Raw genomic sequence first — 57671 nt, forward strand, 5'->3', positions numbered from 1 at the left:
GCTTAAGCCTGCTGGCGGAGACGGATCCAGAGTGTACGTCATCGGAGGCTGTCCTAAGATTGCTTCTGGAAGCTGGATTGGAGTGAGGGGGACTCCGACAGTCAAGAATTGGGTGGCAACTGCAGACTCGAAGCGAATTAATTTCTCTGGATCAGGCATCAACATGCCACTAGCGACAACCTCCCACTCGAAAAAATCGCGGTTGTCTGCCTTGTGAACGAACACACTGTTGAATGCAGAAATAAGGCTATCGGTAGCATGATTATCGATCATGTACTGATACAGATCGTCGAAGGGGCCATAGACCGTCTGCTCCCCGCCCAAGAACGATAGAAAACCCTCTCCAAACTTTTTGAACTTCTCGCACGAATAGAGATAATTGGCCTGCTCAACTTTGTTCTCGACCATGTTATTGATAGAGTATTCGTAACGGATCCTTTGTAGGTCAATTCTGTCCTTGAGTGCATCGACAAGGTTTCGGTTGATAGCAAAGAGGGTGTGGTATTGAAGTTCTGGTGTGACTTGGCCCCACTTGTCAGGGGTCCATTCGTCCATCCTATAGCCGCCGTTTAGCAGATCCGACGCGATGTAATATCGCGAATACTGGCAGAAATTATCCTAGTCGGTAAAGCTTCCCTTGTTACAAGGTCCTCCCATGTCTATGACCCCCAAAGGTTGACCAATTGACTTCGTCCAGTGGTCCAGAAATTCGGCTGCATCGTTACCGTGCATAGACCCCGCGAATAGATTTCCACCGGGTGCTCCATGTCCACTATACATCAAATGGTGGTCCGAGTCTGGATGTTCGCTTGATAACAAAGATGCGATATCCATGAATGCAGACTTCAAGAATTCGCTTCTCTCAGAAGGGTAACCCAATTCCGGCAATCCAGTGTACTGTCTCAGTCGAAATTGCTCACGATAGGCTATTTTCTGTTCGTCGCTAACATCGCCCGCCAATCCGTAAAGAGGATCGTATTCATTTGGAAATGCATACAAATGTACCGTAGAGATCTCTTCCCATATGGCTACCTCATAGAACTTAAGAGCATTGCTTTCCTTCCGCTCAGCAGCTGACGTCCAGCCGCCTGTCGAAGCATAGGGCATCCAATCCGTCGTGACGCGAACAACTCGCAGTATTACATTATGACTTGTAGCCTGTCCCAAAGTGGATATGGTAGGAAAAACGAGGAGCGGAAGCAACGAGATCAGTCGTATCATAGTAACTAGAGGTGGTTTATCCCTACAATTTTTCTGTGCTTTGGGCCTACAGCACTCGCCTTCATTTATGCAAATAAAAGTGGCATCGTTTGAACCATTTCATTTTTTGTAGATCTGCCCTGTGTGTGACGGATTGGAATTCAGTAAGACTGATTGATCTGGTTCTTCACAAGAACCGATGGCCACACGGCATTCGCCTTGTGAACATTGTCCAGCCAGAAGGTCGCTATGGACAGGAACTCTGACTAAGATAGTAATATTTCAAGTACTTTTTTCGTAATTCTATTTTTTATCTGTTGCATGATGGGAAATACTTGTTATATTACTGTTCATTCATGATCGATTGCATCTTCGAGCCAGAGTATTGAAAAATCACGATCACTTTATCGGCCGGCGCATGGCGCGAGATCCGAATGCTTCTTTCAAAACAAATCGAGATGGGGCGAATAACTAAATCCGAGGGATCTACGAAAAGGCAGGCAATTGAACCTCCCCCTGCATCTTATTAGAGATGTCTTAACCAAGTACTCTGTTGTAGTGAGGCCTCGCACTCTTTCAGTATGCCTCGCAGTTCCTCATCAGTCCGCTGTGGGGACCCAATTTTCTGGCTATTGAGGTCCCTGTTTGTACCCTACCAACCTGCTGTTAGCTTGAAAATATCAGCCGCTCATGGCCTCAGCTCTGGTAGCCGAGGCTTCTTCATATAAACTTGCTCGGTATCTGAGAGAGCAATTTCGATCAGGCCCTACATAGGTCTTTTCAAGGACTGATTATCTGACCCAGGATCAACAATCCGAAGGGATGAAGACGCTTTTGAGGATTCACCCCACGCTATGCCTTCCGTTCCCAAGGTGGGTGTTCTGGAAGCCTTTCCCTCAGCTCACTGATCAGTCCTTGTTCGTAAGAGCCTTGATACTCGCAGGCAAAGAACCGGTCGAGTGCTTCATGCTGAAGCCGCTCCCAAGAAGATTCTTCCTCGCCCGGCAGGACTGGATAAAAGCATGCTTCCACACTCTTCGCAGCCCGATAGTCACTGAATGCATCCCCAATCATAAGCATATGATCAGAAGCGTACTGACTGCCTGCTAAGGTAGATAGCTGATGGGATTTGGAGCCCATCTCCTGGCCTGCAATCACCTGTACATACTCTGACAGCCCATGCTCGCCCCATTCCCGGTGCAGAGCATCTACTGGCGTGCTGGAAGCAACCATCATATCCGCCTGGTTCGTGGCTTTTGAAAGCACGTCATGCACATAAGGGAATGGTGGAACCCCATGCACCATCTCCGTCACTGCCTGATTGACTGCTTCACTCCAAGCTAATGCATCCACCAGCGCAGGAATCCGCTCGGCAGCATCGGCGAGTGCGGGGTTCCCCAATTTTGGTTTTGTATGTATCCAGTCCCTGAGTTCTTCCAGAACCGGAATAGTCACCCCGCGACGGAGAACTTCTGGACGCGTACGCAACTGGTCAATGACCCGCACCAGTGCAGGAAAGCGGTTCATGCCCCGGTCAACAGAATACAGATTCACAAACTCCCACGAATCCCTGACAAATTTGCTGACTGCCTGCAAACCATAGTGACGAATCGTAACCGGGCAGAAGCACTCCTTATGTTTCACCTCCATTGTGTCAAAGACACAACCATCCGAGTCAATCGCAATCAAGAAATCCTTGCTCTTTTCCAATGACGCAAACGGGGCTCCCATCTGGATGACCTCAATCAGGTTGGATCCTATAACGATTCTTGAGCAGGGACAAACTGTCGCAAATAGGTCACACTTTGTCTCAAAGCGGCGATCCGCGATTCCAGAGATCCCTCATAGGCTCGATCTTCAACTTCAACGCAGACGGCTCCATTGTATCCTGCATCCGTGAGAAAGGAGAAAAACTTCCCCCAATCTACATCTCCCAACCCAGGCAATTTGGGAGTGTGGAAAGAATTCGGTACGGACAGTATCCCAACTTCGTTGAGACGATTCTGGTCAAGCCGAACATCTTTGGCATGAATATGAAAGAGACGATCAGCAAACGTGCGGATCGGCTCGAACGCATCCATCTGCTGCCATATCATGTGAGACGGATCGTAATTGAGCCCGATGGCGCTGCTGTCCAGATCATTAAAGAGCCGACGCCAGATTGCAGGCGAGTAGGCGATATTTTTGCCTGAGGGCCATTCATCATTAGTGAAATACATCGGGCAGTTTTCGATCCCAATGCGAATCTGCCGCTCTTCTGCATAGGTGACAAGTGGCTTCCACACTTCCATGACCTGGGGCCAATTATCCTCAACAGAGCGATGCCAATCACGCCCGATAAATGTATTGACCGTGTCCAGCTTAAGCAGTACGGCCGCATCTATCAAATGTCGGATCTGTGAGATCGAAACTTTCGCCTCCTCCGGATCAGGAGACAGTGGGTTTGGATAATAGCCCAGAGCGCTGATTGCGACACCAGATTCAGAACTCAAAGTTTGAAGCGTTTGTGCTTCCTTTCGACCCAGCGACTGAACATCTACGTGCGTAACACCCGCATAGCGCCGCGTCGCCTTCCCTTTTGGCCAACACATTAACTCAACGCAATCATAGGACAGCTCTGAGGCAAGAGAAAAAACTTCTTCGACCGATAATTCAGGCACAATCGCACTAACAAATCCGAGATGCATAGTCTACGCAGGTAAATGACTCCCGAAAGGTAAGGAAATAGAGATTATCACCGCGTCTTTCATCGATTCCCTCAGTCTCTCTTTGTAACCGCACAAAAATCTTTAAACCGACCCTGTGTGATCGGAATATTGAATACAAGTCCTATTACACTTGACCAGCCGCGCAAAAAATAATACCAGCCATCCTCCACAATCAATGACTTTGCCTGCGACTGCTTCCTCGCCTGGTGAAGAAAGGGACGCTCCCCTCGATAATTGAGCTCCCACACGACTCCATCAACGGGAAAACGAACAGCATCTGTGACGGGAGACCCCGGCACATCTTTCCCCATTCCCGTCGCATTGATCACCATCGAGCCTGACGGAAGCTTAGAGACAAGCTGATCGCACACCTGCGGCTGGCTTGAGTGAATAAATTCTACGGTGATTTTCCCTGAATCAAGCTGCCCGGCAATCCGGGCACAGTGATCAAGATTGTCTGTACGCTTTTCCACCACCTGAACAAAGGAAGGGGCATTCACTGCCTGTTGCAGCACATGTACCAAAAGAGCCACACATGCCCCTCCTCCTCCAAGTACTAAAATTCCCGCTCTTTCATTGAGGCTCCACCAATTTGGGGGCAGGAAATCTGCCATGGCCAACCCACAATTTTCAGGATCCACCGCATCTCCCCACAACTCTCCCTCGCGCTTGTACAGTGCTGAGACCTCCCCGGTCAGCTCAGAGGCAGGCGTATATCGATCAATCAATTCACCCGCTGCACGTACGACGGATAGTTTATGGGACGTAACCAACGCGCCATAAACCTTAGGATCCTGCTTGAGGCGTTGAACCGCTTGACGATGAGGTTCCAGCGTCTGGTCAATGGGCAGATTTACGCCTCGCAGGTTAGCCTCCTGGATCCCAAGTGCCTGTGCCCAGACAGGAAATAGGCGCAAAGACATGGAGCCCTCTGTGTGGACTCCAAAAAATTCCATGACCCTCCTATTTTCATTTTCTGTCATTTCGATATATTGAGGTGCCCGATCCTGCTGAATTATGCAGTTCTTACGCCTTTCCCTAATTCTGTTTCTTTTTCTCGCATTTAATTCCCTTCAAAAGGATTCTCCAGACTACGACACCCTCCAATTGCCAAACCGGCCGAATATTCTGTGGATCGTGGCCGAAGACATGAGCCCCACGATCCCTGCATATGGGGATTCAACCATTCAAACTCCTAATCTTGACCGACTTTTCAATGACGGGGTGCGATATACACGCATGTTTTCTGTATCGGGGGTTTGTGCCCCTAGCCGCTTCTCTATTGCAACCGGCATTTACACGACGCGCGGAGGTGCACAGCATATGCGCACCTCTTCCCGCCCGGAGTATATGGAACAGATCGGCGTCATCCCCTACGAAGCCACCCCCGATCCACCCGTACGCATGATGAGTGAGGTGATGCGTGAAAACGGCTACTATACAACGAACAACAGTAAACAGGATTATCAATTTAAGGCACCCGTGATGGCTTGGGACGAGAATAGCCGTCAAGCTCACTGGAAGAATCGCCCCGAGAATTTGCCTTTCTTCTCGGTAATCAACATTGGCGTGACGCATGAATCCCAGATCTGGGTACGGGCAAATGATTCTCTTTTGATTCCATCTGACTTAGAGGTACCTATTCCCCCGTATCTGCCGAACACCGAATTGGTTCGTGCAGATGTGCGGCGGATGTACTCGAATATTCTGCTCCTGGATGCTCGTGTCGGAGCGATCCTAGATGAACTGGAAGCTGACGGTTTACTAGAAGAAACCATCGTCATGTTTTATTCTGATCATGGTGGACCCCTCCCCCGGCAAAAACGTCAGCTTTATGACTCAGGACTGCATGTTCCATTGGCGATCCGGTTTCCAGATCGACAACTCGCGGGGTTGACAGATGAACAGCTAATCAGCTTTGTTGATCTGGCACCTACCGTCTTTTCTTTGACTGGAGCCCCCATGCCGGATTATCTGGACGGAAAGGCATTCCTAGGCAATCAGCGTGCGGAGATGCCCAGGCAGTTTATCCATGCTGCTGCCGATCGGTTTGATGCCGAGTATGACACCAAACGGGCAGTCAGAGATCATCGGTTCAAATACATCCGAAATCTACAGCCTGATCGCGGCTATTATCTGCCCGTTACCTACCGGGAGCAGATGGCAACGATGCAAGAACTGCTCCGCTTGCGTGATGCCGGAGAGCTTGATGAATTCCAGTCTCAATGGTTTCGGAGTTCCAAACCCGAAGAAGAGCTTTTTGATACCGACGAAGACCCGCATGAGCTCTTTAACCTTGCAGACGACCCCGCCCATACGGAGCAGTTGGTCATAATGCGTACCGAATTAGACCATTGGATGAGCGATACTTCGGACCCTGGTACAATGGACGAAATGGATTTTGTCGCTTCGCAGTGGCCCGGCCACATACAACCCCAAAGCTCTGCCGTGTCTATTGAATTGACCTCCGATGGAGCGAATATCACACGTGCAACCGACGACTCGCTGCACTATAGGATCACCCTTAATACAGATCATACGGACTCTGTACAACTGCGTTTGACGACCGCGACTGAAGGGGCATCTATTGGTTATCAGACTCTAGAACCTAGTGCAACCATAGCAGATCGCTGGCTATTGTACACATCGCCGGTCACGCTTCCTCCAAATCATACCCTAAAGGCCGTCGCACATCGTATCGGATACGCTCCCAGCGGTATCGTCACGGTGGGGAATAATCTAAAGTAGTTTACAGCGAAACCCAGAATGGTCTGCCCTGCCGGACCGTGATGCTGCACGCTTCAATGGGCATATCAATCCGCTGCACAACAGGGTTGAACAGTGATCTGCTCCCATGGTCTATGGCTGGTTCGCTGTCATCTTCTTTACACTACAACCACACCCCGTAAAATTTATCGCGGTATACCACGCCAATCGTAGTATTGATTTTGCTAATACACCACTGGCAAACAAGAATAAATAATGCAACTTCCGACCCTTGAACAGTTGCCAGAATTAGAATCCAGCCTACCAATTCAGTTGCTCAGTATGAATCGTCCTCTAAACAGAGTAATGTGGAATAGTGAAATGAAATCCATACCAAGCAAGACATCATAATTAGGGGGTTGAAAAGGAAGTTGAAAAACATCCATATCCTTCCCTTGAAGATATGCACTCTGATATTGCCCTCCACCTTTAAGTTGAACATTCGTGGCAATTGGGATGTCTATTCTTACATGAAACTTAGGAACATTTATATGCTGTCCACTTGCGGGAACTATAGTTCCTGTTCCAATCTGCATTAATCCCAGAGTTTGTGGAACTTTGGGAGACAGCGATGTCAGTTGTGCGCCTGTATCTAGGAGGGCTACAAACCCTGCATTATTGTTGGGCAGATTAGAGTTTGGAATGGAAACTTAGACAGTTAGGAGTGGCTGGTTATTTTGAATTGTTGATTCAAAGGAGGGCATTGGCTATTTCTGAGGAAGACAGAGTGTAAATATGCCGAGATGCATGGGCTTCTGCCCTACCAATTCAGTTGTAAACTCACCAAGTCCAAATTTTTCACACCCCACCGCGTAGGCATCGGAACTGGTATCGTAAATTCCAACAATCTCGCCATTGTGCATCAGAACACATTTGCCAAAGTGATCCAATTCCATTTGCGCCTGCACTGCTTGGTACGCATCGCGGTTTGTTTTAGCTTCTTTGCTGATCTCAATTTCCATGTCTCAGAAAGTAGTTAGATAGAGTACATATAGATCTACATCCGTGTTTCAACGATCATGCCCTTGACCAATCAAAAGCCAGACGTTTGGCGATTGACAAAATCCAAAACACAAGCACAAGATCAATGCACCGCCCAGACTTTGGACAATGAAACAAGAATTATGTTTCGCTACGGGTATACGGGCGATTGGTTCTGATCAACGACAACGACAATGGAGCCAGATCCTATGCAGGTAGTCAACCAGGTAGGGCGGAAGCGTCATCGGTTGCCCCGTCCGGGGGTGCCCAGAGGGGTATATGAGAGTAACCGCCCATTCAACCAGGGCGGTTACTTGATCCGTCACGGATTCCGGGGGCGTGATAGCCGGCTCACGTTCCTTTGTCTCCCGTTCCCGGCGTTCCCGATCCCGTCTTTGGCGGTATTGATCCCGCTGATAGGCGTTCCGTATAGGGCCGGGTTTCAGGGGCATCGGTTATATTCATAAACAGGGTTCAAAATTGCGATCTACTACCGCGGGATACGTGACCCCGCTAGTCCCCACCGCTCACAGGATCCTGTTTACTCATCATCATCGGAGGGAAGGTATGATTCCAGGCTATCAACTTTTGCCATAGTCAGTTCCGCTACATCTAACAGCGCCGAAACATCACGACCGCGAGAAAGAAAATATTCCGCAGTCTGAGAGTTTATGTCTAATATTGTTGCATACGTTGCTAGTAGTTCCACACGGGTTGCGCTCAGTTGCATTGTACACGCCACGGCGTTAGCTTGAGCCTCCACCAGCTCCGCTTCTACTTCCAGCAATTCAAGTCGCGCTGGCCCCGGAACTCTATACAACTCAAACGAAAGCAGCACGATCACAAAAAGGCTGCACACAGCAACAATAAAGCATCCACGTTTCCAATTCATTTATTCAATCGGATTGTCTGTACATATAGGAAGATCCAGAAAACGGCCGTTTTGGGCGCGGATCAACCGCCGGGGCGAAACATAACCGGTATTACGTTGCATTGGAGGCATCCTCACATACCCTCGTTATATGATCTAGGGGACAAGAAAAGAGAGCAATAAAAGCAAGAACCCAGTCACCCCTAACAACCATCCCCAACGCACTGCAGCCTTGTTATCATAATCCCAAAATACGGCATACCCAGAAAAAGCCATCCCGCAAACCACAAAAAAAAGCCCCATTAGCACCAGACCCATATACATCTATCACCCCCCTTTTCCCGTTTCCAAATAAACCATCATAGCGGCCATTTCATCAATGAATGACTCGGTATCGGCCTTCAAATTGATCCAGATGAAGGCAGCACAGCACTCGGCCGTCACAATCAGGTGACGGTAGAACCTCGGAAGATCATAGGGCGACTCAATGGATTCAGACAACCGCTCTTGTTCGGCACAAAGCCTGTCGTGCGCCGCCCCTACTTCCTCCAGAGTCCATTCCCGGATTTGGTCGATCTTGGACTGGACAATCAACTCAATCCAGGGGGGCATTTCCGGTAGATCGTGATCACTCATGGCCGTTTGTAGTATTCCGATTTCCCCAAGATCGTGACCCGGTATTTTCCCTCCCCCGGATCGCATTCAGTAAACTCGTTTGGACACTTGCCGCCGACACAGTTCTTAAGAGCATCGGAAGCCTTATTCCAGTTGTTACAGCCCACGATCTCCCAGTTGCCCCCCTTGAGTTTCTCAACTAAATACCTTGCATTCGTCATTTTCCCCTTCGGTTCACTCATCTCACCGGATTTTGACCCCCGTTCCCTCGCCATACGTTGCGATCACTTCGTTCGTATGCACGTCACGCGGTTTCATGGTGATCAGCTGCGGCAACCCCATCCTTGATTCGGGTAATGGACGCATTCGTTGTAAATGGCGATCCAATAGATTAGCTTTTGTTTGGTATCGTATTCTGCCTGCGCCCATACGCTACGCCAGATCGAACTCCGGTTGATCTTTACGGGAGCGTACTCGTACGCAGCCCACAGTATCAGAGGATCTGACTCCATCCCAGTCTGCAAGGGCAGCAGACACATTCCAACACCAACACACGCACCAGCTTCACATGCTGATGCACTTCCGCCTTAAGCCCCTCAGGGCTTCTTCCTCAATCGTATTAGCTCTTAAGTGACCACCAAGACTCCCTGCATAAGTGCATAGTGTCCCGGATAGGTGCAAATGAAACGGTGCACTCCTGGCTCGGAGGGTGCGTTGAAAGTGACTTGAACGGTTTCCCCCGGCTGCGCCATTGGAGTAGCGGCAAGGATGGCATCATCTTCAGGGAGATAACCACCTGCCTCCCCAGCCACAATTGCGGCCATGCCAACACGATTCACATCCTCATCGTTGTTGGTCGTAAGTATGACAACGTTGTGAACCATTATCGGAAGCGTCGCAGTGTTCTCCAGGATCAATGTGACCTCGGCCCCTGCGGCAACCGTGAGGGTGTCAACTGCATATTTCATCTCCTCACCAAACGGCTGGATCGTCAATTCGATGCTTTCAGGCCCAGAAGATGCTTCTGTTGTTTCTTCTGTTTCTGAGGGTGTTGTTTCGGAGTCTGAACCGCCTCCGCCGCATGCTACAAACGTCACTGCAAAAATTAAAACCAGAAATGAATATAAGGGGGACTTCATAATACCATGTTAAGTGAATGTAAGAAGATGCGGCAAATGGTTGCGCACGCATCGTGACCGACAAATATACGACCTGGAGGCGAAGATCGGGCAACAGATGGAGACATTTTCTGTGGGTTCTCCAATTATTCAGAAACCGCTCATAATATCAACCTAACCATATAACTCCCTTCGACAAGCGTGAGTGTATCCGTTGCCGAGTACCGCTGGTTTACGATTTTTGCCGTACAGTTTAACGGGTTCCAGCTCCACCCTGGTGAATCACACGTTTGCCAATGCCCGTCCAGTAGGAATCACGAGGACATTTCCCATTGCCGTCAATTCGGAAAGAAGCTTGTCAAGATGCGAAGCGGAAAGAGGGCCCCAGCCCTCTTCATCCAACCCGTGGGCGTTGAAGATTAGCCATCCGCCGGACGAGGCCAGAAAACGATTAATCTCCTCGGCAAGAAATGCGTCAATATTCCCGGGACCGTGGCTGCTACAAATCAGCTTCTTCTGCCCGGCGTGTGGCAGCGCGTTAATCTGTGCATAGCCCGTCCGAAATGCTTTCACTTGATCGGCAAGCCATTCCTCTATAGCAGGATTTGAAGCATTGTAGGGAAAGTTGAATATAGCTTGCTCGGGGTCGAATCCATCCAATGCCTCGCTGAAATAATCCAGGCAGCGCATGATCAGGTCCTTTGCAACCTGCAGCGGCACCTCAGTCAGATTCTGGTGCTTATACCCATGAGGCATGACTTCATGGCCTCGTGCAACCAATTCGTTCCACAGTCCAAAATCACCCGCTGGAACAAGGTGGTAGTCGTTAGGCGGAACGAAGTCATCGTGGTGGGACGTGGCAATAACGTTGATACAGGCTGACAACCCATGCTTCTCAAAGATCCTCGCCGTTTCTATACTCGATTTACGGAATCCGTCGTCGAAGCTGAGCGTGATTACGTGTGTCTTCTGCCGCTTGGTGGTTGCGGCAAGAGCAGAGAGTCCCACACTCTTCAAAAAGCCCCGGCGGGTGATAGGATCTAAACTCATGGCTATTTCGCGGTTTGTTTTCGAGCCTCCATTAATTGTTTCAGTCGAGCCAAAGTGTCTGCATAGATGGGATCGCCAACCAGATTGTCTATCTCCATCGGGTCCACTTCGTAATCGTAAAGTTCGGCACCTTCATTTCCACCATCCCATTCGGTGTACCGGAATCGTTCCGTACGAATCGAATATCCCATCACGTTCCGATTGCCCATTTCAGGATGCATCCACGCGGCCCTGCTCCAGCCAACCGTAAGGGCGGCAGCTCTGCCTGGGCGGTTCGTGTCCTCCAGAATAGGCCGAAGACTTAACCCATTGAGGTGTTCAGGTGTTGGCAGGCCAGCCAAATCTGCAAGTGTGGGATACAAATCCACGAGCTCTACTAGCGCTTCCGTACCACAGCCTTTTCGCAGCCCCTCCGGCGCAACAACAATCAATGGGACACGAACGGATCCCTCGAACAAATCGCCCTTCTGCCAAAGCCCATGATGTCCCAGATGATATCCGTGATCAGAGACGAACACAACAATGGTATTGTCGTCCAGATCCAGTCGCTCCAGCGCATCCAGGAGGAGACCTACCTGTGCATCCATAAACGATACGGAAGCATAGTAGGCCTGAATAATTTCGCGACGCTTTTCCATGGTCAGATCGCGCTGCTTTGGTCGATCGGCCAAAGCAGCAATTGGGATATCATCTCGATCACCTGGCTGCTCAAGAACGGGATCGATCTGATCTATCGGATACAATTCAAAGTAGGGGGATGTAGCTACAAACGGCGTGTGCGGGCGATAGAATCCGACTGCAAGGAACAGGGGCGTACCCGTCTGGGATGGGTGTTGCTCTTCCATGATCCGAATAGCTGCAGCCGCACCCAATTCATCCGTATGGAGACCATCTTCCGGGTCCATACTCAGCCAGCTTAGCGTCCCGCCAAACTGGTTTGGAACGATAGTATGTATGCGATCGTGAACCTCGCGATCGATTCCACGTGGATTTACGATTTCGGACCACGACGCGGGATCATCCATACCGTCCGTACCGATTTGGCCTGGGACACCATAGTGGAAGATTTTTCCTACGCGGGCTGTGTGGTACCCGTGCTCCTTAAACCACTGGGGAAGCGTGGGAATATCGGGAATGTATTTGCGTAAACTATCCTGATTAGTCAGTATGCCGGTTTGTTCTGGATAGAGTCCGGTTAGAAAGCTGGATCGACTGGGGCTACAGACGGGATACTGGCAGTATGCCCGATCGAATCTCACGCCACGAGCAGCCAAGCGGTCAATATGTGGGCTGCTGACTAGACCGTGGCCATATGTACCGAGATCCGTGTTCAGGTCGTCAACGGCAATGAAGAGGATATTTGGTGGATCCGACTCCTGCGTACAGGACGCAACGGACAGCCCAAAAACAAGCATGACTATCGGGAAAAACAAACCGGACATGTAGCAATAGCAATCTCGGGGCTTGCAACTCATATCCGTAATCGAAATTGGGGCATATTCGGCAATTGGTAGACGGATAGAGGACGAGCATTTGGTATGCAAGCATATCTCCAACCGGGATGAAGTGAAGATAGGAAATTATGGACTTGACGGAGGAGTTTATCTGGATGCTTCACCACTCCGCTGAAACCGGAGATTTCCTGCCGGATATGGACGCTTTAGGAATTGCCCGTCACTCGCTACAGGGTGGTCTCTGTAGAAAGAGACTCTGTGTCCGCTCGGACTCTTCGCCTGTCTCATTATCCCGCACAACCAGGGTTAGCATGTATAGCCCCTCTTTCTGGTCACTAATATCGAGTATCTGGTAGAGCAATTCCTCCGACTGTGAACCGCTTTCCTTGTAGCTCACAGATACGCCCTTCCTGTGCCTGTTCCGCCTGAATATGCCTTTGACTGCCCGCCGGAGTCCGCGATCAGTGTTCACGGGCTCCAATGTGACTTCTACATCAAAATTGGTTTTTCCCCGACCATCCAGGGCTAACCCATAGATTTCGAAATACAGATAGACTGGCCATTCCGTCAAGAATACATTTCGCGGTGCAGGCAGAATAGAGTGATCTTTACGGAGAATCTCATTTGCAGTCGGGGAGACATCATTTTCCACCTGTTCGACCGAATAAGCAAGCATGATATCGCTTAATGTGACGCCATTCTGATTATAATCCGGCAGCATAACCTCCTGATACTGAAACTCTACGGTCTTTTCGCCTGTGGTCTGAACAACCACGAGTTCATGCATGCCTGGCGACACCTCCATCTCCTGTGTGTCTACCCACAGATGCTGATCGGGAAATGCCACCACCTGACTGGCGACTAAATGATTGACATCTCGGGTACGCTCAACGGAAGCCTCTCCTTTATCATCCTTGAGTAACGTCCTGAAATTCGCGTCTACCTTTATTGTATCACCCGAGAAATCATAGATGGATTCCAGAGGAATCCCATAATTCACAATCAGATCCGTTTCCCGTCCATCTCCCTTGAATGAGTTGACCAACAATGACAGCTCGGTCTCGCGAGCAGATTTCTCCCTATTCCAACGACGACCCCAAGGCCCTGCGATTAAAGAATCTTGGTATATCCGAATCTCGTGACTTGCTTTACGCGTGCTGCACGACTCTATGATCCTATCTGACCAAATCTCGTACGTTACATCATTGACAATGACCCGCATCGGGAAAGAACCGTGCGAGACGCCTACGCTGAAGGCATGCGTTGACAGAAGGGAATCAGCGATCACGTACAAATCTTCGGGGATATTACTGGAATCAATTATAACTCCATTCACACTCCATCCTTCTGCATTACCTGCAAAGCGAATTTGCGCTGAAACTTCTGCAGTCCAAAATAACGCGAACAGTACTGTGGCTAAAACACATATGAATGTGATGCCCTTCATCGTGGATGAGTAGTCTTGGTTACGGAAGGTATGTAATGATGTTGAGGTTCCAACATGTGAACACGATCTTCTGATCGCAGGCTGTCCCATGACTTGGGGTTAGTCCGCTGGTGAACGAAATTGTTATGTGTGCAAAATTTCGATACGGTACCGTATATGGCATTGTTTCACCCACTCTATCTGGATTCGGCGACTCATCTGGAGTTACAACCAACTCTCGAACCTACCAGCAAGAAACCGTTCGAAATTAACGAGTGACAGTTTGAGGCATGGTTCCTATAAGTAGGCTCAAGTTTCTAAGAATTCAATGGTCAGCAGATTTCTACCCGCGCCTTCAGGTTAATTCCTTTGCGTTGATTAGAGTGGTATCTTTCGGCTAAATGACGCCTATTATGCAAAAATACTCTTGTCTGTTCTTGCTCCTTCTGGCCACCTGCACGTACGAGCCGCCAACCCCACCCAATGTAATCATCATGTTCGTTGATGATCTGGGATATAGTGACATTGGTGTCTATGGGTCACCTGACTATGCGACTCCCAATCTTGACCTAATGGCAGCAGAGGGAGTCCATTTTACAGATTTCTATGTGAGTCAAGCCGTCTGCTCCGCTTCCCGTGCCTCGCTTCTGACTGGCAGCTATGCAAACCGAATCGGGATCCACGGTGCGCTGGGCCCAGGGAATTCACACGGGATTCATGAAGATGAAGTGACTTTGGGCGAACTCTTCAAGACACAGGGCTACGCCACGGCAACGTACGGGAAATGGCACCTTGGCCATCATCCCCAATTCTTGCCAATGGAACATGGATTTGATGACTATTACGGTATCCCCTACTCAAACGATATGTGGCCGTTTCATCCCGAGACCCCAGATAGCTGGGGGGATTTACCGACCATTGAAGGAGACTCAATCGTGGGATTCAATACGGACCAATCCCGCTTTACGACAGATTTTACACTGCGCAGCACGGAATTTATCCGAACTCAGGCATCTGCCGAGCGTCCCTTCTTCCTTTACATCGCTCACCCAATGCCGCATGTCCCCCTCTTTGTTTCCGAAGAGCGTCTAGGTGCTAGCGGTGCAAGCCTGTATGGGGATGTCATCCATGAGATCGATTGGTCAATGGGGCAGATCATACAAACCTTAAAGGACTTGGAGATTGATGACCATACTCTGGTCCTGTTTGCGAGTGACAACGGCCCATGGCTTAGCTATGGCAATCACGCCGGCGATGCCAGTCCTCTGCGCGAAGGAAAAGGAACCGCATGGGAAGGCGGCGTAAGAGTGCCCTTCATTGCCCGCTGGCCAGGGACCTTGCCCGAAGGACTAGCTGTCACCACACCTGCTATGACCATTGATTTGTTTCCGACTCTGGCGCATCTTATTGATGCACCATTGCCTGAACATCCGATTGATGGACAAAATATCTGGCCGCTCCTGAACGGTGAAACCACCGTATCTCCTCAAAAAGCCTACTTCTTCTGGTATCATCAAAATGAACTGCACGCTGTGCGCAGCGATCGCTGGAAGCTGTATTTTCCTCATCGATATCGAACGATGATTGGACAAGCACCCGGTGCAGATGGGATTCCAGGTCGATATACACACCTGAATTCCGGACTGGAACTCTATGACCTTGTTACAGATGTACAAGAGACACAGGATGTATCTGAAAACCATCCAGAGGTGGTTGAGCAACTCAGTGTGCTGGCAGACAGCATGCGGGAAGTGCTCGGAGATCGGCTGCACAATGTGGAGGGAACTCAGATACGGCAACCAGGGCAAATTCAGCCGCGCTGAATCGGTCGCCACGATGATCACAGGAGGGCTTCGTGCGTCCAATGCGTTTTATTGGATCTCCGTGGTCTACACACAAAATTCATCTTTCTTATATAATCCGAAACAATAGGACTCCAGGAACTCATGAAGCACGAAACAGGAGCTGATATTGGCGTGATTGGTCTGGCCGTCATGGGGCAGAATCTGGTCTTAAATATGCATGATCATGGGTTTTCTGTGACGGTGTACAACCGTACGGTATCGACAATGAAAGACTTCATTGCCGGACCTGCCGCTGGCACGTCTATTCAAGGAGTCGACTCACTTCAGGAACTCGTCGCCACGCTCAAGCGACCGCGGCGGATTCTGCTGATGGTCAAGGCAGGGACCGTCGTTGATCAAACGATTGCCAGCCTGCTACCGCTCCTGGATGCTGGCGATATTCTGATTGACGGCGGAAATTCAAATTATCACGATACAATTCGACGCACAAATGAAGTCGAGGCACAGGGTATGTTATTCATTGGAACCGGAGTTTCCGGTGGGGAGGAAGGAGCTCGAACCGGTCCGAGTATCATGCCCGGTGGTAGCACGGAGGCATGGCCGCATGTAAAGCCTATTTTTCAGCGCATCGCTGCCGAAGTGGATGGTTCTCCATGTTGTGAATGGATTGGCCCAGATGGAGCTGGACACTTTGTCAAGATGGTCCATAATGGGATTGAATATGGTGACATGCAAATTATTGCGGAGTCCTATCATCTCATGAAAGAACTCTTTGGGTTCTCGAACCTTGAGATGCGGGATGTCTATGCTGAATGGAATACGGGCAAGCTGAATTCGTATCTCATTCAGATTACCCGCGACATTCTTGGGCATCAGGATGAAGAAGGGAAATTTACACTTGACACTGTCCTAGACTGCGCCGGACAAAAAGGCACAGGGAAATGGACTGTGGCAAGTGCTCTAGATCAGGGAACCCCGCTCACATTGATCGGCGAAGCCGTCTTTTCCCGGTTCCTTTCTTCTTTGAATTCTGAGCGTACTCATGCGTCGGGGATCCTCCCAGGACCCTCGCCCGCACTTGATCAAGTGGATATAAAGGGACTGGTACGTGACCTACACGATGCAGTCTATGCCGCAAAGATCATGTCCTACGCTCAAGGGTATATGCTTCTTCGTTCGGCAGCCGAAACTTACAACTGGCCTCTGGACTATGGGAGCATTGCTATGATGTGGCGAGGAGGCTGCATCATCCGTTCGGCATTCCTGGAAAAGATCAAGGAAGCGTTTGACAACCAGGCAGATTTACAAAACCTATTGATGGCCCCCTACTTCACCGAGGCACTCTCAGAAGCGCAAGGAGCGTGGCGCCGAGTCGTTGCGACCGCGGTTTCCTGTGGCGTTCCCACCCCGGCGCTCAGTAGCGCACTTGCATTTTATGACGGCTACCGACAGGCAAAGGGCCCTGCAAACCTGATTCAAGCTCAGAGGGATTACTTTGGGGCTCATACGTATGAGCGAGTTGGTGAGGTACGCGGGAAGTTTTTCCATACGAATTGGACGGGGTCTGGAGGAGCCATAACCGCAGGAACTTATGATGCCTGACCACTTGTCGAATCATATTATTGTGGATACCGATGCTGGCCCCGATGATCTTCTGGCATTAGGGTATTTGCTGGTTCATCCAACCATCCAGGTGGAAGCAATTACGATATCCTATGGTCTTGCTCATGCAGATCGTGCCGCAATCAATATTGCCCGCGTCGTCGCGGCGTTTGCCACAGGACATATCCCGGTATACATTGGTGATCCTGAACCATCGTCGGGAGATGCTGCCTTCCCCCAACGCTGGCGCAAGCTTTCAGATGATCTTCCCGGCGTACGCCTTCCAAAAGCATTCATTCCTCCCGAAGAAGAGCATGCTGTTTCATTTTTGCGGCGCAGGCTTTCACGATCTTCCCGGCCTGTCCGTGTACTGGCCCTTGGTGCCCTTACGAACCTGGCTGGTTTGACCCGAGCCACTGCTCCGGCCATCCAAGAACTCGTGATTATGGGGGGAGCGTTGGCCGTACCAGGGAATGTTAATGACTCGGAAGAATTTATTTCACCCACCGCAAAAGCGGAGTGGAATTTTTTTGTAGACCCACTGGCTGCATCAAAAGTTTTCTCCTCTGACCTGCCAATTACACTGATCCCTCTGGATGCGACGAATCAGGTACCCGTCAAAATCCCCTTCATTGATCACTTCGGTAAAATGGCCCGCTGTCCTGTAGGGCGTATGACCACAGAGGTGTTGGAGTCGGTTCGCCCCTATGCAGAACAGGGCGTCTTTTACGCCTGGGATCCATTGGCTGCCGTTTACCTCGCCCATCCCGATGTCGTGAAATTATTCCGATTCCCCGTCACGGTAAAATCTTCCGGCTCTGACGCAGGGACCTCTCGCAAATCCGATACCGGTAACCAGTACTCCGTTGCGATGGCCGCATATGGGGAGTTATTTATGCGCTATTTCGTCAAACCTTTTGAGATTACTGCTCGGGTATACAGCTAAGAACCTAAATTGAGTGCACGCGACTCGTTGTTCTGGCAAATACAAAAGCAACAATTCAAGAGACAGGCAAATGAAGCCACAAACCCTGGTCTTGACTTATGCTCGGGGAATTCGATATCCCGATGCTGCCTATCAGGCCAAAGCATTTCGTGCGCGGCTCGCCTCTCTATCTAAACTACTTTGTCTATGGGGTGTGACGGCGATCCTGCTGACAGGCTGCAGCGCTATCAGGCAAGCATTGCAAAATCAGCCCTGTATTCTCCATGCGTCCCAGCCGTACGACACCGTTCGTGTCAACCCCGCACTGCATAACATCACGCTGCATTGGAAAAATCCGGTATCCAACGAACCCTTCAAAAGTACGCAGAACGTTGTGGACTGGCTTGAGCGTACAGGTCACTCGGTAATTGCTGTCACCAATGCCGGCATTTTTGAACCAGGACTCGTACCTACTGGACTCTATGTAGAAAAGAGTCGAGAACTACGTCCCTTAAATCTTGAGGACGGATACGGGAATTTCTATCTCAAACCCAACGGAGTATTCTTTGCTGAGAATAACCGGTTCGGCATTCTCGAATCTACACGCTTTGGCGCGACAAAGCCCGAGATAGATTATGCACTTCAATCAGGCCCTCTACTTCTCCAGGATAACAGAATCCATCCCGCCTTCACTCCAGGCTCTAAAAACTGTCGCCTACGGAGCGGAATCGGAATATCTGAGGACGGTCAGGCAATCATTGCCATCACGAACGGCGCAGTCAACTTCTTTGACTTTGCGACCTGGTTTCGAGATATTGCAGGAGCAACCGACGCACTGTATCTGGACGGAGCAATCAGCATGCTTCACACAAGGGAGCACCCAGAGGTCTCATCGGAAGCTTATGCGGGATTTCTTGCAGTTACCAAAAAAGATCTGTAGTTGCCCCGCCAGGATTCGAACCTGGAACCTCCTGGTCCAGAGCCAGGCGCTCTGCCAATTGAGCTACAGGGCAATGGCTCCGTTTATTCTATGTCACTCAAATTGGTTCCGTCATTATTCCTTCCAGGTGACCCGTAGCCGGAATACGTCCACGGTCCCCTACCTGCGCCAAAAGGTCACAGCAAGAAAAGCAACAAGAGTTGTGTACAAGGTACCCCCTATGCACAACACCCAAAAAAGATATCCCCAACCAACCCCCCGCTGCATTACAACAAAGAGTGCGAGTAGGCTGTTATGCACCAATGAAATGACTAGGGTTGTCTCAACCACTCGACGTGCTGATCTGACAAAAACCTCGCTGTTAATCATATTCAGAAGACCAACCAGGAAGCCGATCACTGTCTTTACAAACATATGGATTCCCCATAAACCATAGATTGCATCCAGTGCAAAGCCCACCAGAAAACCCGCTATTGTTCCGATAGTCTGGCCATAGCGCACGGCAACCCAGAGTACAAAAAGCAATACCACATCTGGAGTAGCCCCCCACAAATCCAACCTCCCAAAGAAAAGCCACTGAAGGGCGACGGCGGCGGTTCCAATAAAGAAGAGACGTAATAAGTCACCCATCAGGCCCTGAAACTTAAATGGCGGCTACCGGTGCAACCGGAGGTGATCCACTTTTGTACATGCCTCGCTCCAAGAAATCTGCCAAATCCCATCCGAGAAGGCGTCGTGTAAAAAAGCGCTCCATGATCCTGTCGACCCACAACTACGTGCTGGTCGCCTTGGGCGTGTTGGCAATTGTCCTCGGATATGCCATCATGCGTCTGGAGAATGAGGTAGACGGCTTTCTCTCGCTCTATGTCGCTCCACTGCTGATCCTGGGGGGATACCTTGAGATCATTTATGCGATTCTCTGGCGAAACTCTACTCATACAGGTAATAGTGCTCGCTCCGCTGAATAAAATTGGTGAGTTCTTCCTGCCATGATGCTATAATCTCTTCCGGTGTCATGGACTCCAGCATGCCGGCAAGTTTTGTGGTGCCGGAGAGCCTGGCCAACCACTCGCGCCTAGTTAAAAACTCATCTGCAGCTGGTACCGCGTGGTAGTATGCATGAAAGATATGTATGCCCACCTCAACCGGCTGATAAGTCCTTCGGTCCGTGACTTTAATTCCCAAACCCTGAATGAACTGCCCATTCAACTTGGGTGCGGAGTCCATGCTGGTTAGGGGTTCCGGCGTGAATTCAACACCTTCAAAGACTACACCCGGCAGGGATTTACGGTTAAGTACTGCGGCGATCTCACTCCCATTAACTCCAACGGCTCCGACCTGAAGGAAGGGGTTTCGAGTTCCTCTACCCTCGCTCCCGGAAGTCGATTCGAAAAAGCATGTGCCCGGGTAGACCAAAGCTGTCTCAAACTGGGGAATATTCGGACTAGTGGGGACCCAGGGTCGCCCCGTATCAGGCCACTGCATATTCCGTGTCCAGCTTTGCATCGGAATGACTTCCAGTTCAAGAGAATCCAGACTAGGCAGTAAGGCCTCCCCCTTGATCATGGTGGCCAATTCACCTACGGTCAAACCATGAGCAATCGGGATAGAGAACTGACCTACAAATGATTGCACTTCCGGCTCCAGAACAAACCCCGATGCATAGGCACCAGAAAGGGGATTTGGCCGGTCCAGAATTACAAACGGGATACCAGCTTCTGCTGCAGACTGCATTGCCAACCCCATCGTAGAAATGAACGTATAGAACCGGGCTCCCACATCCTGAATATCGAAGACCAGCAAATCCAGATCGGATAACATTTCCGGCGTTGGCCTGCGAGTCTTTCCATAGAGGCTGTAAACCGGTGCACCGGTGAGCTGGTCAACTCCGTCCTGCACCGCTTCCCCATCCTCGGCCGTGCCGCGCAATCCGTGCTCAGGCCCGAAGATGGCCCCCAGCGTGACCCCTGGTGAGGCATGCACCAAATTTATGAGATGCTCGTCTCCAACCAGTGCAGTATGGTTCACAATCAATCCAACGGTATGTCCGGCGATGCGGTCAAACCCGGATTCTACCAGAATGTCTGCTCCTGTGCGCACGACGGTTTCCTGGGCAAGCACAGACCCAGCACTAAGAAAAATTGTTAGAAATACGAAACACCTCATCCAGCATCAGCAGGAATGCCCGACTCATCGAAAAAATATGCAATTTCCTTTTCTGCATTTTCCGGTGAATCCGAGCCATGGACGATATTTTCCGCCTTGCTGTCTGCAAAAAGCCTGCGGATGGTTCCCTTGTCTGCCTGCTCTGGATCCGTGGCTCCAATAAAAGCTCGAAAGCGTTCTACGGCATCTTTCTTCTCAAGCACAATCGGAACACATGGCCCGCTGGTCATGAAGTCGATCAGGTCGTTGAAAAATGGACGTTCCCGATGTACCTCATAAAATCCTTCTGCCCGGTTACGTGTCAGTTGTTGCATCTGCAGCGCACAGATCTTGAATCCTGCGATTTCGATCCGACGCAGTACTTCTCCTGTCAGACACCTACGAACACAATCGGGCTTCAGGATCGCAAGTGTGCGGTTATTTGTCATTTGATGAAATGAGTTCAGTTAAGCTAGCCAAAGGTAATCATGATGGATATTTCCATCAGACCGACTGAATACTGCTGGGAAATGCTTAGGTTTGGGGAATATGGCCATAACCCATCAAATACATGAAACTTCTAAAATTTATCCCCCTCCTTCTTTTGGTGTTGGCGGGGTGTGCGCAGGAGCAGCCGCCACCGAACATTGTGTTCATCTTCACGGATGACCACACTGCGCGAGCACTGAGCGCGTACGGCTCAGTCGTAAATGAAACGCCAAACTTGGACCGGATTGCTGAAGAAGGCATGCGCTTTACACAGTGTCTGGTTACAAATTCGATTTGTGCGCCTAGCCGCGCAGTCATTCTGACGGGGAAACACAGCCATCTCAATGGACAACTCACCAATGGAAACCGATTTGATGGCACACAGCAAACATTCCCCAAACTGCTGCAAGCTGCGGGCTACCAAACCAGCATGATCGGGAAATGGCACCTGCAAAGTGCCCCAACCGGGTTTGATCACTGGCAAGTCCTTATCGGCCAAGGTCCCTATTACAATCCACGTTTCCTCGTTCCCGGAGATACTATTCAGATTGAAGGCTATACGACAGATATTATCACAGACTTGGCCCTAGACTGGCTGGATACACAGCGGGACCCTTCAAAACCCTTCATGCTTATGTATCAGCACAAGGCCCCTCACCGGGAATGGCATCCGGGCCCGGACCACTTCGAGTTGTATGCAGACGAAGACATCCCGGAGCCTGCAAATCTGTTTGATGACTACTCGAATCGTGCATCTCCTGCGGCCGAACAAGGCATGACTATCGCGAGGCATATGAATGTGGAGGATCTCAAGCTGACACCTCCCCGGAGTATGAATACAGAGCAGGCAGTCGGATGGGAAGAAATCTACGGTCCTCGGAATGAAGAATTCCTGGCTGCTAATCTCGAAGGCGACGACCTGACCCGATGGAAGTATCAACGCTACGCAAAAGAATACCTGCGTACAGTAGCCGGTGTAGATGACAATGTTGGACGCTTGCTGGATTATCTCGAAGATCAAAATCTCGAAGAGAATACGGTCGTAATCTACTCCTCGGACCAGGGATGGTATTTAGGCGAGCATGGATGGTATGATAAGCGCTGGATGTACGAAGAATCACTGGTGACTCCACTGCTTGTCCGCTGGCCAGGAAAAATCCAACCTAGCAGCGTGAACAATGCGATGGTGTCGAACCTGGACTTTGCAGCGACCTTCCTCGACTTGGCCGGCGTGAACGTTCCCAGCGACATGCAAGGAGAAAGCCTTAAACCACTGTTCCTGAGTGAAACCCCGGAAAGCTGGCGTACCAGTCACTATTACCACTACTACGAATATCCCGGCTACCACTGCGTGGAGCGACACTACGGGGTTCGAACTGATCGCTATAAACTCATCCATTTCTATAACCGTGATGAATGGGAGCTCTTTGATCTTGAGAACGATCCAATGGAAATGAACAGCGTGTATGATGATACCGCGTATTCCGAGATCCAGGCGGAACTAAAAGTGGAATTGAGCCGCCTACGTGAGCTCTATGCCGTCCCTGAAGATGAGCGCCCGACCGGTCCTTGCATCCCGAATGAGCGCGGTGCACCTATCCGACAATAGTAAATCTCATGAAGTTCTTACGCACACTCACACTTCTGGTCGTAGGACTTGTCCTGTCCTGCACCAACTCCCTGAGCCAAGTCCCACATCCACAGGATGTGTTTGGCTTTATGCCTGGAGATGACTACAAGCTTGCTCGATATGACCAGATGGTCTCCTACTACGAGGCACTGGCAGAAGCCAGTGATCGTGTAATCCTCCGTGAGATTGGCACGTCCGTGCTCGGACGCCCCTTACTGCTTCTGATGATTTCGAGTGAGGAAAATCTGGCATCTCTGGATCGCTGGCAACAGATCAGTGCATCGCTTGCCCGGGGAAGAGTATCCGAGGCTGAAGCGGAAGTGCTTTCGAACGAGGGACGGGCAGTTATCTGGATTGATGCAGGCCTGCATGCAACCGAAGTTGCCGGCGCGCAGATGGCCCCATTGCTCGCGTGGCGGGTAGCGACGGAAGAATCTCACGAAATGCAGCACATTCGGGATAATGTCATTCTCCTACTGATGCCTGTCATGAATCCCGATGGACTGGATATTATCGCTTCCTGGTATGACCGAACGGTTGGCACCCCATTTGAGGCAACACGCCCGCCCTGGCTCTATCACTACTATGTCGGGCATGATAATAACCGGGATTGGTTTATGAACAATATGCCTGAATCCAAAGCGGTAACGGAGGTGCTTTATAATCAATGGTACCCTCAAATCGTCTATAATCATCATCAAACCAGCCCGAGTTGGACCAGAATATTTCTTCCTCCCTTTGCGGATCCAGTGAATCCCCGGATTCACCCGGGGATTACGACTGCCGTAAATCTCGTTGGATCGGCAATGGCAAATCGGTTTGCAATGAAAGAGATGCCGGGTGTGATATCGGGGGTCATCTTCAGCATGTGGTGGAACGGGGGGATGCGCACCGTTCCCTACTTTCACAATATGGTGGGAATTCTGACGGAGGTAGGACATGCGACCCCGAGTTCCCGGTTCTTTGACCCGGACTCAATCCCTAATTTTGTGAGTGGAGGCAATCCTACAACGGGAACGAACATCTCTTACCCGAATCCATGGAAGGGGGGCTGGTCTCACTTTGCAGACCCCGTCCGGTACATGATTACCGGCTCCATGGGCGTCCTGCGCTTGGCAGCAGATCGTCGTGAACACTGGCTCTACAATATCTGGAAAATGGGGCGAGACGCGATTGAAACCGCTGATTCCGTTGCCGCCTACGTGATTCCCAGTGACCAATGGAATTCCGGAGAAGAATTAAACCTGGTCAACTTATTACGGATTGGCGGCATTGAGATTGAGAAGGCTACCCAATCATTTACTGTCGGGCATACCACGTACGCAGCTGGCTCCTTCATCATCCCCAAGACACAGGCATTCCGGCCCTATCTGGAAGATCTGTTAGAAATCCAGGATTATCCTGATCGCCGAACGGAGGGAGGCACCCCCATCGTACCCTACGACCTAGCTGGATGGACCCTACCACTTCAGATGGGACTTCGGGTTGACCGGTTGCCAACAATCCCCACTGTAGAAACCGTATCCATTACGGAGGACCTGTCACAGACTCCCGGGACGATTGCCGATGGGGACCACAAGAAGTATATCATTGACCCAAGAACAAATCGTAGCCGATACGCCATCAACAAAGCCGTTCGAAACGGTTTGACCGTAGGGGTCGTGACCGACTCAGTCGTGGTCGGAGAAGACACCTGGCCTGCCGGGGCCTTTCTGATCGAATCAGATCGTGCTCTTCAAGATATTGCCGAACGGACAGGAACAAGTTTCCACCCAGTTCCCGAAAACCTCCCCCCACTACATGAACTCAAAGCTCCACGCATTGGATTGTATAAAACCTGGATTGCCAACATGGATGAAGGTTGGACGCGGTGGATCCTAGAATCTTTCGCATTTGAAGTTGACACACTGCACGACGCGGATATCCGGTCCGCTGATTTGTCCGTCTACACTGCGATCTTGCTTTCCAGCCAGGGAGCAGAGGGTCTTTTGCATGGACATCGTGTGGGGATGATGCCGGAAGAATATACCGGGGGACTTGGACTCGAGGGGACTCTTGCACTGACGAATTACGTGGCGGATGGTGGTACGCTCGTAGCATTAGATGCAGCAAGCGACTTTGTCATTGATCAATTTGGGCTTCCCGTAGAAAATGTTGTGAGCGGAATCCCCCAATCCAGATTTTTCATCCCGGGATCCCTTGTGCACCTAAATGTAGACTCCTCGCATCCGATTGGGTATGGAATGCCTTCCGAAGTCGCGGCATCATTCGTGCGCAGTCGTGCATTCTCAGCAGTGCGCCGCTCTACCCTCCAGGAAGGGGGACGGATTGAATTGGTTCCGGGCCCCGCCCCACCTGTTGAAGTGATTGCCCGATATGCTGAAGAAAATATTCTGATGAGTGGTTGGGCCCTGGGGGAAGAGAGTGCTATCGGTGGTGAGGCAGCTGCGGTCAGGGTTGCTCATGGTGATGGACATGTGGTCCTTTTCGGCTTCCGGCCACAGTTCAGGGGACAGACTCGCGCAACTTACAAACTCCTCTTTAATGCGCTGATGATTGGTCACCTACAAGGTCCCGAGAATGACACTTCCGCTTCAATGGACTGATTGTATCCTACAGAATATCTCTACGGTAGCACTGATGAGAGGAATTCGGGAACATAGGCCTTCAAAGGTCTATGTTCCTCGCACGGTTCCGTCTGACTATACGTGGCGCTCCGCGTGATAGGAACTCCGCACCAATGGACCGCTCTCGACATGTTCGATCCCTTTGGCCTCCCCGACTTCCTTGTACCACCTAAACTGATCCGGGTGAATAAATTCCTCTACATCTAGGTGCATCCGTGTCGGCTGCAGGTACTGGCCGATGGTCATCACGTCCACTCCTACCCGTACGAAATCGTCCATCAGCTCTAGCACTTCCTCGCTCGTTTCACCGAGCCCGACCATAATACCGCTCTTGGTGCGCAGCCCCTGCTCTTTGGAAATCCTGAGCACCTCCAGTGAGCGTTCATAGTCTGCCTGTGGACGAACCCTGCGATAGAGTCTCGGGACACTTTCCACATTGTGATTCAGGATATCTGGACGCTCATCCAAAACAATTTGCAATGCGTCCCATACACCTCGAAAGTCGGGAATCAATACCTCCACCGTACAGCCTGGAATTTCTTCACGGATCCGACGAATGGTTTCAGCAAAAATGGGTGCTCCTCCATCTTTTCTCTCATCACGATTGACGGAGGTTACAACCACATGTTTGAGCTCCATGATCCGTGCAGCATCTGCCACGCGGCGCGGTTCATCGTAATCCAATCCGGGTTCTGGTCGTCCTGTCTGAACTGCGCAGAATCCACAGGAGCGTGTACATACATTCCCAAGGATCATAAACGTTGCCGTGCCTGCGGTCCAACATTCACCCATATTCGGACAGCGAGCACTTTGGCATACCGTATGCAAATCGTGGTCCTCTATCAGATCTACCAGTTTCCGATATACTGGGCCATACGGAAGCTTCACACGCAGCCAATCAGGGCGCCGTGCCCGTGGTGCGGCTTCAATCACGGGTAATCCAACAAAGCTGTCTACCCCATCCCCTGTTAAACCCGAACGTTTTTTTAGCGTAATTTCTCCGGGAAGAGAGGGGCGTTTTTTGATTTTGGAACTCAATGACCAGGAAGTTTTATTATATTTCGTGCGTACCTTCAAATGCATGCAATGATCCATTGGCCTGACGAGAAATCACCTTACAATCGATGCATATAGATCCTGAACAAGTACGGGATATCTTCGGCAGGCATATGAATGCTACGGGGATGATGCCCCTCGTATTAGATATGCGGCGCAGCCAGGGAGTCAGGCTCATTGACGAGGTCACTGGAAAATCATATCTGGATTTTTTTGGCTTCTTTGCCAGCAGCATGTTGGGGATGAATCACCCGAAACTGGAATCTGACAAAGAGGCACTTGAGCGAATCAAGGATGCGGCACTCAACAAGATTGCGAACTCGGATATCCAGACCACCCATATGGCCCGATTCCTGAATACCTTCGGGCGCATTGCACAGCCTGCATCTCTACCTTATGCCTTTTTTATTTCCGGCGGGGCACTTGCTGTCGAAAATGCACTGAAAGCAGCATTTGACTGGAAGGTTCGAAAAAACCTCGCCAAAGGAATTTCATCCGAGCGTGGTCAACAGGTGATGCACCTCCGTGAGGCGTTCCATGGCCGTAGCGGTTATACCTTGTCCCTGACCAACACCTCCGATCCCTGGAAGACCAGATACTTCCCAAAGTTTGACTGGCCTCGTATTCTCAATCCAAAAATTACTTTCCCTCTGTCTGACCACCTAGAACAGGTCGAGCGCCTTGAGAGCCAGGCCTTGGAAGAAGCAAAAACCTACTTCCTTAAACGCAGAGATGAAATTGCCTGTATCCTACTGGAGCCGATTCAGGGTGAGGGGGGTGACAATCATTTTCGTTCCGAGTTTTTGCAAGGGCTCCAAGAGTTATGCCTGGAAAATGATGCCCTGCTCATTTTCGACGAAGTGCAGTGCGGTGCGGGAATTACGGGTACATTTTGGGCATGGGAACAGCTGGGAGTAACGCCAGACCTAATTGCATTCGGGAAGAAGACGCAGGTATGTGGTGTTCTGGCAGGCCGGCGCCTTGACGAAGTTGACGATCATGTGTTTGTCAAACCTGGACGCATCAATTCTACCTGGGGTGGAAATCTCGTGGATATGGTACGAGTTGACCGCATCCTGGAGATCATGGAGGAGGACGCTCTCCTGGAAAATGCTACTACCGTTGGCAACCATCTACTAAGCCGACTGCAAGCACTAGCGGATCAAACGCAGTGTCTCACGAATGCTCGTGGCCGTGGACTGATGTGTGCGGTGGATGTCTCATCACGGCCGCTACGTGACAAGATTCTCAAGCTGTGTTTCAGGAACGGGCTGATCGTGATCGGGTGTGGAGAGTCCTCGATTCGTTTTCGACCGGCACTGACCATCACGAAAGCAGAAATTGACGAGGGGATGGATCTACTTGAGCAGATGATCCCGACCGAGGCGGTTACGGCTTAGCCCTTTGGCGCTTTCGTATCTAACTCCCTTCTTTGTGCATAAGCACAAGCCCTAATCCTCGTTCGGTAGAGCATCCTGATCCGCTTCATCGTCTTCTAAAATAACGCGGGTGACATCAGCGATCGCATCATCTTCTCTGAGTCGAATGAGTCGAACACCTTGCGTAGCCCGTCCGAGCACTGAGATCTTGTTTACAACTTGCCGAATCAGATTTCCATTCTGGGTAATAATCATCAAATCATCGGAGTCCAGCACTCCGCGAATGGCTACAAGCGAACCGGTTTTCTCGTTGATTTTTTGTGCGATGACTCCCTTTCCAGCACCGATCCTTTCTGGATAATCGCTGATTGCCGAACGTTTGCCATAGCCATTTGCACTGACGGTTAGAAGTGTCCGCTCCGTTTCTTCGGATACAACCACCATCCCGACAACCCGCTGATCTTCCGACATCCTGATTCCGATCACTCCTTGCGAGACTCTCCCCACGGCTCGTATGCGTTTTTCAGAACGCCGATTGGCAAATCCTCCTGAAGAAGCCATAACAATCTGAGCATTCCCGTCTGTCAGGCGAGCCTCCAGTACCGCATCTCCCTCCCGGATCCTGATCGCTATGAGTCCATTTTTCCGAGGCCTACGATACGCCCACAGCGCCGTTTTTTTGAGAAGTCCTCTGCGCGTTGCCATCAGGATATAGTGGGACTTCAGAAATTCTTCGTCGAGGAAGTCTTCCCGGCTTACCGGCAACACGGCTCGAATACGATCATCCGATGAGATCGGGATCAGGTTCCTAATACTTCGCCCGCGCGCAGTACGGCCGCCAGCCGGAATATTATACACCCTCAAATAATAGCATTGACCGTGATCCGTGAAAATCAATAGATAGTCAAGGTTATACGAGACGAACAAATGCTCCAGATAATCCTCATCGCGAAGTGTACTCCCTCGTGCCCCCATTCCACCACGGCCTTGCGCCTGAAAATCGTCCAGGGGAGTTCTTTTCGTGATCCCCTGATGTGATATCGTCACGACCACCCTATGATTATCGATTAGATCCTCAATGAGGATGTCATCCCCAGCCAAAGGATCAATCTCTGTGCGACGATCATCACCATATTTATCTGCGAGCTCCTGGAGTTCGTCCTTAATGATATCCATCCGCAGCTCCTCACTATCCAGGATCTCAGTCAGGCGAGCGATTTCTTCTTTTTTGGATTGGAAATCTTCTAGAATCTTGTCCCGCTCCAATCCTGTCAATCGACTTAACCGAAGCGCAAGGATGGCGTTTGCCTGCGCCTCAGTCAGCCAGGTTTCTCTGCCGTGATCCGTAGATCCCGGAGCAGTTACCGAAAGGCCCAGCCGCTCAAGTTGCGCTGGGGTTAGTTTGGACGGCCAGATGCCTTCGATCAGGCAGGTCCGGGCCTCATCCACATCGACAGACTCGCGAATCATCGTAATGACCGCATCAAGATGGTCCAGCGAGATTACAAGGCCTTCCAGGATGTGCGCCTGCTTCTGAACTTCGCTGAGTTGATGCTGCGTACGCCGCGTCACGACTTCATGCCGATGGTCGACAAAATGAACGACCGCATCTTTCAGTGTCAGTGTCTGCGGTCGTCCATGGACAAGAGCCACCAAGTTTGCCCCAAACGACTGCTGGCATCTGGAGTATTTGTAGAGCTTGTTTTCAACAACCTGGGCCTGGGCATCTTTCTTCAATTCAACGACGATCCGCATGCCATCCCGGTCACTCTCATCACGTAGATCGCTGATATCCTGGATCCGCTTATCTCGCACCAGTTCGGCAATCTTTTCCACTAGGACAGCCTTATTGACCTGATATGGGATCTCTGTAATCACAAGAGCAATCCTTCCGCTGCTTAGCTCCTCCTCATGCATACGAGCCCGCACAAGAATCCGTCCTCGCCCAGTATGATAAGCGGAGTGAATCCCACTCGTCCCACAGATAATTCCCCCCGTTGGGAAATCCGGACCGGGAATATACTCCATCAGCCCCAGCGTATCTATCTCGGGATTATCGATGTATGCAATGATCGCCGAAGCGACTTCTCTGAGATTATGAGGAGGGATTTTAGTTGCCATCCCAACAGCGATCCCATCACCGCCATTCACCAACAGGTTAGGAAGCGCCGCAGGCAAAACAACGGGCTCTTCTAGAGAACCGTCAAAATTTTCCTGATAATCCACAGTTTCCTGTCGGATGTCGCGAAGCAGCTCAGACGCAAGACGCGTCAGGCGCGCCTCTGTATACCGCATTGCGGCGGCGGAATCACCGTCGACAGATCCAAAATTGCCCTGACCGTCTACGAGCGGATAGCGCAATGAAAAATCCTGAGCCATCCGCACCATGGTGTCATAGACGGACGAATCTCCGTGCGGATGGTACTTCCCCAACACCTCCCCAACAATACGAGCACTCTTTTTATAGGTGGACCCGGGCGTTAATCCCAGTTCATTCATACCATACAGGACACGCCGATGAGCGGGTTTCAATCCATCCCGAACATCCGGGAGGGCCCGCCCTACAATCACCGACATTGAATAATCAATGTAGGAAGATTCCATTTCCTCGGTGATACTCAGAGGGACTATTCGTCCCTCCTCATCCTCTCCGATTCCAGAAATAATATCCGTCATTTAGTTGGTAGACAATCTCCTGATTGGTATTCATACGAGATTCTGCTCCCGTCGCGATTCGGCGTAACCAAAACAATGGTTCACCTCTAATCTTTGAAAACCCCTCAAGAATGTCTTCATTTTGTTGTTAGACTTCCCCTTCTATATTGGGGCTCTGATAATTTAGGCCTCCTCCGCTTCCAGTGCGGTCAGAAATTCAGACATAATGACCTCTTCCTGCTCCGCCGATATTGCAACCAGAGGCAGACGTAGGGTAGACTCCGCGTATCCGAGCTTGGCCAGGACTGCCTTCGCCGGTATCGGGTTGGTATCCAGAAAACAGGCGCGCATGGCCCTTAATAGAGTGTAATGGACCTGTGATGCTTCCTTGAGTTCACCCTCTAGACCCAATCGAACCAGTCGACTCATCAGACGCGGAAGAACGTTGCTGACCACTGAGATCACCCCATCTGCGCCAAGAGCCAAAAAGAATAAAGTCCATTCATCATCTCCAGAATAGACGGCAAACCCTTCCGGCCGTCCCTGGACAAGGTCTGCAACCTTCGCCAAGTCACCCGATGCCTCTTTCACACCTGCCACTGAGGGAATCTCGTGTGCCATCTCAAGAATCGATTCGGTGCTTGCATCAAAGCCTGTACGCCCTGGAACATTATAGAGAATGATCGGACACGACGTAGCGTCTGCAATCGCCGCTACATGTGCCTTGAACCCCCTTTGTGGTGGCTTATTGTAGTAGGGGCCCACAACAAGCAATCCGTCTGCTCCCAGACGATCTGCTTCGACCGAGAACGCAATACTTTCACTGGTCGAGTTATTTCCAGTCCCAATAATCAGAGGAACCCGGCCAGCAACCTGCTCCACTGCAATGGCCGAAAGCCTGCTTCGCTCCTTCGGAGTAATGGTTGCATTTTCTCCGGTCGTGCCCAATACGACCACTGCGGAAGAGCCTGATTGGATTTGACGATCAATCAGGTTACAAAAAGCAGCTTCGTCAATCAATCCGTCTCCAGAAAAGGGAGTGACCAGCGCCGTTGCTGAACCTGTAAAAATCATGGATTTACGTTAATTATTGACAACTATTTGATTGTGGAGCCTGCAAGCCATTCGGCGAGCATATCTTGAAGTGTGAAAAATCCTGTTCGTCCCTGTATCCACTCTGCCGCCCGCACTGCCCCGAGAGCAAATCCTCCCCGATTCTTGGCGGTGTGCTCCAGTATAATGCGATCCGCAGGACCATCAATCATGACCCGATGCTGCCCGAATACATGACCAAGCCGAGTGGACACAACCTCAAGTTGGGAGGGATCATATGGCGTAGACGGGGTGCCCCACCTTTCCTTTCTCTGAAGAGTTTCAACCAACTGCGCCGCCAAATTGATTGCGGTGCCGCTTGGTGAATCCAGCTTTGCTGTATGATGCAACTCATGCACAGCCACATCAAACTCAGGCAACTCGTCCAGAAGCGGCCCAAGAGCGTGTAACGCCTGAAGAAGGATCTGTATCCCCAGTGAATAATTGGAACTGTAGAGCACACTTGCCTCATAGGAACTGACAAGATTTTGAACCTCTTCAATTTCGTCATCCCATCCTGTGGTCCCAATTACGGCAGCTGTGTTCGTCTTGCAGTACTTGGTGATGTGTGAGAGCACAACCTCGGGTTGTGTGAAGTCAATCACGACATCAGGATTGCATCCTAGAGCCGATTCCGTTACGGGGTTTTTGCGGTTGAACCGCTCGATGATAGCGTGTCCACGCGAGCGTACACACGCTTCTATGGCCTCGCCCATGCGACCCGTACCAGCTATAGCAATTCGTAAAGAAACAGACATTACACTCCTGACAAGTAGCAAAAACCGTACGACTAGGGCATCAACTCTGCCGAGTGGATGAGATCCATTAAGAGCCCTCCTGCAGTTACCCCAAGCCCTGCACCCGGACCTTGTACAACCAGCGGCTCATCATTGTAGCGATCCGTGGTAAATACAATAATATTCCCCCGCCCAGATGCCGTGGCAAACGGGGAGTCATCTGGTACCGCCTGGACACTTACATCCAGTTGGTTCCCTTCAAGCCTGGCGATGTAGCGTAGCCGCTCACCACGGCTCTTCGCCTCGTCTACTCTTTCTTTCCACTCCTGGTCAACAGCTGTAAGTTCTTTGAACAGCGCTTGAGGACTTTCCGCCTTGAGTCCTGCCGGCAGCAAAGATTCGACTCGGATATCATTTCGCTCGACTTCCAGGCCGATCTCCCGAGCCAGAATCAACAATTTCCTAGCAACATCTTCCCCACTCAAATCATCAGCCGGATCGGGCTCTGTCCACCCCTCCTTATGAGCACTCTCTACAATTGACGAGAACGATTCTCCAGCATCCAAGCTGTTGAATACATAGGCCAACGTACCGGAGAAAACCCCTTCAATCTTATGAACCCGATCCCCTGATCGTACCAAATCCTTTATCGTGGAAATAACCGGAATTGCAGCACCTACTGTCGTTTCATATCGGAAAGCCACACCGCGTCGCTTAGCTGCCTTCTGGAGTCGCTGATAAAATGGTAAATCCAGAGTATTGGCCAACTTATTTGCGGTAACGACCCCGAATCCAAGCTCAAGAAAATCGGGATAGTAGGAAGCAACCTCCTCACTCGCAGTTGCATCAACGACAATGATTCGTTCCAGCCGACTAGCACCCAACTGTTCCAAAAGCCAGTTCAAATTGGCTGGCGATCCATGGGCGAGATCCGAAACCGCTGTATCAAACGCAAGCCCATCCGGGTTCCAGAGCATTTTTTGAGAATTCGCAAGACCAACAAGTCGCACATTCAACTTAACCCGCTCCAGTAGATTCTCTTTCTGATCCGCAAGAAGTTGCAATAAATGGGCTCCAACCCGTCCCGGTCCCAATAGACATATATGCGCCCGCAGGCGCCCCAAAGGGAATGCCTCATGGAGAGCTCGTACGGCGCGTCGCACCTCGTCATCGCGGACCACCGCTGAAATATTTGTTTCCGCAGCCCCTTGTGCGATGGACAACACATTCACCCGACTGCGTCCCAATGTGGCGAACATTCGCCCTGCTAGCCCCGGATGGTGCCGCATGCGGTCACCTACTGCAGAAACAATCGCACATCTGGGGATCGCGTAAATACCACTGATGTCTCGTTTTGCCAATTCTCCTGCAAAGACATTTCGAAGCGTTTTTACGGCTGCGTCTGCGGCCACTTCGCGCACAACCATACAGATACTGTGTTCGCTGGAGGCCTGCGCGATCATAAGCACATTAATCTTTTGATCCGCCAGGGATACAAAGGCGCGTGCAGCGATTCCTGGCACACCTAACATGCCATTGCCCTCCAGCATGATCACTGCGACATCCCGAATCGTAGAGATTGCTTTTACTCTGAGCTCAACCGATTGAGACTCATTCGAAATCAGCGTACCTGGTGCTTTGGGATTTAGTGAGTTTTTGATGAGCAGTGGAATTCCCAGTGTTTGCACCGGCCGCATGGTCCTCGGATGCAAGACACGAGCACCGAAGTAGGCCATTTCTGCCGCTTCAGTATAACTCAGGCGAGCCAATGGAAACGCCTCGGGGACATCACGGGGATCCGCAGATAAGACTCCATCCACATCGGTCCAGATCACGACCCGTCTTGCACGTAATACAGAACCGAGAATTGTTGCTGTAAAATCACTCCCTGAGCGCCCAAGTGTTGTCGTTGATCCATCGGACGCGGATGCGATATATCCCGTCACTACGGTAATCTGACTTGATGAAAAACCCTGAAAATACGTTTGGATCGTGCGCGTAGACTCTTCAAAGTCTACATATGCATCCCCATAGTTATCGTCCGTTCGGATCAAATCTCGAGCATCCACCGCAATGGATTGTTCTCCCATAGAGCGGAACGCCGCAGAGAGCAGTGGAGCAAATGCCCGTTCACCAATACTTAAAATCGCATCCCTAGTACGAGCGGAGCATTCTCCGATGAGAGCAATCCCCCGCAATAGCCTTTCCAGTTCATCCCAGAGTGCATCCAACTGCTGTCTTACGCCCTGTTTTTCCTCTTCGGTCACCAACTCGTTCAGGACTCGCTCATGCTGCTCACGTAACTCCTGAATGGAGCTCTGTACAGGCTCCTCTGCCCCAAAAGAAATCTCTATGGCTCCCAATAACCGATCCGTGACTCCTGCCATCGCAGAAACCACGACAACGCGCTGGATCCCCCCGGGAATATCCTGAACTAGGCGAATCGCTTGCTGGATGGCCCGCGTACTGCCTACCGAAGTTCCTCCAAACTTGACAACCTGTAATAGCTTATTTGGGGTCTGCTCCGTGGCCCTGCGCGCGACCGGACTTTTCTGGTCACCGTTCGGCATCAATCATTCTGTTGATCTTTGATAGTCTGATTCTTTGTATGAATGAGGGATCACTGGAACTACAAAAAGAAATCCTTGTGTAACTTCTGTCTATCGGGGCCATAGCTCAGTTGGTAGAGCGCTTGAATGGCATTCAAGAGGTCAGGGGTTCGACTCCCCTTGGCTCCACTTCTCCCCCGGAACGGGATCATTGCAGTTGCAGAAATATTAAGCACGCGAGATCCCCCGACCCACCTCAAGCAGGCCCCCGCCAGAATATCTAACGGTGGCAGAGCCTACCTCCTTAAAGGGATTTGAATTCATCGTGGGCGTTATCATGCTTGAATCACTCAGCATTGGGGACCAAACTGGTTTTTTCTGACTTCTGCACATGGTTTTCTATCTAGAGGCACATGAGGGGACGTAAACGATCAGGACGCAAATTAGTGTCATTAAATTGTCTCTGCAAACACCTCACATGTATTATCTCATGTTGGTATGACGAAGAAGATAGGGCCGCGCCTGATTAGCCAAAATTTTACTGATCCCGTTGGTGCATTGCAATCCCGAAATGAAAGAAGGCGTGGTTTTTGACGGATTCAGTATCTTCAGAAGCAGCTGTGCCCCTTCGTCCTGTTAGAATGATCCTTGATTGCTTGTGGTCAGCCTCCCGGCTGGTGGTGCAGACCAGTCCCGAAGGGGGCAGAACAGGCCCACCGTGGTCCTAATTGCCGGTGAACGTGCAGAATCGTAGCGCCAGATGACATCTGCCCTGAAATATTCTCTCCTCGCTTTTGCCTTCTCTTTCCTGCTTGGCTGTGATAGTGGCCCCATGGATCCGGGAACGACCGAGAAAGGACTTGGGCATCTGATCACGAGTGAAAGCCTAGTCCTAAATCCAACTGGCTATACCCCCCTTTCGGCAGAGCTCAAGCTGCAAACCACGCAACCCGTCCAAGTAGAACTGGAAATCGCAAGCCGCAACGATGATGAAGAAAATCTCATCCACCGCTTTGAAGAAACCGGCACGTCATTTACACTCCCGGTACTCGGTCTCTACGCTTCGCACAGCAACACCTTGCATATTCGATTCTATGACAATGCGAATCAATTACTGGGAGAGGAAACCCGTCCTATTGATACCCCACATCGCTTACAGGAACTCCCAACCATCAATGTTCGCGTCAATACAGGGCGAAAAAAGCCGGGTATGAACCTAGTGAGTTACTTCGGACACACCAATCGTGAGTTGCCACAAATCCCGTTCATTTTTGATCAATATGGGCATATTCGATGGTATGCCAATATGGATGCACATCCTGTGCTGGGAAATCTGTTTTATGACGTCGGAGTTGAGCGCCTCGAAAACGGTAATCTCTACTTCGGCGACGGTAGTAGCGGGCGTCTGGTTGAGATGGACATGTTGGGCAGAGTCGTCAATGAGTGGCCTCTGCCGGGGTACACCTTTCACCATCACGTTCTTGAACTCCCGAACGGAAATTTATTGGCAACGGTCAACAAACATGGACTCCCCACCATAGAGGATCATATCCTGGAAATTGACCGCGAGAGTGGAGTCATTGTGCAAGTATGGGATCTTAGACAGTCGCTGGATTCACGGCGGCGCATATGGAGTAGTAATTCTAGAGACTGGTTCCACGCAAATGGCCTGGCCTATGACGAAGAGAAAGATGCGATCATCGTGTCTGGACGTGTCCAAGGGACCGTAAAGCTGACTCGTGACAATGAATTGATTTGGCTTTTGGCTCCGCATAGAGGTTGGAACCGATCCGGGAATGGGACGGACCTTAACACCAAACTCTTGCAACCCCTGGATGCAAATGGGATGCCCATCACAGATACCCGGGTACTTGCAGGGTTTAGTGACCATTCGGAATTCTCGTGGGCGTGGTATCAGCATGCACCCAAGTTAACGCCACAGGGGACCCTGTTTTTATTCGACAATGGGGACAACCGACATTACCAAGGACAGCCTGTATTCAGCCGGGCGGTCGAATATCGAATTGATGACGAGGCGATGACGATTCAGCAGGTTTGGGAATATGGCCGTGAACGCGGCCATACAACCTATTCAGGCATCGTATCGGATGTTGATTATCACCAGGACGAGAATACCGTCGTCTTCATGCCCGGTGCCAATTTTGAAAACGGGCCCAACGGGAAAACGGTTGAAGTTGATTACGCCACAAAGGATGTGGTCTATGAAGCTGTCATACGAAATGACGGAGAAGCAATGTACGGAATTACGTTTCACCGCATTGAACGCCTTCCCATTTATCCACACAATCAATAGAACATGCGTCATCCCATGAAACAAAATGTGACCGAGACCTTGCCGCTATCCTGCAAGGCTTGCCTTTTCGCCTCTGTTCTGCTGTTTGCATTTCCAGTACAGGCACAGGATCAAACCGTGGGACTTATGCGCAACGATCCCGGTGCATATGAAGGGTACACCTTGATTACGCCGATACTCCACCCTAGCGTCTATTTGATCAATCTGGAAGGACAAAACGTGCATAAATGGGATGCCAGTGCCGCATTTGGAAGCACCAACCGACTATTGCCTGACGGGGCTCTTCTCAGAGTTTCTGCCGCTCCTAATTCATGGAGGGATGTTCAAGGTCTCTCAGGACGGCTCGAAATTATCGAATGGGATGGCTCAGTACGGTGGCAGTACGACTTTGTAGCCGATACATATATGCTCCACCATGACGTGGTCCCGCTGCCAAATGGCAACCTGCTTGGAATCGTCTGGGATCGGCGGGATATGGATGCGATTACCTCTGTAGGCTATGACCCTGCCAATCTCGCTGACGATCAGAATCAGATATTGAGCGAGCGAATTGTCGAATTCAAACCGATATTGCCCGATACGATAGAAATCGTATGGCAGTGGGATTCCTGGGACCATCTTGTTCAAGATCATAACCCGCTACTATCGGATACCTATGCTGAACGTATTTCTGACCATCCCGGGCGCATTGATGTCAATACCTCTGTCGGTGGTGACTGGCTCCACTTCAATGCACTGGATTACAACGAGGAACTGGATGTGATCGCAGTCAGTGCATCGTTTATTGATGAATTTTGGATCATTGACCATAGCCCCTCAACAGAAGAAGCACGCGGAAATGCGGGAGGAAATTTTGGATTAGGAGGCCAACTATTGTACCGCTGGGGCAATCCCCGGATATATGGTGCAGGAGGTGAGGAAGATCAGACACTGCACTTCCTTCATTCTGTCCTGTGGATTTCTGACGGTTTGCCTGGGGCAGGGAATTTGCTCGTATTCGAGAATGGAGTCGGGCAGCCGGAAGGGAATTTCTCAACGGTCCATGAACTCGTACTCCCGTACATGGAAGATTCCTATGGAGATGCAGTCTGGTACGCCCAGGACCTGGATGGATCCTTTCAGGATCCTGAGACTGCCTGGGATTACTCAGCGCCAGGCGAATTCTATAGCGACTTCATCTCCGGTCAACAACGCCTTCCTAATGGAAATACGTTGATTGCGGAGGGAATGACGGGGCGTATTTTTGAACTTGCAGCAGGGTCGGATCAACTCATCTGGGAATACGTCAACCCCGTAGTACAAACCGGCCCTTTATCGCAGGGAGACCCGATTCCTCCATTTGGCCCTCCGGGCTCGGTCCGCCTGCAGAATGGAGTCTTTCGTGCGCTGCGCTATGGGGTTGACTTCGAAGGATTTTCTGACAAAGACCTTTCCCCAGTTGGACCTATCGAACTCAGGACCACTGCTGAAATCCCCGATCGACGTTTCGAGCTATCGCCTAGCTATCCAAATCCATTTCGGGATCAGGTATCCCTATCCATACAGGTTGATGAGCCGATGCACATCGAGCTGGACGTCTTTAACGTACTTGGTCAAAAGGTGACGACGCTGACCAATGAGTTTCATGCTGTGGGGACCTACAATTATGTTTTCAATGCTGAAGCACTGCCGCCGGGGATTTATTTATGCAGAGCCACCTCCGAATATCATTCAAGTACGATCTCGTTGATTCATCGTTAGTCTGCTTCGCCAATCCTACGGACGCATCCCCGTGAACATTTGAGCTGTCGCAGGCGAAAATAAGTGACGCTAGACCGAGCATTGCAGGGGGACTTCCCGTATGGGTAGATGTCCATTATGGTGCCCGTCACGCACTGATGCACAAAATCGTATTACACCGTACTGTCAGCATCCTCATTTTGCGTACCCGGTAAAGAAAAACTCGATGGAGGTTAAAGCCGAACTCCTCGAATTTCTGGAAGCGCTTCCGCGGATGCGCGAATGTTTTCGGTGAAATTTCTTCATAGAATTTAATCGGGATCTATGAAAACGTTTGCAACGTACAATCGTGGGTAAGCTGTTTCTCCCTGAACACAACCATTGATGGGGGTATATCTGTGCAACAACCTGTCCTAAGAACACCGTCTGGATGTCCGAGGCAAATCCAAAGGCGTGACAGAATTGGGGTGGTACTATTCCACTGGGGTGGTCCAAGTCGAGTAAAGGAGGTTCATTCGTTTCTACGCCGCGTCTATGACGATAAGTACGTACGCAGACAATCGCGGGTATTCCGCAATTTTCAGGCGTTATTTTCGTGGTTGGCGGCAGCTTCCATGCGGGAGAAAGTGCAGCACGAGTTGAGTGCAGTCGGGGGAAATTGTCCGGCGATAAAATTGGTCAACGAACAGGTGCGGGGGCTTGAAAGTAAGCTGGTGCGACGCTGGGGTAACAGGATTGGTGTAAACTTTCGTGTGTATGCTGCGATGCAGTACGCCCACCCATTTGCACGCGAAACGGCACATCAAATGAGACAGGATGGCATCAAACACGTGATCCTGATTCCTGCATATTTACAGGAGTCAAATGCCGGACGGCAAAAATCGGTCGGCAACTGGCACGAACTGGTGGATAATCAAAAAATCCCCCAATGGCCAACCCATGAGATTCCACCGTTTGGCCGTGCTCCCAAGGTCCTTACGGCACTTAGTGAACGCATAGATCAAACACTTCAGCGATTTCCGAAACCGCTTCGATCCAGTGTGGCAGTGATCTTCTGTGCGCCGGGGATACCAGGCCAAGATAAAGCCAAATTCCAGGCCGAGGTCTTGCAAGTGAGCCAAGAGGTTATGCAGCAACGGAAGGAAAAGCGATCTGCTTATACGGCATTTTATGCGTACTACGGACATATAGGTGATCACCTGCGTGAGTTGAAGAAGAAAATCGTCAAAGCAGCAGATGTGGGAAACCGTTGTGTAATGCTCCTACCGCTTTGTGGAACTACGGAAAATCTACAAACGACCTACAGCATGGATATCGCCTGTCGGGACTATGCCAGCCGGGCAGGGATACATCATTTTGAAGTTGCAGAGATGCTGAATAGCAATACACTATTTCTGGAAACCTTATCTGACTTGATTGGAGAAACAGTGCAGTCCAGTATGAAGGCCGATGTCACGACATCGGACATGTGAATCCAACAGATCGCATTCAGAACCCAAGGATATAATTTCAAAAGTAAGTGACGTTGGACCGAGCACACCTGAGGGAGTAGCATCCGATAAAGACGCAGTCATACAGCATTGCATCGAACGTACGACTCGAATTATTCATCCCCAAACTTGGGGATACCCAAGATATGATACGCTCCAGAATAGCCAGCAAAAATGCCCCGCCCACCTTCAATGTTAGTGTAAAGATTGACGGGCTGCCCAAACCCATCAAAATCCCACTGTTCTTCAATTGAGGCCTGATATTCGACAAATTCTGGGCTCAATGCCAATACCACCAGAAGCAAACCTTGATCCAAAGACTCTCCCAATTCTTCGCTGAGATCAAATTTGATTTCGAAATCAAGAGTTGGTTCATCAACATTTCTGTCGGACAGAGCCCCAATCGCACATCCATAATCGTCACCAACAGCAACTTCAACCGGGTTCAGGACATCCGTGAAATTACAATACCACCGGCGGCTGTCATGGGACATATATGCATAATTAGGCCCATACGGTGAGTCCGAAGGACCCACTTCGGGATATTCAATAAGTATGAAGAAACTGTAATAGTTCAATCCCGGACGATTCGGCAAACGAAAATCGACCTGATATTCGGTCTCTCCAAAAACATTGGGGATATCACTCAATCGCCCTATCTCTACATCCGCAATATCTGGAGGAAGAGGCGCCGTGGACATCGCAGAAGCCGAACGAAACCCGGGAGCATCCACAACCATACGGTACGGGATATTCGCTCGAGGCCTCAGTCCCTGGGCAGAGACATATTCGCCACGATCCAGATCATAAATCAATCGGTCGATCAGCGATTCGCCCTGATAGACCCTGACCGTAGCATTTGATACAAGCGGATCTGGAGTATCACGCAAGCTACCGACGGGAACCGTTTGGGTAATGATCGCTGACCAGATTGAATCTGGTGTGAAATTGCTGGAAATTGAAAGCTCCGGATCATACTCTGGCGGATCAATCTCTATCACGGTCTCACAAGCTGGCAACAAGAGCAATATGAGGAGACCGATGAATCGCGGGCAACACACCAGAAAAGAAATCTGCCCCCAACCATACCCGTCTGAAAATCGGTCACACTCACTCCTTCGGTTCGGGGATGGGGTAGGAAATGCCATCAATTTGTTCTCGTCTCGCATCGGTATTAAAATGATAGTTGATAGCTGATGGAAGGAAGAATTGGGAGTATCGAAAACTTCTTGAAGATTAGATCCCCATCCCCATCTCTTTCTGTAATGATACTGATGGCATTTCTGCGACTGTACGTATTGTAGGCGCCTATGGATAGCGTGCGTTTTACCCGTCCCAGCATTCGATGCCTACGCAATCCAATATCCAGCCGATGATATGCCGGTAAACGTGCACCGTTGCGGGAACTTTGAATATCAAATTCAGAAAGCCCAAACCTCGATGAATATATGGAGTCCCACAAATGGGACGCGGAAACCATATATCCAACCGGCAATGTCACGGCTTGCCCAGTGCCATAAACCCATGTTGCACTGATATCAAACCGGGGATTTATTTCGTGGCTGATCACCACAGATGCATCATGGCGACGATCATATCGGTACGGGAACCAGCGGCCATTGTTGATTTTATCAAATTTCCGGCGACTCCACGACAGAGTATAGCCAACCCAGCCGGTTGTGCGCCCGGATTTCTTTTGAAAAAAGATCTCTCCGCCGTAGGCAAGGCCACGTCCGGCTTCAACACGGTCTTCCCATGTACCACCAAAAACCGTATCAAAATAATCAGCACCCTCCTCATACTCAATCAGATTGCTCATTTTCTTAAAATACCCCTCAACGGACAGCTCGAACATTCCATCGAAAAGGGTACGAACGACCCCGCCTGCAACCTGCCACGATCTTTGAGGCTTGACTTTTGCGGTTGCAGGAACCCACAGATCTGTGGGTAGAGATAGTCCGCTGGTCGTTGCCAGTAGATGGATATACTGCTGCATGTAAGCGAACGATGCTTTCACACTGGTTCGTGAATTCAAATTCTACAACGCAGAAACTCGCGGCTCAACCGAAACATAGGTCCTTTCCTCAATCAAAAAACTTGATGCATGTACACCGAGGTTCAACCGAATTCTTGAGCTGAGGCGCCAGTCATCCTCAAAGTAGGCCTGGAACTCGCTCCCATTGGTGCGCCGATTCGGTGAAGCTGTCGAGTCGGTGATGGTGTTCCCAACCCGATAAATCTCTTCATAAGCGCCCGTCAAAAAGGAATGCTGCTGTGCTCCCACGCCGAAACGGAGACTATGGCTGGCATTCGGAATAAATTCCAAATCCACACGGGCATGTAGATCCTGAATTCCCGATTCATAGCGATCTTCCCATATATTGGCGACATTGTTTGAGGTGTATCTATATTTACCTTGCACAAGCAACGCGTAATTCGTATAGCCAACCAGGATATTTGAAAACAGCCGCGCCCCAAAAATATGGTTCCATCGGGCTGTGGCGGTCAGGTTGCTCCAGTTCAGCGATTCTCTGTCTTCGTCTCCAAGAGAGTATTCGTACTGCGAATGGAGACGGTCAGCCCCCCAGTAACCGCTCAGATAGATTCGGTTTTTAGGATTGATAACCACATTGGTCTTCACATTTAGATCCGAGAAGTAATACCCAAAATCCTCATCGTCCGGAAGAAAAGGGCGAATCAACAAATCAGCATATGATCGGCGTGCAGAGACCAGAAAAGATGCACGATCGCGCTTGATCGGACCCTCCAATGTGACGCGGGATGCAAGAAAGCCAATGGATCCCGTTCCTGCAAATCGCTTCATGTTTCCCTCCTTCATCGTCAAGTCAATCACCGATGAAAGTCGCCCACCATAACGTGCAGGGAATCCTCCCTTTAGCAAACGCACATCCTTGATGGCATCGGAATTGAACGTACCCAAAAAGCCAAATAAGTGACTCGGATTATAGACTTGGGTGCCGTCTAAGAGATAAAGATTCTGGTCTGGCCCACCTCCACGGACATAAAGCCCGGTAGATCCCTCAACACCTGACTGAACTCCAGGCAAAAGTTGGATAATTCGTAATACATCGGTCTCTCCTAGAATTGATGGGAGGTTCTCAACATCCTTGACTGGAATAGAAATCGCACTCATCTGTGTTGTCTGGAGTGAGGATTCAGCAGTTGCAGTCACCTCCAGTTCTTCCAGAGCAAGCGTACTCGGTACCAACGAGATATCAAGTACAAGATCCTCCTGAGATGAGTATGTAAGTATTTGGGGAGTGTATGCAACGTGGCTGACAACCATACGCACGCTATCTCCAAGCAAGGTTAGACTGTAATAACCGTACTGGTTGGTGGTCCCTCCTACATTTTGAGCAGCCACATACAATGCAGCTCCAACGACCAACTCTCCAGTTTCGGAATCCGTTACGGTTCCACTAACCGTGATGGTCCCCTCCTGAGCAAATGCAACCGGTAAACATAGACCATAGCCAATGATCACCAGTACGATTGGAATCTTACTCATATTAATCCATTTTAGAACTTGGCCCATATGTGATCAACCTCCTATACCGCCCCCCTTTCTTACCCCTATCGACAATGTCACGAGCTTTTCCCCAACGCATGATTCCAGAAATCACGAGTCGGGGTATGCCCCGTGCCTATTCAAAACGAGGATAGTTCCAGATTAATATCAGTCTCCATAAAAATCTTCGTGAACTGGTGAATTTCAAAAATCAGGTAGAAACACGGGGCATGTCTCCCGATACCTGATGCAGCAAAAATCGGTCCACTGGGGATTAAACCCGAGAAATCATTTGTCTCGCGACAAACAAAGTCGAATCGAGGACCGGCCTATATACCCTACTGACTCGGTGAGATAATGAATTCAGCCTCGCTGACCTCACTTTCCCTGTATCCGTATCGGATTGCTTTTGCGCGGAGCACGACGCTCTCCTGCAACCGGAGAGGAGAAGAGAACAATAGCCAGTCTCCCTCATTGCCCGAATCGTCAAGAACGGTATAGGTAATTGAAGCACCTTGCGTTCCACTGTACATCGTCACATCTACAGGATTGTCGAAGACGCCGCCACTCTGGGTATAATCCAATTCGCCAGACATGCTGATTGCGGTACGCGCAGTTGCTTGGGGCAGGATGACGGGAGCACTCGTGACAGGCTGCTCTCCACCGGGCCACATGGATTCAACCATATCCAGCTCAGACTTGAATCCCATGTCTCCGACCTCCACAATCCAGTCATCCAAAGCAGTCTGCAGACGGGACAACTCATCGCTGTATGCAGGATCGTAAGCAAGATTGTTCACCTCGTGTGGATCTACACTCGTGTCGTAAAACTCATGTACAGGACGGCGTGGCTGCATCCACAATGATTGTGCTTCCGTCAATTCGCCGTTTGAATGTAGTCTGAAAAGCTCCTGCATCGTGGGCATCACATTCGCATACGCCATCCACAATGCGTATGGCTTCTCCGGCCGATAATTGCGTATATACTTATACCGGGTATCCCGAACTGCCCGGACCAGATCATACTGCTCATCAAAGCGATCCCTCGCAGCATAAACATATTCATGTGGGGGGTTATTGTCTGCAAACCTGCCAAGAAGCGCCCTTCCCTGAATGTGGGCTGGGGGCTCAACCCCTGCGAGCGAAAGGACCGTAGGGGCAAGATCCAGAAAGCTCACCAACTCCTCATTAACTCCGGGAAGCTGACCCGGAATATGAATAATGAGCGGAACATGCAACCCCGAGTCGTACAGCCACCGCTTTTGCCGTGGCATCCCATCCCCATGGTCACTCCAGAAGAATACGATTGTATTCTCCGTCAACCCGTCCTCCGCCAACTGCTCTAGAACCATTCCAGCCTGCGCATCCATTTCTGCAATATTGTCGTAATGCTGTGCAATATCCCGTCGTACTACGGGTGTATCCGGGTAGTAGGGGGGAACCGCAACCGCTGCAGGATCGGTCGATAAGGGAGGTGGTGGAGGACCTGCCATTAAAGCCGGCAATCCCATGGTCTCAAAAGCCGCTGCCGGGTCCGGCCAGATCTGGCTCTCATGCGTCGTCGTGAAATTGAATACGGAAAAGAACGGTTGATCCGTATCCCGACGATTTCGCCAGTGTGCCTCCGAACTGGACTCGTCCCATGCCGTGACCGGAGTTTCGAACTGATAGTCCTCCTTCACATTATTGGTCGTGTAGTAGCCTGCTGCGCGCAAGTACTCTGTGAAGGTTTTCACGTAATGGGGCGGAACCACGCTGTATGGCGCCGGCCCCGGCGCAAAAGGAGCTCCCGACAACGTTCGCATATGATGGGCACCAAAACTGACCTGATGCATTCCGGTGATGATCGCAGCACGACTCGGAGAGCACACGCCAGCTGTCGTGAATACACGCGTATAACGTGTGCCCAGGCTAGCAAGTGAGTCCAGGCGGGGTGTCCTGGTAATTTGATCCCCATAAGACCCAAGGCGTGGTCCCATATCCTCTGCAGAGATCCAGACGATATTGGGACGTTCTACAGGTTCCTCAGGTGTAATAGTAACTTCAGGTTCTGTGCACGCGCACAAAAGCAGCAGGATCAAAAAGGGTCGGATGTTCATGAGCCGGTGGTATCGGGTTCAACGGGGGCAAGGCTTAAGCCGGTATTAATATAGAGATCGGGTAGAGCCGACTGCAACCGGGTTACCCCCGCGTCCGTGACCTCGGTCTGCCAAAGATAGATTGAGTTGAGTGCAGGCAGGTTTTCAAGATGAACCAGGCCGGAGTCCGTGACTGCCGTTCCATAGAGATTCAGGTATTCCAGGAATTCCAGATCGCTCAGATGAGCCAAGCCGGCGTCGGTCACGGACGTTTGTTGAAGGTGCAGGCGCGTCAGATGTGGTAGACCCGCAATGACCTCCACTAGGTCATCGCCAACCGGAGAACGTCCGAGATCAAGCCAGGCAATATTTGTAGACAATGGACGCAATGCTTCCTGCAGCCCACTCGCGTCTGTACATGTTTGTGGATCCACACAGCGTACCTGCAGATAGGGCTCATTCTCGGCCAAAGGGGTAACGGACACACCCAAACTGGCAAGTTGGGCGACATCCATGGAATCAGGCGGAGTCGTATCCAAAGCAAAAATGCCTGTGCGGATTTCATCCAGACCCATATGATCCACGATCGTTTGCGTCACCGGAGACCATTCTACATCCGGTAATAACTCTTCAAAGGAAGCCCCGGCATCAATCCACCAGCGCAGCAGTTCGGCTTCTGCAATAGAGAGTTGTGGGCTTTCGGCGGGAGGCATCCGGTCATCCGAGCTTGCGGGTAGCCAAATACGGTGGATCAGTTCGCTCTCATGTGCACGACCTGCAACAATCGGAGAACCATTGTCTCCACCCTCAGTGATAAACTCGGGCTCATCAAGGCGTAAGCCGCCCCGCTGCGCATCAGAGCCGTGACAGGCAGTACATCTGGCTTCCAGGATTGGAGCAATCAAAGCTGCATAGACCGTAGTCTCGGCAGGGTTCTCAAGTTGCAGACGCCCGATATCAGCTTTCTTGGGTAACCCTGCCACCTGACGTATACCGTCAGGCAGATAACGGGATAAGTGATCCGGGCCATGCGTAAGTACTCCTCCAAAATGCCCGGTTAAGGCAACGGTCAGAAGCATGAACCCCACCGCGATCCCGTAAGCCCGGCGCTCCCAGTTCTTGAGCCAGCGCTCTGAAAGACCAGGCCAGGCTTTGTACAGGTATGCCAGCGCAGCGAATAGTACAACCAGGACTCCCATGCGCTTATGCCAAGCCAACTGGTCTGCAGCATACCCACCCCCTTGGGCTAGATAGAGCCCTGCGGCTACAGCAAGGATGGAACTCCATACACCGATATACAGGAGAGCCAGAATGCCTGTGTCATAGCGCCCCCGGAGAGAAGGCCTGCGTGAAAGCCCCTCAAGCAGGGCAGCCACTACAAGAATCCCAATCGGCAGATGGACAACCATGGGATGGAACCGCCCCAAAAACAGAGTGAAATCACTCGGCTGACCACTACCGGGGACCATTATCAGCATGAACACCACAAAGGCGAGGCCCATGCATAACCAAATCAAAGATTGCTTCATAAAAATCAACAGAAATTAGGCCAGTACTTCATGTACTACATGGCCGTGCACATCGGTCAAGCGAAAGTCTCGACCCTGGAAGGGATAGGTTAACCGGAGATGATCAAACCCAAGCAAATGCAAGATCGTCGCCTGAAGATCATGAACATGCACCCGGCCGCTTACTGCGCTGTAGCCAATCTCGTCGGTCTCGCCGTGTGTCATACCTCCCTTAACTCCACCACCGGCCATCCACATGGTGTACACATCGCTATGATGATCCCTCCCGACGAAGGGGTTATCCGAGCCGGTACGGTTTTCCAGCATCGGAGTCCGACCGAATTCTCCACCCCAGATGACCAGAGTTTCGTCAAGGAGTCCCCGCTGCTCCAGGTCGTTCAAGAGCGCTGCAACGGGACGGTCTGTCTCTTGGCAGCGTTCTATGAAACCCCCAGTCAGGGACTCACTCTCTCCGGCTCCGTGTGAGTCCCATCCCCAGTGGAATAGCTGAACAAAACGGACACCCCGCTCGACGAGTCTTCGCGCCAGGAGACAGTTGTTGCTAAACGCGGTCTCTCCAGGCTCTGTGCCGTACATCTCATGGATATATGCAGGCTCACGACTGATGTCCATCGCGTCCGGGACGGACGTTTGCATCCGGAATGCCATCTCGTATTGCGCGATCCGGGTGAGGATCTCCGGGTCCCCAACCTCCCCGTGCTGCTGCCGATTGATCGTATTGATGGCATCAATTGATTTGCGCCGTAAACTGCGCGGTACCCCGTCCGGGTCTCCGAGAAAAAGCACAGGATCTCCACTGGTCCTGCACTGGACTCCTTGATAGACAGTAGGCAGAAATCCACTCCCGTAAACGCTGGCGCCCGCATCCGGGGCTGCTCCTCCCGAAAGCAGGACAACAAACCCAGGTAGATTGTCATTTTCAGTCCCCAGCCCGTACGTGACCCAAGAGCCCATGCTGGGACGACCCAACCGGGGACTTCCCGAATGAACCAGTAGTTGTGCCGGAGCATGATTGAACTCGTCAGTGTGCATGGCCTTCAAAAACGCGACCTTATCGGCAACCTGCCCCAGGTATGGCATATGATTCGAGATCCATGCCCCTGATTCTCCGTGCTGCTGAAATGTTGCCTGAGGCCCCAACATCTTTGGGATCCCCCGGATAAAGGCAAACCGCTTCCCCTCCAGAAGAGACTCTGGGCAGTCCTGGCCATGCAGGCGTGCAAGTTCAGGCTTGTAGTCAAACAACTCAAGTGGGGAAGGCCCGCCCGCCATATGGAGAAAGATGACCCGTTTGGCACGTGGTGTAAAATGCGGACCTCGGGAGGTAAGTGGATCCCGGGGACCGGTAGAGGTCGCTCCGAGCGACGCAAACGCGAGGGCCCCAAACCCTGCACCCGCCGACTTCAGAAAATGGCGCCGTGTGACATGACCCAAATAGATATCACGAGCTTCTTTAGCAAGATTCATTTGTGCTCTCTTCACTGAGATGGATGCTATCTAATGTGTTCTTCAGAATTGAAGTTACTCTTTCATGAGAAACTGATCAAGATTCAGGATCGCATTAGCGACAATGGTGAGTGCTGCCAATTCCGCAGACTCGTGATCCCCGATCAACCGGGCAGCGTCTTCGGCGCCTTCTATATAATGCGTGAGCGCATCCGTGTACAAGGCGGTCAATACATCCAGGGCTTCACGGTCCGGAGAGGTTCCCATAGCATAGATATATCCTGCCTTAACTGGATCCTCGGCCGCTTGCATCCCCTCTGCCAGTGCCTGTGCCGCTTCAATAAATACGGGATCATTCAGAGAAACCAGCGCCTGCAGGGGCGTGTTGGTTCGGATCCTTCGGGATACACAAAATTCGCGACTAGGGCTATCAAAGGTCGCCATGGATGGGTATGGGACGGTGCGTCTCCAGTAGGTATATATCGCGCGTCGGTAGCGGTCATCCCCTTCACTGGTTCGCCACTGGCGGCTGTCATACGGATTTCTCCAGAGTCCTTCCGGCTGGGGCGGCATCACGCTCGGCCCGTACATCTTCGAACTCAATAGACCACTCACATGCAGTGTCTGGTCCCGAATCTGCTCCGCACTCAGGCGAAAACGAGGCCCGCGTGCTAGATACCGGTTACGAGGATCTGTCTGCAGTAACTCATCCGTCACGTGCGATGACTGGCGGTAGGTTGCCGAAAGGACGATCATGCGCAGAAGAGATTTAACACTCCAGTCATGGTCCTCCACGAAACTGATCGCTAAATAGTCCAGAAGTTCTGGATGTGATCGCTCCAGCCCCTGGGTTCCAAAATCTTCCAACGACTCCACCAGACCAATGCCAAACAGCTGCTCCCAGAATCGGTTGACCGTCACACGAGCTGTCAGGGGATTTTCACCGCTAACCAGCCACTCTGCCATCCCCAGACGATTCCGAGGAGCATTCTCCGACATGGCAGGCAATACATCCGGGGTATCTGGATGCACGACTTCTCCTTTCAAAAGAAAGCTTCCTCGCTCAAGTACATGCGTCCGGCGCTGGAATGGAAGTTCCTGCATGACCGGGGTATGGATGGGGTTTAATGCTCGCAGTTCGCGCTCTTTTTCCGCTCTCTCTTCCCGTAAACGCACAATCACTGGATCATCACTCAGACCGGCATAGACATAATCAAGAGTCCATCGCTGCGCATCCCCTCGCTCGGTCTCCAGCGTTGCCACGACCCGTTTAACCTCGTTCTGCAGCATAAGCCGGACCTGTCCGATCACTTCAGGCTGATCCAGGGTCGTTTCCCATGTACGGCGCTGACGGGCCAGTGAATCCGAGCGAACCCGGGCAATCATCGCCTCTTCCAAGCGGGCAATCTCTTGGAGGAGTGCCTCACCCTCTGCAGCCATCTCCTCTTCAAATAAGGGAAGGGTCGGAAATTCACTGTCCAGATCACGGTCTGCCGTGCTGTTGAAAAAGGCAAAAAATTCGTAATACTCCTCGTGCACAAATGGATCATAAGGATGCCCGTGACACTGAACACACGCAAAAGACGTCCCCTGCCATACCTCCCAGGTCGTATTCACCCGGTCAATGACAGCAGCTGTCCGGAACTCCTCGTCATCGGTTCCCCCTTCCGTGTTAGTCATTGTATTTCGATGAAACGCGGTCGCAATCAACTGGCTTTCAGTCGCCTCTGGCAGCAGATCTCCCGCCAACTGCTCAATCGTGAATTGGTCAAAAGGCATGTCTTCATTGAATGCCCGAATGACCCAGTCCCGGTAACGCCATATCGTTCGACCGACATCTTTTTCATATCCCTTGGAGTCTGCGTACCGCGCAAGGTCCAACCACATCGCTGCCCACCGCTCGCCATACGCAGGCGAAGATAGAAGTGAATCCACATACGTTTCGTACGATGCTTCGTCTGTACACACCTGTTTCACATTATCCGGCTTTGGCGGCAGCCCCGTCAGATCCAGTGTAACTCTTCGTACCAGAACCGGACAAGCTGCCTCGGGCTGCGGAAGTAGATCCCTCTGATCCAATTGGGCAAGAACAAAGTGGTCAATGGGCTCACGAACCCACTCCGGCTCCGATACATCCGGCAATGGGGGACGCTCTGGAGCAACATACGCCCAATGATCCTCCCAATGTGCACCCTGCTCAATCCAGGTTTGTAGCGTTTGGATTTCATCAGGCGTGAGCGGCTGCTCATCCTTGGGCATTCGATGGGCTGGATCGGTGTGTGCGACGCGCCGCAAAAGCTCACTTTCTGAAGGCTCAAAGGGAACGATGGCACGCTCTCCAGACTCCGCTGTGGAGAGGGCCTCATGCCGGAAGAGCAAACTCAACTCTCCCTGCCGCCGAATTCCCCCATGACAATTTACGCACCGCTCATTCAGAATGGGGCGAACCTGTTCGTTAAAACTAACTTGTGGAGCACGCTGACAGCCCCCAAGCAGAAACGCTGCCGCAGGTAACACCACAAGGATTACCCAAAGGTTTTTCATGCAAATAATGGTGTCATCACAGTCCCATGAACATCCGTGAGGCGAAAACGACGCCCCTGATACCTAAATGTAAGACGTTCATGGTCAATCCCCAACAGGTGCATAAGGGTTGCCTGCAGATCGTGTACATGCACCGGATCCCGGACAATATTATATCCGAGATCGTCCGTCTCACCGTAGCTCAACCCACTCCGGATCCCGCCACCTGCCATCCATAGCGAGAAGCATCTCGGATGATGATCCCGACCATAATCTATGTCTGTCAACCGTCCTTGACAGTAGTTCGTACGCCCAAATTCTCCTCCCCAGATGACCAGTGTGTCATCCAGCATCCCGCGCTGCTTCAGGTCCTGCACCAGCGCAGCCGAAGGCTGATCCGTTTCCTTTGCCTGGACTTGAATTCCGGCTGGTAGCCCCCCATGATGATCCCACCCTTGGTGAAAGAGCTGAATGAAGCGTACCCCGCGTTCCGCCAGACGCCTGGCCAACAAACAGTTGGCGGCAAACGTGCCGGGTTCCCGGGCATCCTCGCCATAAAGATCAAAGATGTATTCCGGCTCATTCGAGAGATCCATCACCTCAGGCACGGAGGTCTGCATCCGGTAAGCCATTTCATACTGGGCGATCCGGGACTCAATACGCTCCCAGCCAGGGCTCCCTTCTTTGAGGGTATGCAGCTGGCGCAACCGGTCCAATTGCATTTTCCGCTGTGCCGACGACACGCCATCTGGATTACTTAAGTACAGCACGGGATCTTGTCCGCTTCGAAATTGCACGCCTTGGTGCTGCGAAGGCAGGAACCCATTCCCCCAAAGCCGTGCATACAATGGCTGTCCTCCCTTGTCCTTGGTGATCAGCACACAGAATGCCGGTAGGTTTTCGTTTTCTGTTCCGAGCCCGTAGCTAAGCCATGACCCAAAGGATGGTCGACCGGCAATCTGTGAGCCCGTAAGGAAAAATGTAATGGCTGGATCATGGTTGATCGCTTCGGTATGCATGGACTTGACAAAGCAAAGTTCATCCGCAACCTTCGCTGTATAGGGCATCAACTCACTGACCCATGCACCGCTTTCTCCGTGCTGGGCAAAGGAAAAATGGGAGCGAGCCAACGGGAGCGTGTTCTGAAACCCCGTCATCCCGGTCAACCGCTGTCCCTTTCGAACCGACTCCGGCAGCTCCTGCCCGTGCATCGCATTGACCTTGGGCTTATAATCAAACAGCTCGAACTGTGAGGGGCCACCACTCTGAAAGAGGTAGATAATTCGCTTGGCACGCGGGACCACATCCGGATCAGCTGCCATCACCGGATTGACCAGGGAAGACAACGCAAGCCCACCCAGCCCCATACCGAGCCGCTCCAGAAACTCCCTGCGTGTGCTGAGAGGATTATAATTGCAACACTCGTGCATCAATATTTCTCAATCGACTCATCAAAAGATAACAGTGTGCTCGCAATCATAGTATGCGCGGCCCACTGTGCAAGGTTCGATCCCTGTTCCAGGGGAGATTCTCCAATTTCCAGTAATTGTCTCGCGGACTCCGGGTTCCGAGAAAAGAGTTCAAACTGTTCCCGATACAATGCTTTGAGGGTCTGCGTTTCGGGGGGCGTTGGACTTCGCCCCGTCAGCGCCCGAAATCCCAACTCAATCTGCCCCTCGAGCGTACCCTCTTTCAGCATACGAGCGGACAGATGACGCGCAGCCTCCACATATTGGGGATCATTCAACAGAACCAAGGCCTGCATGGGAGTCGCCGTCCGCTGACGGCGCAGTACACACTGTGCCCGTGTCGGCATATCGAACGTGATCAACGAAGGGGGCGGCGAGGTGCGCTTAAAGAATGTGTACAGCGTGCGCCGATAGAGGTCCCTGCCCGAGCTCTGATCATACTGGATCCCGGACTTCTCTTCCCAAAGACCCTCTGGCTGGTACGGCTTCACGGGAGGTCCTCCCAAGGTTTGGTCAAGTAATCCACTGACTGCGAGCGCCTGATCACGAATCATTTCGGCACTCAGGCGAAGCCGGGGTCCCCGGGCTAATTGCTCATTTCCTGGATCAAATGCCAAAAGTTCAGCTGTGGGCTCGGATCGCTGCCGATACGTGGCGCTGGTCACAATCAGTCGCTGCATGGCTTTGATATCCCATCCAGACTCTATGAAGGTCGTCGCCAGATAATCAAGGAGTTCCGGAAATGATGGCAATGCACCCTGTCGTCCAAAATCTTCGGGTGTTGACACAATCCCCGTCCCAAAATATTTTTGCCAGTGCCGGTTCACCGCGACACGCGCGGTAAGAGGATGCACAGGACTAAAGAGCCACTCTGCCAATCCGAGTCGATTTCGCGGCAGGTCGTCGGGCAGCGGCAGAATAGCCTCCGGCGTGTGTGCTTCAACTTGTGCGCCTAGGGCATCGTACTGACCACGCTCCAGGACGTGTGCCACACGCGGGGCGTGCATCTCCTGCATGACCATGATTTCCGGGATGCCCTTCAGGAGTGTATTTTCCTCTTCACGTAGATCCTGGAGGATCACATGTGAGCGTTGCCACGGGACCACTTCATGGGCAAGATACCACCGGAACATGTCCTCTGAATCCAGTGGTGCATCCAGGTTCCCGGCCAGTCGGGCAACCTCAAAACCATACAGCACGCGATCATACAGCTCAAGCTCATCCACTGCCCCATCTCGCAATCCGCTATCTCTGAATCGATACCCAATCTGAAGTGGTACCTCCATTGTATCATACGTAATGTGACGCGTCAGGCCATCACGAATGACCTCCACCTCGGCGGGGAGGCCATCTATGTAGAGACGCAGACCGGAAGCACGACTGGATCCGTCATACGTCATTGCGACATGTGTCCAATCCTCGAGCGGGACGGTAGCGGTTGTTTGAATGCGTACGGAGTTTTCCGGCCACATATGGGCCAGTTGCGCAACTAGGTGACCACGATCAAGTGCCAGCTCCCAGCCCCGGCTGCCTGCGTCAAGGGCAGCCTGTGTCCGATGGATGATCAGCCCCGTCTCCTCCCCAGGGTTGATCCAGATACTGACCGAAAACGGCGTGGTCCGCTCGAATTCCTGCACATCCGTAAACAGGAAACCGCTTTCGCCGTCAAAAGCCATTGCATTGCCGGTATGGCCGGGCACTACGGTCGGACTAAAGACAGCCTCTCCCCTCTTGTTTCCATTGCACTGGAGGATCTCTCCATTCAGAGATTCAAATTCACACTGAAGGATCGGAGAGGATTGAAAGCCAGGGGGCACGGATGGGCTCCAGGATTCAAAGCGTGCTCTTGAGGCTTCAGTCAGATCTAAAACAGCGCGCTCTGCTGCTTTGATTTCCCGAGCTAAACGATCTAGTTCATCCTCTTGATCTGGATTTGGCAGATCCATTGCTGGGACCGGTACTGCGTCAGTAAAATGGGAAGTCTGCCCCGACTCGTCTACACTATTGAAAAAGGCAAAGAGCCCATAGTAATTGCCCTGCGTGATCGGGTCGTACTTATGATCATGACACCGCGCGCACTCAAGCGTCAGGCCCATGAATGCAGTTCCAAGTGTATTGACGCGGTCAGCCACGTACTCGGTCCGGAACTCTTCCTCTATGCTGCCTCCCTCATTGGTCTGCCGGTGATTCCGATTGAAGGTCGTGGCAAGCCGTTGCTCCAGGGTTGCGCCCGGCAACAGATCGCCTGCGAGTTGCCACGTTCCAAATTCATTGAATGGCAGGTTTTGGTTGTATGCGCTCACCACCCAGTCACGCCATGGCCATACGTAGCGATCCCGGTCATTCTGGTAGCCATGCGTATCTGCATATCTGGCAATATCAAGCCACGCCGAGGCCATATGCTCTCCGTAGGCCGGTGAATCCAATAGCCGATCCACCACCTTTTCGTAGGCATTCGACGAGGTATCTGACAAGAAAGCATCCAGCTGTTCCAGCGTCGGAGGGAGCCCCGTCAGATCAAGGGTAACCCGCCGAAGGATGGTACTTCGTGTTGCCTCTGGAGAAGGAGTAAATCCCTGTTGTTCAAGATTCGACAGAATGAAATAATCAATCGCATTGTTTGGCCAGTCAGATTGTTCTACTGTAGGTAGGTCGGAATACGTTGGCACAAGAAAGCTCCAGTGGGGTTTCCACTCAGCCCCCTGATCAATCCAGCGGGCAATCATCGCAATCTCGTGATCCGAAAGGGACAGGTTTGACTCCGGCGGAGGCATCTGGAACTCTGCATCCTCGGAATGAATCCGCGAATACAGCCGACTTTTTTTGAGATTTCCCGGGACGATTGCATATCCACCCGAGATCAATTTTGTCTGTTTTGCTGTGGATTCCTCATCCAGACGCAAATCGGCCTGTCGGGCATTGGCATCAGGTCCATGGCAGGCATAACAGCGATCAGACAGGATGGGGCGGATATGGAAATTGTAATCAACAACCTCTGGCAGCGCCGCATGGTCGGTGTGGGATGCGCGACCGCATCCCATACTCACAAGCAACAGAAGACAACCTGCAAGACGCAAGTTGTCAGGCCAAAAGATCCTTAACGACATGACCATGTACGTCTGTCAATCGATATCGGCGTCCCTGGTGTCGGAAGGTGAGCCGTTCATGTTCAATCCCAAGGAGATGGAGTACGGTTGCTTGAAAATCGTGCACGTGAACCGGATTCTCAGTGATATTGTACCCCAGTTCGTCCGTGGCCCCGTACGTGAGTCCCGGCTTGACTCCCCCTCCCGCCATCCAGATCGTAAAGCATCTTGGATGGTGATCCCGGCCGTAATTGGTTTCCGTGAGTGTGCCTTGCGAATAATTGGTACGACCGAATTCTCCACCCCAGATCACCAGGGTATCCTCCAGCAGGCCCCGCTGTTTCAGGTCTGTGACCAGCGCTGCAGATGGTTGGTCCGTATCCTTGCATTGCAGTGCAATATCTTTGGGGAGATTTCCGTGCTGATCCCATCCCATGTGATACAGCTGAATGAAGCGTACGTCGCGCTCGGCCAGGCGCCGAGCTAGAAGGCAATTGGCCGCGTACGTTCCCGGGGTGCGGGCCGCTTCTCCGTAAAGCTCAAAGGTAGACTCAGGTTCATCCGACAGATCCGTGACATCCGGCACCGATGTTTGCATGCGGTACGCCATTTCATACTGGGCAATCCGTGACTGGACTGCAGGATCCCCACTCGTCTGGTAATGCATT

Annotated in this window: 42 protein-coding genes, 2 tRNA genes and 1 pseudogene (2 of these 45 only partly in view); 13 read left to right on the forward strand and 32 right to left on the reverse strand. The window is 51.3% G+C overall.

Annotated elements, in window-relative coordinates:
* From F4Y64_11300 to F4Y64_11320, 5 genes and pseudogenes are all read right to left on the reverse strand, one after another.
* Positions 1-555 (reverse strand): annotated as a pseudogene (locus tag F4Y64_11300) (hypothetical protein) (it extends 27 nt beyond the left edge of the window).
* 63 nt (positions 556-618) lie between these two features.
* A complete protein-coding gene (locus F4Y64_11305) occupies positions 619-1221 on the reverse strand; it encodes a hypothetical protein (protein ID MXX98184.1) in 603 nt (200 codons plus the stop codon).
* A gap of 831 nt (positions 1222-2052) precedes the next feature.
* Positions 2053-2931 carry an HAD hydrolase-like protein gene (locus tag F4Y64_11310; GenBank protein MXX98185.1) on the reverse strand — a complete coding sequence of 293 codons (879 nt, stop codon included), beginning with the start codon at positions 2929-2931 and terminating at the stop codon, positions 2053-2055.
* A gap of 26 nt (positions 2932-2957) precedes the next feature.
* The gene (locus F4Y64_11315; protein MXX98186.1) at positions 2958-3887 is read right to left on the reverse strand and encodes a sugar phosphate isomerase/epimerase; all 930 of its coding nucleotides are present in this window, start codon (positions 3885-3887) and stop codon (positions 2958-2960) included.
* Between the two features lie 71 nt (positions 3888-3958).
* The gene (locus F4Y64_11320) at positions 3959-4864 is read right to left on the reverse strand and encodes a shikimate dehydrogenase (GenBank protein MXX98187.1); all 906 of its coding nucleotides are present in this window, start codon (positions 4862-4864) and stop codon (positions 3959-3961) included.
* Between the two features lie 61 nt (positions 4865-4925).
* Between F4Y64_11320 and F4Y64_11325 the strand changes: the two genes are divergently transcribed.
* A complete protein-coding gene (locus F4Y64_11325; protein ID MXX98188.1) occupies positions 4926-6656 on the forward strand; it encodes a sulfatase-like hydrolase/transferase in 1731 nt (576 codons plus the stop codon).
* 287 nt (positions 6657-6943) lie between these two features.
* On the opposite strand, the gene F4Y64_11330 is transcribed toward F4Y64_11325, so the two are convergent.
* The 8 genes from F4Y64_11330 to F4Y64_11365 all read right to left on the reverse strand — a co-directional run bounded on the left by F4Y64_11330 (position 6944) and on the right by F4Y64_11365 (position 14210).
* Positions 6944-7318, reverse strand: a complete 375-nt coding sequence (locus F4Y64_11330) for a hypothetical protein (GenBank protein ID MXX98189.1) — start codon at positions 7316-7318, stop codon at positions 6944-6946.
* A gap of 63 nt (positions 7319-7381) precedes the next feature.
* The gene (locus tag F4Y64_11335) at positions 7382-7636 is read right to left on the reverse strand and encodes a hypothetical protein (protein ID MXX98190.1); all 255 of its coding nucleotides are present in this window, start codon (positions 7634-7636) and stop codon (positions 7382-7384) included.
* A gap of 560 nt (positions 7637-8196) precedes the next feature.
* The gene (locus F4Y64_11340; GenBank protein MXX98191.1) at positions 8197-8547 is read right to left on the reverse strand and encodes a hypothetical protein; all 351 of its coding nucleotides are present in this window, start codon (positions 8545-8547) and stop codon (positions 8197-8199) included.
* 306 nt (positions 8548-8853) lie between these two features.
* The gene (locus tag F4Y64_11345; GenBank protein MXX98192.1) at positions 8854-9162 is read right to left on the reverse strand and encodes a hypothetical protein; all 309 of its coding nucleotides are present in this window, start codon (positions 9160-9162) and stop codon (positions 8854-8856) included.
* Positions 9163-9767: 605 nt separating this feature from the next.
* Positions 9768-10280, reverse strand: coding sequence for an auracyanin (locus F4Y64_11350; protein ID MXX98193.1), 513 nt, complete (start codon positions 10278-10280; stop codon positions 9768-9770).
* Between the two features lie 261 nt (positions 10281-10541).
* Positions 10542-11309 carry a polysaccharide deacetylase family protein gene (locus F4Y64_11355; protein ID MXX98194.1) on the reverse strand — a complete coding sequence of 256 codons (768 nt, stop codon included), beginning with the start codon at positions 11307-11309 and terminating at the stop codon, positions 10542-10544.
* 2 nt (positions 11310-11311) lie between these two features.
* Positions 11312-12751: a sulfatase gene (locus tag F4Y64_11360; GenBank protein MXX98195.1), complete on the reverse strand. Its 1440-nt coding sequence runs from the start codon at positions 12749-12751 to the stop codon at positions 11312-11314.
* Positions 12752-12983: 232 nt separating this feature from the next.
* Positions 12984-14210 (reverse strand): hypothetical protein, encoded by a 1227-nt coding sequence (locus F4Y64_11365; GenBank protein ID MXX98196.1) that lies wholly within the window; start codon positions 14208-14210, stop codon positions 12984-12986.
* Positions 14211-14602: 392 nt separating this feature from the next.
* Here F4Y64_11365 and F4Y64_11370 point away from each other — a divergent pair, with 392 nt between their 5' ends.
* The 4 genes from F4Y64_11370 (at position 14603) to F4Y64_11385 (ending at position 19461) form a co-directional block, all read left to right on the forward strand.
* Positions 14603-16012 (forward strand): sulfatase, encoded by a 1410-nt coding sequence (locus F4Y64_11370; protein ID MXX98197.1) that lies wholly within the window; start codon positions 14603-14605, stop codon positions 16010-16012.
* 123 nt (positions 16013-16135) lie between these two features.
* Complete coding sequence (gnd, locus tag F4Y64_11375) at positions 16136-17596, forward strand: decarboxylating NADP(+)-dependent phosphogluconate dehydrogenase (GenBank protein ID MXX98198.1); 1461 nt, start codon at positions 16136-16138, stop codon at positions 17594-17596.
* Positions 17586-18542: a nucleoside hydrolase gene (locus F4Y64_11380; GenBank protein ID MXX98199.1), complete on the forward strand. Its 957-nt coding sequence runs from the start codon at positions 17586-17588 to the stop codon at positions 18540-18542. The genes gnd and F4Y64_11380 overlap by 11 nt, the downstream gene beginning before the upstream one ends.
* A gap of 70 nt (positions 18543-18612) precedes the next feature.
* Positions 18613-19461, forward strand: coding sequence for a hypothetical protein (locus F4Y64_11385; protein MXX98200.1), 849 nt, complete (start codon positions 18613-18615; stop codon positions 19459-19461).
* Here F4Y64_11385 and F4Y64_11390 read toward each other — a convergent pair.
* Positions 19462-19534, reverse strand: a tRNA-Gln gene (locus F4Y64_11390).
* A gap of 86 nt (positions 19535-19620) precedes the next feature.
* Complete coding sequence (mreD, locus tag F4Y64_11395; protein MXX98201.1) at positions 19621-20091, reverse strand: rod shape-determining protein MreD; 471 nt, start codon at positions 20089-20091, stop codon at positions 19621-19623.
* A gap of 122 nt (positions 20092-20213) precedes the next feature.
* On the opposite strand from mreD, the gene F4Y64_11400 reads away from it, so the two are divergent.
* Positions 20214-20429 (forward strand): DUF3098 domain-containing protein, encoded by a 216-nt coding sequence (locus tag F4Y64_11400; GenBank protein ID MXX98202.1) that lies wholly within the window; start codon positions 20214-20216, stop codon positions 20427-20429.
* Here the strand turns inward: F4Y64_11400 and F4Y64_11405 are convergent.
* Together F4Y64_11405 and F4Y64_11410 are read right to left on the reverse strand one after the other, a co-directional pair.
* Positions 20392-21627, reverse strand: a complete 1236-nt coding sequence (locus F4Y64_11405; protein MXX98203.1) for a DUF1343 domain-containing protein — start codon at positions 21625-21627, stop codon at positions 20392-20394. The two genes, F4Y64_11400 and F4Y64_11405, sit on opposite strands and share 38 nt — an antisense overlap.
* Positions 21624-22055 carry a nucleoside-diphosphate kinase gene (locus F4Y64_11410; protein MXX98204.1) on the reverse strand — a complete coding sequence of 144 codons (432 nt, stop codon included), beginning with the start codon at positions 22053-22055 and terminating at the stop codon, positions 21624-21626. The genes F4Y64_11405 and F4Y64_11410 overlap by 4 nt, the downstream gene beginning before the upstream one ends.
* Positions 22056-22177: 122 nt before the next feature.
* Here F4Y64_11410 and F4Y64_11415 point away from each other — a divergent pair, with 122 nt between their 5' ends.
* Positions 22178-23704: a sulfatase gene (locus tag F4Y64_11415; GenBank protein MXX98205.1), complete on the forward strand. Its 1527-nt coding sequence runs from the start codon at positions 22178-22180 to the stop codon at positions 23702-23704.
* An 8-nt stretch (positions 23705-23712) separates the two neighbouring features.
* Positions 23713-26331, forward strand: a complete 2619-nt coding sequence (locus tag F4Y64_11420) for a peptidase M14 (protein MXX98206.1) — start codon at positions 23713-23715, stop codon at positions 26329-26331.
* A 96-nt stretch (positions 26332-26427) separates the two neighbouring features.
* Here F4Y64_11420 and lipA read toward each other — a convergent pair whose 3' ends face one another.
* Positions 26428-27435, reverse strand: coding sequence for a lipoyl synthase (gene lipA / locus F4Y64_11425; protein ID MXX98207.1), 1008 nt, complete (start codon positions 27433-27435; stop codon positions 26428-26430).
* 41 nt (positions 27436-27476) lie between these two features.
* On the opposite strand from lipA, the gene F4Y64_11430 reads away from it, so the two are divergent.
* Positions 27477-28808 carry an L-lysine 6-transaminase gene (locus tag F4Y64_11430; GenBank protein MXX98208.1) on the forward strand — a complete coding sequence of 444 codons (1332 nt, stop codon included), beginning with the start codon at positions 27477-27479 and terminating at the stop codon, positions 28806-28808.
* Positions 28809-28859: 51 nt separating this feature from the next.
* Here F4Y64_11430 and gyrA read toward each other — a convergent pair whose 3' ends face one another.
* The 4 genes from gyrA to thrA all read right to left on the reverse strand — a co-directional run bounded on the left by gyrA (position 28860) and on the right by thrA (position 35841).
* Positions 28860-31463, reverse strand: coding sequence for a DNA gyrase subunit A (gene gyrA / locus F4Y64_11435; protein MXX98209.1), 2604 nt, complete (start codon positions 31461-31463; stop codon positions 28860-28862).
* A gap of 162 nt (positions 31464-31625) precedes the next feature.
* Positions 31626-32516, reverse strand: a complete 891-nt coding sequence (locus F4Y64_11440) for a 4-hydroxy-tetrahydrodipicolinate synthase (protein MXX98210.1) — start codon at positions 32514-32516, stop codon at positions 31626-31628.
* A gap of 23 nt (positions 32517-32539) precedes the next feature.
* Complete coding sequence (dapB, locus tag F4Y64_11445) at positions 32540-33292, reverse strand: 4-hydroxy-tetrahydrodipicolinate reductase (GenBank protein ID MXX98211.1); 753 nt, start codon at positions 33290-33292, stop codon at positions 32540-32542.
* A 32-nt stretch (positions 33293-33324) separates the two neighbouring features.
* Entirely contained in the window at positions 33325-35841 is a 2517-nt protein-coding gene (thrA, locus tag F4Y64_11450) for a bifunctional aspartate kinase/homoserine dehydrogenase I (protein ID MXX98212.1), read from the reverse strand.
* 95 nt (positions 35842-35936) lie between these two features.
* Here thrA and F4Y64_11455 point away from each other — a divergent pair.
* From F4Y64_11455 to hemH, 4 genes are all read left to right on the forward strand, one after another.
* Positions 35937-36009: transfer RNA gene (locus F4Y64_11455), tRNA-Ala, on the forward strand.
* A 571-nt stretch (positions 36010-36580) separates the two neighbouring features.
* Positions 36581-38134: an aryl-sulfate sulfotransferase gene (locus tag F4Y64_11460; protein ID MXX98213.1), complete on the forward strand. Its 1554-nt coding sequence runs from the start codon at positions 36581-36583 to the stop codon at positions 38132-38134.
* A gap of 3 nt (positions 38135-38137) precedes the next feature.
* Positions 38138-39874 carry a T9SS type A sorting domain-containing protein gene (locus tag F4Y64_11465; protein MXX98214.1) on the forward strand — a complete coding sequence of 579 codons (1737 nt, stop codon included), beginning with the start codon at positions 38138-38140 and terminating at the stop codon, positions 39872-39874.
* A 293-nt stretch (positions 39875-40167) separates the two neighbouring features.
* Entirely contained in the window at positions 40168-41325 is a 1158-nt protein-coding gene (gene hemH / locus F4Y64_11470) for a ferrochelatase (GenBank protein MXX98215.1), read from the forward strand.
* A gap of 131 nt (positions 41326-41456) precedes the next feature.
* Here hemH and F4Y64_11475 read toward each other — a convergent pair whose 3' ends face one another.
* From F4Y64_11475 to F4Y64_11520, 10 genes are all read right to left on the reverse strand, one after another.
* Positions 41457-42512 (reverse strand): DUF4249 domain-containing protein, encoded by a 1056-nt coding sequence (locus F4Y64_11475; protein MXX98216.1) that lies wholly within the window; start codon positions 42510-42512, stop codon positions 41457-41459.
* Positions 42513-42517: 5 nt separating this feature from the next.
* The gene (locus F4Y64_11480) at positions 42518-43339 is read right to left on the reverse strand and encodes a hypothetical protein (protein MXX98217.1); all 822 of its coding nucleotides are present in this window, start codon (positions 43337-43339) and stop codon (positions 42518-42520) included.
* Between the two features lie 42 nt (positions 43340-43381).
* Positions 43382-44899, reverse strand: coding sequence for a TonB-dependent receptor plug domain-containing protein (locus F4Y64_11485; GenBank protein ID MXX98218.1), 1518 nt, complete (start codon positions 44897-44899; stop codon positions 43382-43384).
* Positions 44900-45210: 311 nt separating this feature from the next.
* Positions 45211-46971: a sulfatase-like hydrolase/transferase gene (locus F4Y64_11490; GenBank protein ID MXX98219.1), complete on the reverse strand. Its 1761-nt coding sequence runs from the start codon at positions 46969-46971 to the stop codon at positions 45211-45213.
* Entirely contained in the window at positions 46968-48479 is a 1512-nt protein-coding gene (locus F4Y64_11495) for a hypothetical protein (protein ID MXX98220.1), read from the reverse strand. Before F4Y64_11495 ends, F4Y64_11490 begins: the two co-directional genes overlap by 4 nt.
* A gap of 15 nt (positions 48480-48494) precedes the next feature.
* Entirely contained in the window at positions 48495-49946 is a 1452-nt protein-coding gene (locus tag F4Y64_11500; protein ID MXX98221.1) for a DUF1501 domain-containing protein, read from the reverse strand.
* Positions 49947-50000: 54 nt separating this feature from the next.
* Positions 50001-52469, reverse strand: a complete 2469-nt coding sequence (locus tag F4Y64_11505; GenBank protein MXX98222.1) for a DUF1553 domain-containing protein — start codon at positions 52467-52469, stop codon at positions 50001-50003.
* The gene (locus F4Y64_11510; protein MXX98223.1) at positions 52466-53878 is read right to left on the reverse strand and encodes a DUF1501 domain-containing protein; all 1413 of its coding nucleotides are present in this window, start codon (positions 53876-53878) and stop codon (positions 52466-52468) included. Before F4Y64_11510 ends, F4Y64_11505 begins: the two co-directional genes overlap by 4 nt.
* Positions 53878-56958, reverse strand: coding sequence for a DUF1553 domain-containing protein (locus F4Y64_11515; GenBank protein MXX98224.1), 3081 nt, complete (start codon positions 56956-56958; stop codon positions 53878-53880). Before F4Y64_11515 ends, F4Y64_11510 begins: the two co-directional genes overlap by 1 nt.
* 40 nt (positions 56959-56998) lie before the next feature.
* Positions 56999-57671: the 3' portion of a DUF1501 domain-containing protein gene (locus tag F4Y64_11520; protein MXX98225.1), read on the reverse strand. 788 nt of this gene lie beyond the right edge of the window; 673 of the gene's 1461 nt are visible here — the last part of the coding sequence; its start codon lies beyond the right edge, outside the window — the gene reads right to left on this strand; it ends in the stop codon at positions 56999-57001.

It is taken from the genome of Rhodothermaceae bacterium (assembly GCA_009838195.1).
GTDB lineage: Bacteria > Bacteroidota > Rhodothermia > Rhodothermales > Bin80 > Bin80.

What these genes read in the sequence shown, in the direction of transcription:
- F4Y64_11350 (MXX98193.1), bottom strand. Translation starts at nt 10,280, where the DNA reads ATGAAGTCCCCCTTATATTCATTTCTGGTTTTAATTTTTGCAGTGACG.
- F4Y64_11400 (MXX98202.1), top strand. Translation starts at nt 20,214, where the DNA reads ATGATCCTGTCGACCCACAACTACGTGCTGGTCGCCTTGGGCGTGTTG.
- F4Y64_11465 (MXX98214.1), top strand. Translation starts at nt 38,138, where the DNA reads ATGCGTCATCCCATGAAACAAAATGTGACCGAGACCTTGCCGCTATCC.
- F4Y64_11510 (MXX98223.1), bottom strand. Translation starts at nt 53,878, where the DNA reads ATGCACGAGTGTTGCAATTATAATCCTCTCAGCACACGCAGGGAGTTT.
- F4Y64_11345 (MXX98192.1), bottom strand. Translation starts at nt 9,162, where the DNA reads ATGAGTGATCACGATCTACCGGAAATGCCCCCCTGGATTGAGTTGATT.
- F4Y64_11515 (MXX98224.1), bottom strand. Translation starts at nt 56,958, where the DNA reads ATGGGATGCGGTCGCGCATCCCACACCGACCATGCGGCGCTGCCAGAG.
- F4Y64_11460 (MXX98213.1), top strand. Translation starts at nt 36,581, where the DNA reads ATGACATCTGCCCTGAAATATTCTCTCCTCGCTTTTGCCTTCTCTTTC.
- F4Y64_11370 (MXX98197.1), top strand. Translation starts at nt 14,603, where the DNA reads ATGCAAAAATACTCTTGTCTGTTCTTGCTCCTTCTGGCCACCTGCACG.
- F4Y64_11480 (MXX98217.1), bottom strand. Translation starts at nt 43,339, where the DNA reads ATGCAGCAGTATATCCATCTACTGGCAACGACCAGCGGACTATCTCTA.
- F4Y64_11475 (MXX98216.1), bottom strand. Translation starts at nt 42,512, where the DNA reads ATGCGAGACGAGAACAAATTGATGGCATTTCCTACCCCATCCCCGAAC.
- mreD (MXX98201.1), bottom strand. Translation starts at nt 20,091, where the DNA reads ATGGGTGACTTATTACGTCTCTTCTTTATTGGAACCGCCGCCGTCGCC.
- F4Y64_11410 (MXX98204.1), bottom strand. Translation starts at nt 22,055, where the DNA reads ATGACAAATAACCGCACACTTGCGATCCTGAAGCCCGATTGTGTTCGT.
- F4Y64_11420 (MXX98206.1), top strand. Translation starts at nt 23,713, where the DNA reads ATGAAGTTCTTACGCACACTCACACTTCTGGTCGTAGGACTTGTCCTG.
- F4Y64_11485 (MXX98218.1), bottom strand. Translation starts at nt 44,899, where the DNA reads ATGGGCCAAGTTCTAAAATGGATTAATATGAGTAAGATTCCAATCGTA.
- F4Y64_11415 (MXX98205.1), top strand. Translation starts at nt 22,178, where the DNA reads ATGAAACTTCTAAAATTTATCCCCCTCCTTCTTTTGGTGTTGGCGGGG.
- F4Y64_11385 (MXX98200.1), top strand. Translation starts at nt 18,613, where the DNA reads ATGAAGCCACAAACCCTGGTCTTGACTTATGCTCGGGGAATTCGATAT.
- F4Y64_11495 (MXX98220.1), bottom strand. Translation starts at nt 48,479, where the DNA reads ATGAAGCAATCTTTGATTTGGTTATGCATGGGCCTCGCCTTTGTGGTG.
- F4Y64_11315 (MXX98186.1), bottom strand. Translation starts at nt 3,887, where the DNA reads ATGCATCTCGGATTTGTTAGTGCGATTGTGCCTGAATTATCGGTCGAA.
- F4Y64_11355 (MXX98194.1), bottom strand. Translation starts at nt 11,309, where the DNA reads ATGAGTTTAGATCCTATCACCCGCCGGGGCTTTTTGAAGAGTGTGGGA.
- F4Y64_11310 (MXX98185.1), bottom strand. Translation starts at nt 2,931, where the DNA reads ATGGGAGCCCCGTTTGCGTCATTGGAAAAGAGCAAGGATTTCTTGATT.
- dapB (MXX98211.1), bottom strand. Translation starts at nt 33,292, where the DNA reads ATGTCTGTTTCTTTACGAATTGCTATAGCTGGTACGGGTCGCATGGGC.
- F4Y64_11490 (MXX98219.1), bottom strand. Translation starts at nt 46,971, where the DNA reads ATGAACATCCGACCCTTTTTGATCCTGCTGCTTTTGTGCGCGTGCACA.
- F4Y64_11340 (MXX98191.1), bottom strand. Translation starts at nt 8,547, where the DNA reads ATGAATTGGAAACGTGGATGCTTTATTGTTGCTGTGTGCAGCCTTTTT.
- F4Y64_11440 (MXX98210.1), bottom strand. Translation starts at nt 32,516, where the DNA reads ATGATTTTTACAGGTTCAGCAACGGCGCTGGTCACTCCCTTTTCTGGA.
- lipA (MXX98207.1), bottom strand. Translation starts at nt 27,435, where the DNA reads ATGCATTTGAAGGTACGCACGAAATATAATAAAACTTCCTGGTCATTG.
- thrA (MXX98212.1), bottom strand. Translation starts at nt 35,841, where the DNA reads ATGCCGAACGGTGACCAGAAAAGTCCGGTCGCGCGCAGGGCCACGGAG.
- F4Y64_11335 (MXX98190.1), bottom strand. Translation starts at nt 7,636, where the DNA reads ATGGAAATTGAGATCAGCAAAGAAGCTAAAACAAACCGCGATGCGTAC.
- F4Y64_11505 (MXX98222.1), bottom strand. Translation starts at nt 52,469, where the DNA reads ATGAAAAACCTTTGGGTAATCCTTGTGGTGTTACCTGCGGCAGCGTTT.
- gnd (MXX98198.1), top strand. Translation starts at nt 16,136, where the DNA reads ATGAAGCACGAAACAGGAGCTGATATTGGCGTGATTGGTCTGGCCGTC.
- gyrA (MXX98209.1), bottom strand. Translation starts at nt 31,463, where the DNA reads ATGACGGATATTATTTCTGGAATCGGAGAGGATGAGGAGGGACGAATA.
- F4Y64_11380 (MXX98199.1), top strand. Translation starts at nt 17,586, where the DNA reads ATGATGCCTGACCACTTGTCGAATCATATTATTGTGGATACCGATGCT.
- F4Y64_11360 (MXX98195.1), bottom strand. Translation starts at nt 12,751, where the DNA reads ATGTCCGGTTTGTTTTTCCCGATAGTCATGCTTGTTTTTGGGCTGTCC.
- F4Y64_11305 (MXX98184.1), bottom strand. Translation starts at nt 1,221, where the DNA reads ATGATACGACTGATCTCGTTGCTTCCGCTCCTCGTTTTTCCTACCATA.
- F4Y64_11325 (MXX98188.1), top strand. Translation starts at nt 4,926, where the DNA reads ATGCAGTTCTTACGCCTTTCCCTAATTCTGTTTCTTTTTCTCGCATTT.
- F4Y64_11365 (MXX98196.1), bottom strand. Translation starts at nt 14,210, where the DNA reads ATGAAGGGCATCACATTCATATGTGTTTTAGCCACAGTACTGTTCGCG.
- F4Y64_11500 (MXX98221.1), bottom strand. Translation starts at nt 49,946, where the DNA reads ATGAATCTTGCTAAAGAAGCTCGTGATATCTATTTGGGTCATGTCACA.
- F4Y64_11430 (MXX98208.1), top strand. Translation starts at nt 27,477, where the DNA reads ATGCATATAGATCCTGAACAAGTACGGGATATCTTCGGCAGGCATATG.
- F4Y64_11405 (MXX98203.1), bottom strand. Translation starts at nt 21,627, where the DNA reads ATGAGGTGTTTCGTATTTCTAACAATTTTTCTTAGTGCTGGGTCTGTG.
- F4Y64_11320 (MXX98187.1), bottom strand. Translation starts at nt 4,864, where the DNA reads ATGGAATTTTTTGGAGTCCACACAGAGGGCTCCATGTCTTTGCGCCTA.